At 48.8% G+C, this 57671-nt stretch carries 44 protein-coding genes, 1 tRNA gene and 2 riboswitches (2 of these 47 running past the window's edge); of the genes, 30 read left to right on the forward strand and 15 right to left on the reverse strand.

From position 1 onward, the window contains the following. The 4 genes from DWZ67_RS04045 to DWZ67_RS04060 all read right to left on the reverse strand — a co-directional run. On the reverse strand, nucleotides 1–1393 hold the 5' portion of the coding sequence (locus DWZ67_RS04045; protein ID WP_057087696.1) for a PepSY domain-containing protein. It extends 122 nt beyond the left edge of the window; the window shows 1393 of its 1515 coding nt (coding positions 1–1393); the start codon lies at nucleotides 1391–1393; its stop codon lies off the left edge, out of view. Nucleotides 1394–1462: 69 nt separating this feature from the next. Further along, nucleotides 1463–2410 carry a sirohydrochlorin cobaltochelatase gene (locus tag DWZ67_RS04050; RefSeq protein WP_120138169.1) on the reverse strand — a complete coding sequence of 316 codons (948 nt, stop codon included), beginning with the start codon at nucleotides 2408–2410 and terminating at the stop codon, nucleotides 1463–1465. A gap of 3 nt (nucleotides 2411–2413) precedes the next feature. Further along, nucleotides 2414–3703 carry a hypothetical protein gene (locus tag DWZ67_RS04055; protein WP_120138171.1) on the reverse strand — a complete coding sequence of 430 codons (1290 nt, stop codon included), beginning with the start codon at nucleotides 3701–3703 and terminating at the stop codon, nucleotides 2414–2416. Nucleotides 3704–3718: 15 nt separating this feature from the next. Next, nucleotides 3719–6079, reverse strand: a complete 2361-nt coding sequence (locus DWZ67_RS04060; RefSeq protein ID WP_120138173.1) for a TonB-dependent receptor — start codon at nucleotides 6077–6079, stop codon at nucleotides 3719–3721. Nucleotides 6080–6200: 121 nt separating this feature from the next. After that, nucleotides 6201–6409: riboswitch (cobalamin riboswitch) on the reverse strand. A 42-nt stretch (nucleotides 6410–6451) separates the two neighbouring features. Next, a riboswitch (cobalamin riboswitch) is annotated at nucleotides 6452–6657 on the forward strand. A 134-nt stretch (nucleotides 6658–6791) separates the two neighbouring features. Here DWZ67_RS04060 and accC point away from each other — a divergent pair. From accC to DWZ67_RS04080, 4 genes are all read left to right on the forward strand, one after another. After that, entirely contained in the window at nucleotides 6792–8303 is a 1512-nt protein-coding gene (gene accC, locus DWZ67_RS04065; RefSeq protein ID WP_005829359.1) for an acetyl-CoA carboxylase biotin carboxylase subunit, read from the forward strand. Nucleotides 8304–8348: 45 nt separating this feature from the next. Next, complete coding sequence (locus tag DWZ67_RS04070) at nucleotides 8349–8864, forward strand: biotin/lipoyl-containing protein (protein WP_005829357.1); 516 nt, start codon at nucleotides 8349–8351, stop codon at nucleotides 8862–8864. A 54-nt stretch (nucleotides 8865–8918) separates the two neighbouring features. Further along, nucleotides 8919–10451, forward strand: a complete 1533-nt coding sequence (locus DWZ67_RS04075; protein WP_044467659.1) for an acyl-CoA carboxylase subunit beta — start codon at nucleotides 8919–8921, stop codon at nucleotides 10449–10451. Nucleotides 10452–10578: 127 nt separating this feature from the next. Beyond that, nucleotides 10579–12264 carry a putative transporter gene (locus DWZ67_RS04080; protein ID WP_009038541.1) on the forward strand — a complete coding sequence of 562 codons (1686 nt, stop codon included), beginning with the start codon at nucleotides 10579–10581 and terminating at the stop codon, nucleotides 12262–12264. Nucleotides 12265–12359: 95 nt separating this feature from the next. Here the strand turns inward: DWZ67_RS04080 and DWZ67_RS04085 are convergent, their stop codons facing one another. Continuing rightward, entirely contained in the window at nucleotides 12360–13100 is a 741-nt protein-coding gene (locus DWZ67_RS04085) for a nucleotidyltransferase family protein (RefSeq protein ID WP_120138175.1), read from the reverse strand. A 25-nt stretch (nucleotides 13101–13125) separates the two neighbouring features. Then, on the reverse strand, nucleotides 13126–14556 hold the full coding sequence (locus tag DWZ67_RS04090) for a phosphotransferase (RefSeq protein WP_120138177.1): 1431 nt from the start codon (nucleotides 14554–14556) through the stop codon (nucleotides 13126–13128). A gap of 185 nt (nucleotides 14557–14741) precedes the next feature. On the opposite strand from DWZ67_RS04090, the gene DWZ67_RS04095 reads away from it, so the two are divergent. From DWZ67_RS04095 to DWZ67_RS04135, 9 genes are all read left to right on the forward strand, one after another. Continuing rightward, nucleotides 14742–16130 carry a cobyrinate a,c-diamide synthase gene (locus DWZ67_RS04095; RefSeq protein ID WP_120138179.1) on the forward strand — a complete coding sequence of 463 codons (1389 nt, stop codon included), beginning with the start codon at nucleotides 14742–14744 and terminating at the stop codon, nucleotides 16128–16130. Between the two features lie 169 nt (nucleotides 16131–16299). Then, nucleotides 16300–17346: a tyrosine-type recombinase/integrase gene (locus DWZ67_RS04100; RefSeq protein ID WP_117878136.1), complete on the forward strand. Its 1047-nt coding sequence runs from the start codon at nucleotides 16300–16302 to the stop codon at nucleotides 17344–17346. A 344-nt stretch (nucleotides 17347–17690) separates the two neighbouring features. Further along, nucleotides 17691–18737, forward strand: coding sequence for a DUF5119 domain-containing protein (locus DWZ67_RS04105; protein ID WP_243635137.1), 1047 nt, complete (start codon nucleotides 17691–17693; stop codon nucleotides 18735–18737). A 37-nt stretch (nucleotides 18738–18774) separates the two neighbouring features. Then, entirely contained in the window at nucleotides 18775–19914 is a 1140-nt protein-coding gene (locus tag DWZ67_RS04110; RefSeq protein ID WP_005836931.1) for a fimbrillin family protein, read from the forward strand. A gap of 11 nt (nucleotides 19915–19925) precedes the next feature. After that, on the forward strand, nucleotides 19926–20999 hold the full coding sequence (locus DWZ67_RS04115) for a fimbrillin family protein (protein WP_016273653.1): 1074 nt from the start codon (nucleotides 19926–19928) through the stop codon (nucleotides 20997–20999). A gap of 59 nt (nucleotides 21000–21058) precedes the next feature. Beyond that, nucleotides 21059–22801 (forward strand): fimbrillin family protein, encoded by a 1743-nt coding sequence (locus tag DWZ67_RS04120; RefSeq protein ID WP_120138181.1) that lies wholly within the window; start codon nucleotides 21059–21061, stop codon nucleotides 22799–22801. A 143-nt stretch (nucleotides 22802–22944) separates the two neighbouring features. After that, entirely contained in the window at nucleotides 22945–23142 is a 198-nt protein-coding gene (locus DWZ67_RS04125; protein WP_005836934.1) for a hypothetical protein, read from the forward strand. Next, nucleotides 23142–23735, forward strand: a complete 594-nt coding sequence (locus DWZ67_RS04130; RefSeq protein WP_005829300.1) for a zeta toxin family protein — start codon at nucleotides 23142–23144, stop codon at nucleotides 23733–23735. The genes DWZ67_RS04125 and DWZ67_RS04130 overlap by 1 nt, the downstream gene beginning before the upstream one ends. A gap of 3 nt (nucleotides 23736–23738) precedes the next feature. Next, entirely contained in the window at nucleotides 23739–24311 is a 573-nt protein-coding gene (locus DWZ67_RS04135; protein WP_008663456.1) for a cob(I)yrinic acid a,c-diamide adenosyltransferase, read from the forward strand. A gap of 31 nt (nucleotides 24312–24342) precedes the next feature. On the opposite strand, the gene pncB is transcribed toward DWZ67_RS04135, so the two are convergent. The 4 genes from pncB to DWZ67_RS04155 all read right to left on the reverse strand — a co-directional run bounded on the left by pncB (nucleotide 24343) and on the right by DWZ67_RS04155 (nucleotide 30590). Then, nucleotides 24343–25527, reverse strand: coding sequence for a nicotinate phosphoribosyltransferase (gene pncB, locus DWZ67_RS04140; protein ID WP_005829296.1), 1185 nt, complete (start codon nucleotides 25525–25527; stop codon nucleotides 24343–24345). A gap of 240 nt (nucleotides 25528–25767) precedes the next feature. Further along, entirely contained in the window at nucleotides 25768–28158 is a 2391-nt protein-coding gene (locus DWZ67_RS04145) for an ABC transporter permease (protein WP_120138183.1), read from the reverse strand. After that, a complete protein-coding gene (locus DWZ67_RS04150) occupies nucleotides 28155–29150 on the reverse strand; it encodes an HlyD family secretion protein (protein WP_008663461.1) in 996 nt (331 codons plus the stop codon). Before DWZ67_RS04150 ends, DWZ67_RS04145 begins: the two co-directional genes overlap by 4 nt. Nucleotides 29151–29162: 12 nt before the next feature. Continuing rightward, nucleotides 29163–30590 (reverse strand): TolC family protein, encoded by a 1428-nt coding sequence (locus tag DWZ67_RS04155; RefSeq protein ID WP_120138185.1) that lies wholly within the window; start codon nucleotides 30588–30590, stop codon nucleotides 29163–29165. Nucleotides 30591–30767: 177 nt separating this feature from the next. Between DWZ67_RS04155 and DWZ67_RS04160 the strand changes: the two genes are divergently transcribed. The 5 genes from DWZ67_RS04160 (at nucleotide 30768) to DWZ67_RS04180 (ending at nucleotide 38231) form a co-directional block, all read left to right on the forward strand. Next, entirely contained in the window at nucleotides 30768–32285 is a 1518-nt protein-coding gene (locus DWZ67_RS04160) for a cobyric acid synthase (RefSeq protein WP_192916835.1), read from the forward strand. Continuing rightward, nucleotides 32278–33312, forward strand: coding sequence for a threonine-phosphate decarboxylase (locus DWZ67_RS04165; protein WP_120138187.1), 1035 nt, complete (start codon nucleotides 32278–32280; stop codon nucleotides 33310–33312). The genes DWZ67_RS04160 and DWZ67_RS04165 overlap by 8 nt, the downstream gene beginning before the upstream one ends. Nucleotides 33313–33315: 3 nt before the next feature. Continuing rightward, nucleotides 33316–34284 (forward strand): adenosylcobinamide-phosphate synthase CbiB, encoded by a 969-nt coding sequence (gene cbiB / locus DWZ67_RS04170; RefSeq protein WP_057087668.1) that lies wholly within the window; start codon nucleotides 33316–33318, stop codon nucleotides 34282–34284. 108 nt (nucleotides 34285–34392) lie between these two features. Continuing rightward, nucleotides 34393–36273, forward strand: coding sequence for a sensor histidine kinase (locus DWZ67_RS04175; RefSeq protein WP_120138189.1), 1881 nt, complete (start codon nucleotides 34393–34395; stop codon nucleotides 36271–36273). Then, on the forward strand, nucleotides 36270–38231 hold the full coding sequence (locus tag DWZ67_RS04180; protein ID WP_120138191.1) for a sensor histidine kinase: 1962 nt from the start codon (nucleotides 36270–36272) through the stop codon (nucleotides 38229–38231). The genes DWZ67_RS04175 and DWZ67_RS04180 overlap by 4 nt, the downstream gene beginning before the upstream one ends. On the opposite strand, the gene cobC is transcribed toward DWZ67_RS04180, so the two are convergent. Genes cobC through cobU form a run of 4 tightly spaced genes read right to left on the reverse strand, consistent with a single transcriptional unit; the run spans nucleotide 38212 to nucleotide 41102 of the window. Beyond that, nucleotides 38212–38751, reverse strand: coding sequence for an alpha-ribazole phosphatase (gene cobC / locus DWZ67_RS04185; protein WP_120138193.1), 540 nt, complete (start codon nucleotides 38749–38751; stop codon nucleotides 38212–38214). The two genes, DWZ67_RS04180 and cobC, sit on opposite strands and share 20 nt — an antisense overlap. Before the next feature lie 16 nt (nucleotides 38752–38767). Further along, entirely contained in the window at nucleotides 38768–39511 is a 744-nt protein-coding gene (gene cobS / locus DWZ67_RS04190) for an adenosylcobinamide-GDP ribazoletransferase (protein WP_016273664.1), read from the reverse strand. 1 nt (nucleotide 39512) lies between these two features. Continuing rightward, nucleotides 39513–40550: a nicotinate-nucleotide--dimethylbenzimidazole phosphoribosyltransferase gene (gene cobT, locus DWZ67_RS04195; protein WP_098032430.1), complete on the reverse strand. Its 1038-nt coding sequence runs from the start codon at nucleotides 40548–40550 to the stop codon at nucleotides 39513–39515. 30 nt (nucleotides 40551–40580) lie between these two features. Further along, entirely contained in the window at nucleotides 40581–41102 is a 522-nt protein-coding gene (gene cobU / locus DWZ67_RS04200; RefSeq protein ID WP_044467842.1) for a bifunctional adenosylcobinamide kinase/adenosylcobinamide-phosphate guanylyltransferase, read from the reverse strand. A 141-nt stretch (nucleotides 41103–41243) separates the two neighbouring features. Here cobU and DWZ67_RS04205 point away from each other — a divergent pair. The 12 genes from DWZ67_RS04205 (at nucleotide 41244) to proS (ending at nucleotide 57429) form a co-directional block, all read left to right on the forward strand. Then, nucleotides 41244–41316: transfer RNA gene (locus DWZ67_RS04205), tRNA-Gly, on the forward strand. 335 nt (nucleotides 41317–41651) lie between these two features. Beyond that, complete coding sequence (locus DWZ67_RS04210) at nucleotides 41652–42398, forward strand: FadR/GntR family transcriptional regulator (protein WP_005829254.1); 747 nt, start codon at nucleotides 41652–41654, stop codon at nucleotides 42396–42398. Between the two features lie 11 nt (nucleotides 42399–42409). Then, nucleotides 42410–44878, forward strand: a complete 2469-nt coding sequence (locus tag DWZ67_RS04215) for a sodium:solute symporter family transporter (protein ID WP_120138195.1) — start codon at nucleotides 42410–42412, stop codon at nucleotides 44876–44878. Between the two features lie 37 nt (nucleotides 44879–44915). Next, complete coding sequence (locus DWZ67_RS04220) at nucleotides 44916–45833, forward strand: dihydrodipicolinate synthase family protein (RefSeq protein WP_005829247.1); 918 nt, start codon at nucleotides 44916–44918, stop codon at nucleotides 45831–45833. Between the two features lie 166 nt (nucleotides 45834–45999). Next, a complete protein-coding gene (locus DWZ67_RS04225; RefSeq protein ID WP_005836952.1) occupies nucleotides 46000–49179 on the forward strand; it encodes a SusC/RagA family TonB-linked outer membrane protein in 3180 nt (1059 codons plus the stop codon). A 31-nt stretch (nucleotides 49180–49210) separates the two neighbouring features. Beyond that, nucleotides 49211–50704, forward strand: coding sequence for a RagB/SusD family nutrient uptake outer membrane protein (locus DWZ67_RS04230; RefSeq protein WP_016273670.1), 1494 nt, complete (start codon nucleotides 49211–49213; stop codon nucleotides 50702–50704). A 13-nt stretch (nucleotides 50705–50717) separates the two neighbouring features. Continuing rightward, nucleotides 50718–52349: a sialidase family protein gene (locus tag DWZ67_RS04235; RefSeq protein ID WP_120138197.1), complete on the forward strand. Its 1632-nt coding sequence runs from the start codon at nucleotides 50718–50720 to the stop codon at nucleotides 52347–52349. Between the two features lie 30 nt (nucleotides 52350–52379). Continuing rightward, nucleotides 52380–53048, forward strand: a complete 669-nt coding sequence (locus DWZ67_RS04240; protein ID WP_057258540.1) for a D-lyxose/D-mannose family sugar isomerase — start codon at nucleotides 52380–52382, stop codon at nucleotides 53046–53048. A 5-nt stretch (nucleotides 53049–53053) separates the two neighbouring features. Further along, a complete protein-coding gene (locus DWZ67_RS04245) occupies nucleotides 53054–54139 on the forward strand; it encodes an aldose epimerase family protein (RefSeq protein ID WP_120138199.1) in 1086 nt (361 codons plus the stop codon). Next, entirely contained in the window at nucleotides 54136–55215 is a 1080-nt protein-coding gene (locus tag DWZ67_RS04250) for a metallophosphoesterase (protein ID WP_120138201.1), read from the forward strand. Before DWZ67_RS04245 ends, DWZ67_RS04250 begins: the two co-directional genes overlap by 4 nt. Before the next feature lie 47 nt (nucleotides 55216–55262). After that, nucleotides 55263–55820, forward strand: coding sequence for a YhcH/YjgK/YiaL family protein (locus tag DWZ67_RS04255; protein ID WP_005829228.1), 558 nt, complete (start codon nucleotides 55263–55265; stop codon nucleotides 55818–55820). A gap of 115 nt (nucleotides 55821–55935) precedes the next feature. Continuing rightward, the gene (proS, locus tag DWZ67_RS04260) at nucleotides 55936–57429 is read left to right on the forward strand and encodes a proline--tRNA ligase (RefSeq protein WP_005829226.1); all 1494 of its coding nucleotides are present in this window, start codon (nucleotides 55936–55938) and stop codon (nucleotides 57427–57429) included. A 168-nt stretch (nucleotides 57430–57597) separates the two neighbouring features. Here the strand turns inward: proS and DWZ67_RS04265 are convergent, their stop codons facing one another. Continuing rightward, nucleotides 57598–57671, reverse strand: the 3' end of a protein-coding gene (locus DWZ67_RS04265) for a type II toxin-antitoxin system RelE/ParE family toxin (protein WP_005836958.1). It continues 262 nt past the right edge of the window; the window shows 74 of its 336 coding nt (coding positions 263–336); the start codon falls outside the window, past its right edge — the gene reads right to left on this strand; its stop codon occupies nucleotides 57598–57600.

Here is a 57671-nt window from a genome sequence, read left to right on the forward strand (position 1 = left end):
TGGCATTGGAGTTCAGACCGGGCAGACGCATGCGGTGCAGGGCTGTATAGCTCCAGTATTTCCAGCGGGAGGAGGTGTCTACATGGTGGATGATTCCCGTTTCCGGGTGAATGTAATAAACGCTCCGATCCGGGTCGTCCACCGTAATCTTCCAGACGGGAAGCTGGGGACGTCCGCGATACATATTGCTCATGTCGCGATAATAGGTCTCGAAATGTTCGAGCAGGGAGATATGTATGCCGGGGATATGTTGTGAAGAATCACGCTGGGAGGTATAAATGCTTTCCACGCCTTTCAGGATTTCTTCTTCGGAGAGTTGTAACGGACGCGGCAGGCTGTCGGCGGCATCGATGTAATACTCGTTTTTTCTATCTTTTACGATGTAGTAGGGATGTTCGCGGAAGTTGCGCCACTCTATCTGCAAAGCTTGGGGATAGGCGGCTATGACACGGCGGTAGTCCAAGGGGTAATCCTCCGGTTGTGGGGCACGGGCATGGAGCGTGCGTGTGGCACTGCCTTTCTTCAGTGCCGGTTTATGAATCCATTCGGGAATGTCTGCCAAAGACATCATGCCGCTGAAGGTGAAGGTCAGTACGAAGATGCCGAAAAATATTCCGCTGACGTAGTGCCAGTGATACCATCTTTTTCGGTAGGGGGAGAACTTGGGATGGCGGCTTCGGTGCGTCTTACGCCATACATCTACGGTCACCCAAATGCCGGCAATGACCATGAGACAACCCAGAGCTGTGAGCCAGATGACGGTCTTAGTCCAAAGGACGGTGTCCTGCCGCAGCCAGGTGAAGTATACCCAGTGGGGAATGGCACCCAGCCATGCCCAGAAGCGTTCGCTTCTGTTGGAGAACTGCAAGGCCTCACCGTTTTGTGAACTCAGATAGAGCTGTGTCCCGGCATCGTCGGCAAAGTATATTTTATAAATGGGCATTTCCTTTTTCAGTTCAGCGAAGGGAATCCATTGGTCCAGAGAGTGGAGGGTGTCGATACGGGTAATGGGAGAAGAACACCACAAAGCTGCTGTCCGGTGCAGGTGTTCACTGTCCAGAGAGGGTCGTGAGATGGTGGAATCGGCAAGGAAATGAAGCGTGCCTTTTGTGGTACTAAAGCTGAACTCGGGGTGTCCGGCATTGAGGTTCAGTATCGTAGACCTGACCTTTACGCCACGGGGCAGGCGGGCTGTGACGGAGGAGATGTCCGGAAGTGAGTCTCCGGTTTGGGAGAGCATATCCAGCTTTTGCATTTTCTCTTTGGCGCTGACACGGGGAAAGCGGTGGTACATCATCACGAAGGCGGAGAGGAACCACATGAGAAATAGGATACAGAGCAAAGTGCCCAGTATCCTATGAATAGAGTACATCAGTTTGGTGATAACATTCATTGTCGTTCGCGTTTTTCCTGCAAAAGTACAAGATGATTCAAGAACACTAAATACCCACTAATGGGTATATTATTCTGTGTCTTTTCCGGCAGCATAGGCCGCCTTCTTCGTCATGATGTCCAGCATGAGGTGCTTCAGTCCGAAACGGATATGGTCAATGAATATTTCTTGAATTTCCGGAATTTGTCCCAGTCCTTCCAGTTGTGCACTGACGGTGAAGCCTTCTTTCTCGAGCATTTCCTTCCACTCTCCGGCAATGTCGTTTTTGGCATGGTCTCCGGCAACAAACATGAAGGGTATGAGGGTCACACGTTTGGCTTTCCCGGCTTTCAGTTGTGCCAGCATGGTGTCAAAGGTTGGATAACCTTCGATGGTGCCCACATGGAAATTGGTCAGTCCGCCTGCTTTCAGCATATAGTCCATCTGACTGTAGATGGCGGTACTGGGGGTATAGGTGCCGTGGCCCACAAGGACGAAGTGTTCTTTGGTAGCTTTCTTGCTTTGTGCCGGGGCGTTGTAGCGGTTCCCCAGAATACTTGCCACTTTCTCTGCATCTTCGATAGAGTAGAGCAGGGGAGTACCTACGCGTATTTCCTTGAAGAAGGGCAGTGCGCTTTCCACATCCCGGAGGAGTGATTCCATTTCTACTCCGTCAATGATGTTGGTGCTCTGCACGATGAGGTGTGTGTAACCTTCGCTGCGCAGTTTCAGCATGGCATCCAGTGGAGTCAGCTTCGTGGTGCCGCGCTCTTTCAAGCGGCGGATAATGATGCGCGACGTATAGGCTTCTTGGAACTTCAACTCCGGGAAGGCAGCTTGTGCCTTGGCGTTGATGGCATCAATGGTGAGGGCACGGGTATCGTCATGCGTAGTGCCGAAGTGCACCATGAGCAGGGCGGCCTTGTCACCGGGTTTCATACTTGCAAGCATATCGCTGTGCTCGTAATTGCCTCCCCCGTGCGCATGGCAAAGGAGGGAGGTGCTTAGTAAAAGTAATAAAGAAAGAATCTTGTTCATAGATTATTTATCGTTTTCAATCGCTCTAAGCATATCGAAATAATAACCTTCGGCAATTTCTGCGCCTTTTTCTACTTTACCGGTTGCTATGTCATAGATGTAGATACAAGGATTGGCTTTTTCTGTATTAACGCCGATGTATGCCTTGCCGTCTACAATAGCGGTGCGTTGTGCAAATCGTCCGCCACTGTAAGGTATTTCTTGTCCGTTATAACTCAAGCGTTCTTGTGTTCCGGTATTGATGTTGATGATAGAATAATAGTGGCTGTAACTGTCGATGGCAGTACCGGCTGCATCATTACGTGCATACACGAGGGCTTTACCGTTACCCAGGTTTTGGATGGTGAGCAGTTTACCGTCGGCGTTGGGATATCCCTCATAGCTTGCATCGAAGTCTGTTTCACCTTTCCTGATGCGGAGCAGATGACCTTGTTCCATGTCATTGGCATCAGTGAATGCAGCCAAGTAGAGGTTACCGTCTGCATCATACATCACGCAACTTTGCATCAGTTCTCCGTAAGCGCTTCCCGCCATTTCTCCGGCAAGGGTGTTGACCTTGTTACTTTCCACCTTCATGTTCGAGGGATTAATAACTGCTGTCAGGAAGTTTGAGGTTGCTTTTCCACCTCTGCCTGATTTGTCTTTACCGAAGTAGAAGTAATATAGTTTACCGGCCTTTTCGTTGTAGGTCAGAATGCCGGAAGCTGTGAATACTTTTGCTCTTTCTGGCAAAGGAAGGTCCAGTGTTCCTTCGGCAAGGATACGCATGTCGTCAGCATTCAGCTTGGTCCAGATAACTTTGTCCGCATCACCATTGGCTGCCATGATAACCAGGGTATGGTCATCCAGCCAGGCATGTGTATAGCCGCGTACTTTGAAGGTATTCTGTACAAATGTTTGTTCTTGGACTATTTTGATGGAATTACCGGTTACCTGCAATTTCGTGAATCGGTCGTTTGAGTTAGGCACTTGATAATAGTATTTCCCTTTGACAATGGCTTCCATGGAATAAGTGTTATTTTCACTTCTGAACTCAACACCGTCATTCTTTATGTCAATGACTTCCATATCTGCTGTAAGGCTGTTTACACTTTTTACAATGGTACCGTCACCCTGGTTCATACCACCGTGTTTGCCGATAGTCATAAAAATATCAAAGTGATAATCGGAAAGTTCCGGTTGCGGGTCTGGATCCGGGGTGGGGGCTGGATCGTTGTTGTCGGAACATGCACTGAATGATAAGGTCATGGCTATGGCCATAAGGATACCGGATAAAAGATTTAGTCGTTTCATTTTAAATAAAATTAGTTAGTTGATGAATAATCTGAATTTGGCGAAGAATGCTCGTCCGGGCTTTTGCAGTTTATAGTTGTCATAGGCCAATTTGTCGAGTAGGTTCGAGCATTCCAGCGAAATATTGTATCGTCCTCGTTTCCATGAATAGGTGATGTCGGCATTGCAAATGTGCTGTGCCGGGATGCGTGCCTTGCTTTCGCGAGAGCCGTAGGCCTCCCATGTTAGGAAGAACCAGTGTACCCACTGATAACTGTACCCCAGCCGTAATTTGCTTTCGGGCAGAGCCACATTGTGGAAAAGATAGCTTGCTTCTGCACTTCCGAAAAGCCAGGGGCGGTTGGGTACCCGGTTGTTGTAGGTTGCAGAAGGTTTTCCGTCAGTCTTGTATCTGTTCTGGTCGCGTGCCTCTTGAAAACTGACATTGGTGGCAAGCTGTAACTTGCTTTGCCAGTCGTAACGTACTTCTCCTTCTATGCCCTTGATATGTACAGCCGGAACATTCTCATATTGCATCATACCTTCTTTGGTTTCTACGGTGGCTTGGATATAGTCGTCCACATAGCGTAGGAAACCGTTTGCTTCATAATAAAGTGTATGGCCGGGGGCGGGATGCCATGTGCCGAAGATGCCCAGATTGACGTTGTCACTGCTTTCGGGTTTCAAGGCTACATTGGCATATATGGTGGTACCGTTTCCCAATAATTCGCGGGCAAGGGGCAGCCGGACGCTGTGTTCATAGGAAATTTTAATGGATAAAGGTTCTATGGCTGTGTAGCGTGAACCGATACCGTAGCCCCAATACTTTTTGGTTATCGTCCCTTTTACATCCTTCGACCCGGTGATGCTGGATAAATCCGTTTGCCGGATATTCAGATGGTTGATGTAGTTCTTTACAAAAAAGGTATTGCTCATTTTTTCTTCGAGAAGGGATTGATTGTAGGAGAAGCCTGTCACATGTTTTGCCAGAATATCATTGGAGGCTTCAAAATCAGTATCCGCTTCATCATAGCGGTCATTGCCGATGCGGCTTAATAGATAGTTTAGGTTGAGGGAGTGATGGTTGTCCAACCGATAGTCCAAATTGGCGCGGCCAATGGTCAGGGGACGTTTGTAATGGCGCATCGAACGGCCCCGTCCTGTGATTTCGTTACGTGAGCTTACGATATAATCTCCGTTCCAGTCATACTTACGGTAGGCTGTATCTGTGGTCAATGAATGGTCCCAAGTGTGCGAGAGTGCGGCATTCAGCTGCATGTTCTTCCAAATGAAATTATGCTTTTGATAGCGGGCTGAAATGTTCCAGGCATCGGAGCCTCTTTCTGCCATTCCATATACCTTACTCTGTACAGAGCCTGTCTGCAACTCTTTGTCTACTTTGGAGTAAGAGGCGGAAACAAAAAAAGCATCTGCCCAGGACTTATTGGAAAAGCCGATTTCCATTTGTCCGAACAGTGAAAAATAGTCATCATGGAAGCGTCTACGGTCAGTCAGAATGTATTTGCGGCTGTCTTCATCCCAAATTTCTACATCTTTCATCATATAATCGTTTTTGGAGTAATTGACCCCAAAGGTAGGTTTAATGATCAGTCCGGTTCGAGGCTCTACAAACAGTGCATTCAAGTCTGCCTTGTGAGTATGGAAGGAACCGATACCGTAGGAGACATCCAGATAGTTCTTCTTCTCTTGCTTCGTAATGATATTGATGGCGCCTCCCAATGCATCTGTACCCAGACTGGCAGGTACTACTCCTTTATAAATTTCAATCCGGTCTATGATATTGACCGGCAGATTCGCCAATGAAACACCGCTGCCTTTTGTATCCAATGGTATTCCGTCCAGAAAATAACGTATGGAATTACCAGACATTCCATTGATGGAGAGGTCGAAGTCCGAGCCAACTCCGCCTTCCTCTCTCACCTTAATGCCCGTTGTACGGTTCACCAGGTCGTTGAGGTTATTCAGTGAGTTTACTATCGGCTTGATGTCGAGTGCATTGACAGCAAAGGCTCCTTCCTTCACTTTCTGCGTTTGGGTCTTTCCGTAAACCTCGACAGAACTCAGCGTTACGGCACTTTCCTGCAATGTAAAGTTCTGTTTTTTATCCTGCCGGATGTCGAGGGATTGTTTCACGGTTTGGTAGCCCAGGAAGGAGACGACGAAGGTATGTTTACCCGGAGCGACTTGCAGTGAATACTTCCCCCGGTCGTCCGTATAGGTGCCGGAGGTGGTGTTTTCCACAGCGATGGTGGCTTGGGCTATCGGTGTCCCGTGCTGGTCTATGACTTTTCCGGATAAGGTGACCTTATTTTGTGCCATACTACCTGCAGGAAGCAGGCAGATAAATGTAAATAGCAGTCCTGTGATGAATCTCATTTCAGTTCCTTATAAGCGTTCGTAACTTGCCCTCAAGGAAAAATGAACAAAGAGAAAGATTCCTTTATATGGATAAAGAATGCCTCGACTCAATGTTTTGTTGCTTTATTCCCCGAAAGCACTAAAACTATGTTGTCTTGGCAGGTCTTCTGACTTATCCCTCTTTGAATGCCTTCCCATCCGCCGGGCGGACAGTGGCTTGTAGAATATTCAAAGATTTTGGAAGGACTTACAGCAGCGGGTCTGTTCAGGATTTGCACCTGATTCCCTTTTTCATCACTCATCTCCAACAGAACCGGGAGAGGTGAAACCAAAACTGGGACAAAGATAACAAAAACTATTAGGTTTGCGAATACTCCTGATAATTTTTGTTATCTTTGCCCGCGAATTGGTTCCGGATGCATGTTTCCATCATCTGGATTAAAAGGGAATCGGGTGTAAATCCCGGACAGTCCCGCTGCTGTGAAGCTCCGTTTATATCATGAAAAACACCCTTGCCACTGATATGCATTGAAATATCGGGAAGGCTTCAGGATTAGGAGTCAGTCAGAAGACCTGCCATTCATTAAAGGCTGCCTTTGCTCGTGGGTTAGGAAGACAGTACGAAGATATTAGTTGAACATTTAAACAAGAAATGGAATGCCTTTGTTAAAGGTATGTCCGCATTGTGGTGTGACTATATATATCCTTTATATATTAAAGAAAAAGTAAAATGATTAAGAAAGTATTGATTGCCAACAGAGGTGAGATTGCCTTGCGCGTCATGCGTTCGTGCCGGGAGATGGGACTGCTTACGGTTGCGGTCTTCTCCGAGGCCGACCGCACCTCTCATCATGTGGCATATGCCGATGAGGCTTATCCGATAGGACCGGCCGTGGCAAAAGAGAGTTATCTGAATATTGAAAAAGTGATTGCCACGGCAAAGCGATGCGGTGCCGATGCCATCCATCCGGGTTACGGCTTTTTGTCGGAGAACTCGGAGTTTGCACGCCGTTGCAAGGAGGAAGGGATTATCTTTATCGGTCCCGCCGCCGAGACGATGGAGGCGATGGGCGACAAGATAGCTGCCCGCAAGCGAATGATTGCGGCAGGCGTACCCGTGGTTCCCGGAACGGAACAACCTTTGCAGAGTGCCGAAGAAGCCGTGCGCATCTGCAACGAGATAGGTTATCCCGTGATGCTGAAGGCGTCTATGGGTGGCGGTGGTAAAGGTATGCGCCTTATCCATAACGAGAGCGAAGTGGTGGAAGCCTACAACACGGCACGCTCCGAGTCCATGTCCTCCTTTGGAGACGACACGGTCTATCTGGAGAAGTTCGTGGAAGAACCCCACCACATCGAGTTCCAGATATTGGGCGACAACCACGGCAACGTCATCCACCTCTTCGACCGCGAATGCTCCGTGCAACGCCGCAACCAGAAGGTGGTAGAAGAAAGCCCGTCACCCTTCCTTACGCCGGAATTGCGCCGGGAGATGGGGGAGAAGGCGGTTGCCGCAGCCAAGGCAGTGAACTACTCCGGTGCAGGTACCATCGAGTTTCTGGTAGACAAGAACCGTCGGTTCTACTTCCTCGAAATGAATACGCGCTTGCAAGTGGAGCACCCCATCACGGAAGAAGTGGTAGGCGTGGACCTGGTGAAAGAGCAAATCCGCATTGCTAACGACGAGGTGCTGCACCTCAAGCAGGAGGAACTGTTCCAGCGCGGCCATGCTATAGAGTGCCGCATCTGTGCCGAAGATACGGAAAACAACTTCATGCCGTCTCCCGGTGTCATCAAGCAACTGACGGAGCCGAACGGAATCGGTGTGCGTATAGACAGCTATGTGTACGACGGCTATGAGATTCCCATCTACTACGACCCTATGATAGGTAAGCTCATCGTATGGGCAACCACCCGCCAGTATGCCATCGAGCGTATGCGCCGTGTGCTCTACGAGTACAAGATTACGGGCGTAAAGACCAACCTTGCCTATCTGAAGCGCATCATGCACGTGCCCGACTTTGTGAAGGGAGAGTACAACACCCTCTTTATCGAGAAGAACGCCCGCATGCTGGTACGCACCAACACTGCCAACGAAGAGTTGGAGAACATAGCCATGATAGCTGCCTATATGGACTATCTGGTTAATCTGGAGGAGAATGTTTCGGCACAGCTACCCGATGCCCGCCCCATCAGCCGTTGGAGGGAATTTGGCTTGCAGAAGGGAGTGCTCAGGATTTAAGGAATGGATAATTGATAATGGATAATTGATAATGGATAATTAATAATGGAAATACATATAGGAGACCGTATCGCAGACATTACCCTGGTGGGTAAGGAAGGGAATAAGGTACAACTTACCATTGACGGAAAGCCCTACGAAGTGGACATTGTGATGGCAGAGAACGGAAGTTGCTCCATCCTGCACAACGGAAACTCGTTCAACGCAGGCCTTGTGCGCGGCGAGGGCGGCAAGAGTTATGACATCAGCATGCTCCAGCGTTCCTTTCATGTGGACATCGTGGACACGCAAGCCAAGTATCTGCACATGAAGAAAGGAGCCGACGAGAAGCAGGGCGACAAGATTCTGGCGCCGATGCCGGGCAAGGTAGTGAGCATCCCCGTCAAGGTGGGCGACCGACTGGCTGCCGGAGACATTGCCGTGGTGCTGGAAGCCATGAAGATGCAGAGTAACTATAAGGTAAATGCCGACTGCATCGTCCGCAACATCCTCGTGGGCGAGGGCGAACCGGTAAATGCCAACCAAGTATTGATTGAATTGGAGTTGATAAAGGAGGAATAATCCCGAGTCGCATTCAGTCCGTATATTATAAATCACTAAATTGTAAATGCAAATATGAACAGAGAAGAAATATACCGCCAGTTTGAGGAACTGGATAAACGTGCCTCGCTGGGTGGGGGCGTAGACAAGATAGAGAAACAACACGCCTCCGGCCGCATGACTGCCCGCGAACGTATTGACATGCTGCTGGACAAAGGCTCGTTCAATGAGCTGGACAAGTTCGTGAACCACCGTTGCACCAACTTCGGCATGGAGAAGAAACAGATTGCCGGAGACGGCATGGTGTCCGGTTACGGAAAGATAGACGGCCGCCTTGTATTTGTCTATGCCTACGACTTCACGGCGCATGGCGGTTCGCTCAGCGAGACGAATGCCGCAAAGATTGTAAAGGTGCAGCAGCTTGCCCTGAAGAACGGTGCTCCCGTCATTGCCCTCAACGATTCGGGCGGCGCACGCATCCAGGAAGGTGTGAACAGCTTGGCAGGCTATGCCTCCATCTTCTATCAGAACACCATTGCGTCGGGTGTCATTCCGCAGATATCCGCCATTCTGGGGCCGTGTGCCGGTGGGGCATGCTACTCTCCGGCGCTTACCGACTTTATCTTCATGGTAAAGGAGCAGAGCCACATGTTTATCACCGGTCCGGACGTGGTAAAGACCGTGACCCACGAGGAGGTGGACAAGGAGGAACTGGGCGGTGCCTATACGCATAGCAGCAAGAGCGGCGTTACCCACTTCATGTGCAATACGGAGGAGGAGACACTGATGAGCATCCGCGAGCTGCTGAGCTTCCTGCCGTCCAACAATATGGAGGATGCTCCCTTCACTCCCTGCTCCGACGATATCCATCGCCGGGTAGAGACGCTTCAGACCGTCATCCCCGAAGACCCGAACATGCCTTATGACATCAAGGATATTATAGAACCGGTGCTGGACAACCAGTACTTCTTCGAAGTGATGCCTCACTTTGCCAAGAACGTCGTTATCGGTTTCGGTCGTCTGAACGGGCGTTCGGTAGGTATCGTGGCAAACCAGCCTGCCTATTTGGCGGGTGTGCTCGATATTGATGCCAGCGACAAGGCGGCACGTTTCATTCGTTTCTGCGACTGCTTCAACATCCCGCTGATAACCTTCGAAGATGTTCCCGGCTTCTTGCCCGGAACGATGCAGGAGCACAACGGCATCATCCGCCACGGCGCCAAGATTGTCTATGCCTATGCCGAGGCCACCGTGCCCAAGATAACGCTGATTACCCGCAAGGCATACGGTGGCGCCTACATCGTGATGTCCAGCAAACCGACGGGTGCCGACGTGAACCTGGCTTATCCGCAGGCGGAAATCGCCGTGATGGGTGCCGAGGGTGCGGTGAACATCCTCTACCGTAAGTCCTCTGCCGAAGAGAAGCAGGAGATTATCAAGGAGTACGAAAGCAAGTTCTCCAACCCTTACCGCGCTGCCGAGCGTGGCCTCATAGACGAGGTCATCATGCCGCGCGATACCCGCTACAAGCTAGTGCAGGCATTGGAGATGGCGCACAACAAGAATCAGAGCAATCCACCGAAAAAGCACGGCAACATGCCTTTATAATAGTAGTTATTTTTTATGTGTGAAATGCGTATCCCCGGAGAAGTGATTTCTGTGGGGATACACTTTTTAAATAGAGAATTAAGAATTAAACAATAAGGCTGAAAAGTAAAAACTAAAGATAGAAACTATGGAACTATTAAGAAACCTCTTTGAGGGTTATCCCAACCTTTGGGGCGGAGGAGTGGCACACTCTGTCTTGATTCTGTCCCTGGTCATCACCTTCGGTATCATGCTGGGCAAGTTGAAGGTGGCGGGTATCTCGCTGGGTGTCACCTGGATTTTGTTTGTGGGCATTGTCTTCGGACATTTCGACATGAACCTCGACGAACATCTGCTGCACTTCCTGAAGGAGTTCGGCTTGATACTGTTTGTCTATTCCATCGGTCTACAAGTGGGACCGGGATTCTTCTCCGCTTTCAAGAAGGGTGGACTTACGCTGAACATGGTAGCAATGCTTTCCGTCTTCCTCAGCGTGGTTATCACCATTGTATTGCACTTTGCCACCGGAATTCCCATTACTACGATGGTGGGTATCTTGTCCGGAGCCGTGACCAATACCCCCGGTCTGGGTGCTGCCCAGCAGGCAAACAGTGACCTCAACGGGGTGGATGCTCCGGAAATCGCACTCGGATATGCCGTTGCCTATCCGTTGGGTGTAGTGGGCTGCATCCTGGCGCTGCTAGCCTTGAAGATTTTCATGCGGATTAACACCCAAAAAGAAGAGGAGGATGCCGAGCACGGGCTGGGTCATCTGCAGGAGCTGACCGTGCGTCCCATATCGGTAGAGATACGCAATGAGGCAATAGACGGCAAGCGGATCAGAGATGTGAAACCATTGTTGAACCGTGCGTTTGTCATCTCCCGCATCCGGCACACCGGCAGTCAGGAAACAGAACTGGCGAATGCCGATACAGTGCTGCACATGCAGGATGAAATTCTGTTCATTGCCAACCCGAAAGATGTGGAGGCCATTGTTGCCTTCTTCGGAAGAAAAATTTCGGTGGAGTGGGAACGGGAGGACAAGAACTTGATTTCACGCCGCATCCTCATCACCAAGCCGGAACTGAACGGCAAGTCTCTGTCTCAGCTCAAGATACGTAACAACTTCGGTGCCTGCATCACCCGTATCAACCGTTCGGGCGTGGATCTGGTGGCAACTCCCCACTTGCAGTTGCAGATGGGAGACCGTGTGACGATTGTAGGCAGTGAGCTTGCCGTGAGCCATGCGGAGAAGGTATTGGGAAACTCGCTGAAGCGTCTCAACCATCCCAACTTGATTCCTATCTTCCTGGGTATTGCCCTGGGATGTATCTTGGGCAGTCTGCCGTTCATGTTCCCTGGCATTCCCCAACCCGTGAAACTGGGACTGGCCGGTGGACCGTTGGTGGTTTCCATTCTCATCAGCCGTTTCGGGCCTCAATATAAGCTGATAACCTACACGACGATGAGCGCCAATCTGATGATACGCGAAATCGGTATAGCTTTGTTCCTGGCCTGCGTGGGTTTGGGTGCAGGAAAGGGATTCATCGATACCATTATCTACGAAGGCGGCTATGTGTGGATTGGCTATGGGGCCATCATCACGGTCGTTCCGTTGCTGGTGACAGGATTCATGGGGCGCTATTTCTGGAAGCTGAACTACTATACGCTGATAGGTGTGCTGTCCGGAGCTAACACCAATCCGCCTGCATTGGCCTATTCCTCGGACTTGACATCCTGCGATGCCCCTGCGGTGGGATACGCCACAGTCTATCCGCTGGCTATGTTCCTGCGGGTGCTGACGGCTCAGTTGCTGATACTGGCGTTGGCGTAGTTTTACCATAGATAATCTATGGTACATAGGTTGATTTGATAACAAGTAATGTAAAGGGAGCTAACAAGTAATGTTAGGCTGCTTTACATTACTTGTTATTTTTGTTTGTAGTATTCCTCCGCTTGTGCCAGTGTCTCCGGTTTGCCGATGTCGAACCAGCGGAATCCTTGCAGCGGATAGCCTTGTATGTGCACCTTTGTGCAGGCGGACAAGTAGAAAGGAATGATGGAGAACTTGCCGTTCCACTGCCCATCGTCCATCAGGTGGAAGAGGGAGGGGGAGATGATGTGGATACCTCCGAAGGCGAGTTCCCGGTACTTCGTTTCCCGGTAGTCGAAGCCTGCCGGTTTCACCTCTCCGGTGGACTTGTTTATCCAGCCGTGCAGGTGGTAGTCGTCGTCAAAAAGGAGATAGCGGGAAGTCTTGCGCTCGCTCACAAGCAGGGTAGACTCCGCATCGCTCTCCAGATGGTGGCGGTAGAGACCTGCAAGGTCAATGTCCGTCAGAATATCCGCGTTGTGCACCAGGAAAGGTTCTTGTCCGTCCAGAAAGGGGCGTGCCTTTTTGATGCCTCCTCCGGTGTCGAGCAGCATGCCGCGTTCGTCGCTGATGTGAATCTCCGTGCCGAAGTTATTGTGGGCACGGAGGAAGTCGATAATCTGCTCCCCGAAGTGGTGGATATTGACCGTTATCTCGTTGAATCCTGCTTCCTTCAACCGCAGTATCACCCGTTCCAGCATGGGCTTTCCTGCTACGGGAACGAGGGCCTTGGGCATGTTGTCCGTCAAGGGGCGCAACCGGGTGCCCAGGCCGGCGGCGAAAATCATGGCTTTCATATTGGCATATTCTCACATTAGCACATTAAACTTTGGCCTTAAACGTCTGTTCAATATTCTGTTCTCTATGTATCAGGTTCACTTGCACGCCGAACTTCTTGTGCAGATGTTCCGCCAGGTGTTGTGCCGAGTACACGGAGCGGTGCTGTCCGCCGGTGCAGCCGAAGCAGACAGACAGATTGGTGAAGCCGCGTTCCATGTAGCGCTTCACGGAAGCGTCGACAAGGGCGTAGGCATGCTCCAGGAATACGGCTATCTCGCCGTCGTCTTCCAGGAAGCGGATAACGGGTTCGTCCAGTCCCGTGAAGGGTTTGTAACGCTCGTACTTGCCGGGGTTGTTCACAGCGCGGCAGTCAAAGACGAAACCTCCTCCGTTGCCCGTGGAATCTTCGGGGATACCTTTTTTGTAGGCAAAGCTGGTGACTTTCACCACGAGGCGACGCTTTTGCAGGTCGTCTGTAAACTGTTTCAGATCGGTGAGTTCGCGCAGAATCCGGCAGAGGTAGGGATATTCTGGATAAGGTTCTTGGAGCAGTTGGCGAAGGTTCTCGATGGCGAAGGGGACACTTTGTATGAAGTGGGGCTTCTTCTCGAAGTAACCGCGGAAACCGTAGGCACCCAGCACCTGCATGGTGCGGAACAATACGAAGTGGCGAAGCTGGGCATAGAAATAAGCCTCGTCCACGGGCTGGTACTTGCGCAGGGCGTCGATGTATTCCTTCAGCAACTCTTGGCGCAGGCTGTCGGGATAGTTTGCTTTGGCCTGCCACAAGAAGGAGGCAACGTCGTAGTAGACCGGACCTTTGCGTCCGCCCTGGAAGTCGATGAGCCACGGTTCGCCATCCTTTATCATAACGTTACGGCTCTGGAAGTCGCGGTACATGAAGGTGGCGGAGCTGCTACGGAGCAACACGTCTGCCATCTTCTGGAAGTCGTCCTCCAGCCGGTCTTCCTGAAAGTCCATCCCCGTAGCCTTGAGGAAGCAGTATTTAAAGTAGTTCAGGTCCCACAGAATGCTGCGGCTGTTGAACTCTGCCTGCGGGTAGCAGTAGGAGAAGTCCATGCCGTCGGCTCCGGCAAACTGCACGGCGGGCAGCAGACGGATGGTCTTGCGCAGTAACTGCTTCTCATCCTCACCGAATACGCTGGTCTTGCGGCCTTTCTCGATGGCATTGAATAGGAGCGAGTCGCCCAGGTCTTCTTGCAGATAATAGATATCATCTTCGGAGCGGATGAACACTTGCGGTACGGGCAGTCCTTTCTGGCGGAAATGTTCTGCCATGTAGAGGAAGGCGCGGTTCTCCTCCACAGACTCTCCGCTGACACCGATAAGTGTAGGACTTCCGATGAGGCGGAAGTAACGGCGGTTGGAGCCGGAGGAGGGGAGTTCGTCAATCTGTTCCGGTTCGTGTCCGGTATGTGCGATGTAGAGTTTCTTAAGTTCTTCGGTTATCATGGTGGTATGTTTTATTTTCGCAGCTAAGATAAAACTTTTGTCGGAGATATGCTTATCTTTGCACGTTGAAAATGTACTAATGTGCCAATATGCCAATGTGCCAATGACCTGCGGCATGGGGAAGTAGCGCAAGTATAGCGCAGCCGATTAGCACATTGGCACATTAAATCATTAGCACATTAATTATGCGTTCCATCCCTCAGTTTCTCATAGCCGCCCCTACATCGGGCAGTGGAAAGACCACCGTCAGTCGTGGACTGATGGCATTGTTTGTGAAGAAAGGTCTGAAGGTGCAGCCTTTCAAATGCGGCCCCGATTATATAGATACCAAGTATCACGAGGCGGTATGCGGCCGTCCTTCCATCAATCTGGATACTTTCATGGCATCTCCGGAGCACGTAGGCGGTCTGTATGCACGCTATTCGGCGGATGCGGATGTTGCCGTGGTCGAGGGGATGATGGGCATGTACGACGGGTACGACCGCGACCGGGGCTCGTCGGCAGAAGTGGCTCGGCTCTTGGGTATTCCTGTGGTGCTGGTGGTTGATGCCAAGTCGGCTGCCTATTCCATGGCTCCTTTGTTGTCGGGGTTCATCAATTTCCGTCCGGATATACGTATTGCGGGAGTTATCTTCAATCGTGTCGGCTCACCCCACCACTACCGGATGCTGCAGGAGGTCTGTGAAGACTTGAACGTGACTTGTCTGGGCTATCTGCCCAAACGGAAGGAACTGGAGCAGGAGTCACGCCATCTGGGGCTGGATTTCAGCCGTTCTAAGGAGACGGAGGGGCTGGACATGCTGGCAGGCTTGCTGGAGGAACATGTGGACTGGGAACTGCTGCTCTCGACAATCGGGCTTCCATTGCCTGCGGCGGCTGTGGAGGAGAAGTCGGTACTATCAGAGCCGGGGAAGCTGCATATCTCGGTAGCGCGCAACGAAGAGTCCTTTTCCTTCCTCTATGCGGAGCATCTGGATATTCTGCGCCGTATGGGCACGGTCACTTTCTTCAATCCGGAGCAGGACCGGGCTATTCCGCAAGAGACGGATTTGCTCTATCTGCCCGGCGGCTATCCCGAGAACCGTCTGGAGGAACTTGCCGGGGCAAGGCTTGCCAGGGAGTCTATCCGCAGCTATATAGAGGCCGGTGGCAGGACGCTGGCAGAATGCGGGGGGATGATATATCTTTCGCAGTTCGTTCTTTCTGATGGGGATACGGACGGGGGAAGCGCCGGGAACTGTGTAGGCAATATTGGAAATGAGATGGTAGGAGTATTGCCTTTCAGCATTACGAACGAGCGTAAACGCAGGAAATTGACATTGGGATACCGCCGGTTCGACTATAACGGATGGCGGCTTAAAGGACACGAATTCCATTATACGCAGTTTGCCGTGCCCGAAACTGATGGAAAAGAAGGTGGTGCGTGCAGTCTTCCTCCCTCGATAGCGCAGGTCTACAATGCCAAAGGAGGGAAGGTAACCACTCCCGTCTTTCGCTATAAGAACCTGATAGCCAGTTATACGCATCTGTATTGGGGCGAGGTGGATGTGATGGCTTTGTTCGGTGAACTCTAATCTTGTAGAACCTCCTCTGAAACCGGTTTGTTTTAGTGAACAAATTTATTTATCCTTATATATTCTTTATAATTTTCTTATATAATTTACTTTGTACTCATAAATTTTTCCCATCAACGTGGCCTTTTTAGGATATGCGTAGGGTGCGGATTTGAAAATCAGATTTATTATGAGTAAAAAAGAAAAGAATGTAGAAATGGGGAGCCCCATGAAGATGCCGGATTTGGCATCTTATATGCAGACGGTGATTGAGCAGTTGGAAGCGGATAAGAAGCGCTCGGCGGCACATACCTATACGTATGCGTTGAAATCTATCGCGGAGTTTTACGGTGGGGCAGGAATGCCGATGCCGGTGGATGAGGTCTTTACGCCAGGCAGGTTGAAGGAGTATGAAGAATGGATGAGACGGGAAGGAATGAGGAAGCGGAAAAGAGAGCCTAAAGGGTTGAGCTTGAATACCATTTCCACCTATATGCGGAACTTGAAGGCGGTATATCACCGGATGGTCGGTGAAAAGGTGCTGCCCTATAACCCGAAATTGTTTGATGACGTGTACACAAAAGTGGAATCACAGACTAAACGGGCGCTGGAACTAGAACAGATGAATACGTTGCTGTGTACAGACTTAAGAAAATTGCCTTCGGATCTGCGGTGTGTGTTGGCTTATTTCTTATTGATGTTCCTATTCCGAGGAATGCCGTTCATTGACCTCGCTTATTTGCGTAAACAAGATGTGAAAGGGAACCGCATTGTATATAGCCGCCACAAAACAGGACGGCAGATGACGGTGCGTATTCCCAAAGAAGCGATGGAACTGATGAAAGAGTTTAAAAGCAAGAATCCGGATTCCATCTATCTCTTTCCGATTCTACACAGACAAGAGAGCAAGAAGAAACGGGCCGGGAAGGTGAAAAAGGATAAAGAACTGTATATGGATTATCTTCGGGCTCTTCGTGGCTTCAATCTGAAACTGGAAAAAATAGCGTCTCTGTTGCTGCCAGGTGTGAAGCTCAGCTCATATGTGGCGCGCCATACATGGGCTACGTTGGCTTTTCATGCAGGAATGAGTATCGGCATCATCAGCAAGGCATTGGGCCATTTCTCTATCAAGGTGACGGAAACATACCTGAAACCTTTTGAGAATGAAAAGGTGGATGCGGCCAATGAAGAACTGATAATCTCGGTCGCAGGATACAATGAAAAGAAAGTTGCATGAAAAATGCCGTCTGACAATGGCTCTGGTAAGGGAAGTGTTACTTACCAAGTAACGGATAGTTTGATTCACAAAGATTGGAATTCTTCCTCATAAATCCAAATAATAGTTTAGTTTTCTATAAAAATCTTATCATTTTATTTGTTTACCGACACAACACACGAAAAAATACATATTGTTCCGGTGTGTATTCTGAAAAACACACAAAGTGCTCCTCCATTTCTGATGCCTCAAAAACGGAATATATTTCTTTACATCATTATATGACTCCCAAAACAGCTTTTTTATTGCGGATAGAGAAGACTATCCGTTACTTGGTAAGTAACGGCTTGACAAAGCAAATTATAATGATACTTATAAAAATAAAACACTTGCTTTTTGCATCGGGAAACATGCTGCTATTGTGGGTGTTTTACAACTTCACCTTCTTCATGTTGGTCGCTTGTAGTCACCGTGAGCAGGTTTACTCCCTTGAAACTGAAATCATGATCAGTGCCGATTGGAGTCGGTCGGGATTGAATGAGAAGGAACAGGATTATGGTGCCACCACTGTATTCTATCCTACAGACGGCAGTAGTCCCATTATGGTACTGATGGGCGACCGAACGTATAAGACTGTGTATCTGAAAGAAGGACGTTATGACGTTGTTCTCTTTAACCGTTCATTTGACGATTTTGGTAACCTGGGCTTTAGGGGAGAAGATGCCTACCGGACGTTGGAGGCACATGCCACAAATGTGGTGACAAAGAATGTCCCTTCCACGGAGATAATCATTATGGATAGTCCCGACGAACTTGCAGCCGATTGTATGGAAAGTTTTGAAGTGACTCCGGGCATGTCGGGAAACTATTCATCGGGCATGACTAACTGGGGGGGCAAAAAGATTGACGGTAGTAAAAATGGTTGCCAGCTCTGTTTCCTTCCCCAAAAACTGACTCAAAAGATAACAGTTAAAATCCGTATTAAAGGAATGAACAATATACGTAATGCCACTTGTAAATTGGATGGTATTGCAGAATCTGTGTTTCTCGCTTCGGGACAGATTTCAGAAAAGACTGTGGCGCAGGAGTTTTGTCTCGGTAATCCCGTTTATAATTCCGGATCGGCGACGGACGGAACACTAAGCGCCTCTATCAGCGTGTTTGGTTTTGATACGGAGATTTCACATAACCTGCATTTGAGAGCAGAATTGGTGGACGGGAAAACCACATTTGAAGAAAGTTTTGATGAACTGAAAATAAGCCAGTTGGAAGAAGGAGATGGAAGAATGAGCATTTTCATCGACATGACGTGCGAAAAAAAAGTACCGAATGTGAAAGTTGAAGGAAGTTCGGGTTTTGACGCCAACGTGGATGACTGGGAGGATGAAGTGAACAGTGATATAGATATTTGAGGACATAATTAATATTAATTGAAAAAATGAATAGAAGATGGGAACGAAAAGTTTATTGATGGCAATGGCAGCGCTGACGATAGCCGGTTGCTCGCAAAATGAAGTTACGGAGATAAATCCGGATGCAGACCGGACAATCGGTTTGGATGTATATACGGGAGTACAGACCAGAGGAACGGAAACCACTACGTCCACGCTGAAAGAAGCGGATGCCGGTTTCGGTATTTTTGCCTATAAAACAAGCAAGGAAGGATGGGATAGTGAGAAAGCGAGTACAACACCCGATTTTATGTATAATGAACATGCTACATGGACTTCCGGTAGTTGGGGGTATGCTTCTCTGCGTTTTTGGCCGACGAATGATGATAAAATAACTTTCTTCGCTTATGCACCTTATGAATCCAATCCGGGAGAGGGAACAGACCAAAAAATAATTTTATCGGCACAAAGTGATAAAGAGGCTCCTAAAATCACCTTTGAAGTAAAAACTTCAAATAATTGGAAAGATATGGTGGATTTAGTAACGGATTGCCGTACTGCCATAAAAGACTTGACTTCTGAGAGCAATGTCGGTAACAAAGGAACAGTCCAGTTTAAATTCAGCCATGTGCTTACCCAAATAGCCAATGTCAAGGTGAAGCCGGACGTGAATCTGGGCGCTGAAACAAGAATCTTTGTAACAGGATTAAAACTGTCTCCGGGAAGTGGAATACTTTACAACAAAGCGGTTTATGATTTCGGTACTGATGCTTGGAATGCCATCTCACCTTCCGCATCCTATTTTTCGGCTGAGCAAGACCTTAGTGAGTTTGTGAATAGAACAGGCATTGACCAATGGGGGTATAAGAAGAGTGCTGTCGACGTGAGTAGTAATACCGATGCAACAGCTTTGTTCTCAGAAAAGGAAGCTCTTTATTTCATTCCTGTGAATAACCAAAACGGTACAGCCAAGGAAGGGGATTTGAGCCTAAAGATTAGTTATGATGTTGTGACAAAGGTGAATGATAGTAGTAATCTGACAAGTACTGTGACGGATAAAGAAGTCAAATTGCCGCAAGGAACTTTTAAAAAAGGGACACAGCATACTTACGTGTTGACCATCAAGATGAATGCTATCAGTATTGCTGTTGATGACAATATGACGGGATGGACCAGTAATGGGGAAAGTAACATTTAGGTAGAAGGAGTATGAAAGGAAAAGCAGAAGATATAGGGATGAAGCGGTTGTGTAGCATCCTCCTTGCATTACTTTTGTTGTTGGGAGCATGCAGTGGGGAAGAAAGTAAGAACGGACTTCCGCAGGAGAATCTTCCTATCGGCTTTTCTGGAGTTATTACAATGACGAGGGGAACCGGGAAATTTGCCACTGCCGGTGAACTTAAGAATGTGGGAGTGTTTGCATATTTTACACATGGAAAATTCAACGAGAATACTGCCATACCGAATTTTATGTATAACCAGCTTGTGGAAAAACAACAGGATGAGGGAACATGGTCTTATAGTCCGGTCAAGTTTTGGCCGGACAATTCCACCACGGATAAAATCAGTTTCTTTGCTTATGCCCCTTACGTGAATGAAGTGGAAAATGGTTACCTCTCTTTTCAGGATGAAGGAACGGCAAGCGGATTTCCGGTGTTGGGGTATACCGTTCCGATAGCTGTAAATAATCAGATAGATTTTCTTGCCGCAACTCCGGTAATGAATCAAAACAATGGTAATGTAACTTTCAAACTGCACCATACACTGACCAAGGTCAATGTCTATATAAAAAGTAATGATAATACGGAGGGAAAGTCAGTAACTTCCTTCTCAATTACGGGAATGAAGAGTGGATTGCTTACCTATTATAATCCTACAGCAGATAGTGACATAGGCTGGAAGTGGACATATCCATCGGCTGATGAAAAGGAAAACTTTACCACCGGTATAATAAGTTTTCCGGTACCGGATACAATTATAGAAGAAAAGAAACTGCTTGCAACCTTCTTTCTGCTTCCTGCCGGGGCAGGAAGTAAGTTCAATATTTCTTATCAATATACGGCCAAAGATAGTAATAATGCTCTTGTTGTTCAAACTGTCAGTATGGAAAACCAGTCTTTGCCTCTGACTGATAATTGGGCTTCGGGAAGGGCCGTCAGCTATACTATAGGTATAGCACGAAAGGCAATTACTGTGATACCGGAGAACGGTCCCGTATCATGGGAAGAGAATGCTGAAACCGAGACAGTTATTGGAACGGAAGCAAAACAAGAGACTGATTGACCTGACGGGGTAATTCTGGACTTCGCAAAAAGATGCCAATCTGTTTAAAGTAAGATAATATGAAAAGATATATGAAATTTTTCACTGGAATAGTATTTGGGGGCATCCTTTTAGTGTGTAGTGCATGCACTGACGAATACGAAGCAAACAATGGAGGTATGAAGGAGTGCTGTGAGGGAGTACCCTTTACAGTCCGGGCTATAGTCGCTGATTTTGAAGAGCTCTCCAATGCAGGAAAGTCCTCTACACGTACCTCTGTAAGGGACGAACATTTTAAAATGGAGTTTGTCGATGGTGATTCGATTGGTGTTTTTGCCATAAAGGACGGTGCTATAATGGATAATATTGATAATGCCAAATTGGTTTACAATATGTCAAGCGGCAGTTGGAATCCGGTGGGAAATGGTACACTTTATTGGTATGATGGAGTGAGTTATGTCGCTTACTATCCATATAGGAAGAATATCACAATAGATCTCTCAAAAGGTATGGACGGAGCTATTGCTTCACTGACCGGGAATGAAAAACTGCAACCTGCGAAGGACCAGTCCACAACAGAAAAGCATATTGTCAGCGATTTGTTGGTTGCCACCGGCGTACCTGCTATTGACAATTCTTCCGGAATAATCCTGAACTTGCTGTTTCAACACCAGTTTGCATTGCTTGTGTTGCAACCGCAAGTATACGTAGGTTGTTTTGCACCAGAAAAAGCAGGCTTTGTTTACCATAGGGAATCGAGGGTTTTAGGAACAGACTCGGCGGCTATTAATGTGAGTCTGAACGGTATTACTCCATATCAGATAGATTCTTTGAAATATTGTGCCATTGTTCCGCCGCAAGCAAATGCACGGGTTACCGGAAACTATATGACTACCGATGGCAGAGATGATACGAATATAAAGATAAATTATTCGGGCAGCTCCATCAGTTTTACTTCTGGAAAATGCTATACCTTGAAGGTTATTAGTCCCGTACCCGGTAAAGGAAGTATAGAAAGAAAGCTTTATCCCGGGGATTTTGTCTTTCAGAACGAAATCGATAAAAGAATAGAAGTACATCCCGGAAACGGGAAGTTGGAAGAAGATGGGAAAATCTATGATTATGAAAATGCTATCGGAATGGTAATTACTTGCGATCCGGAAAGGATGACAGACGAGAGGTGTAATAAAAAAGGATGGAATCATGCCTATGTGATGATGTTGGATAGTTTGAAAGAAGGGAATTGGGGACCGATGGATTTAATCGAAGCGGATATTGATACAATATCAATAGCTGATGTGAAGTCAAAGCATGATTTTAGCAGAATTAAGAATAACATGAACGGGTACTCTGAAACTTTACAAATGCTGGCAAATCATGAGGGTGATGCATCTTTTGTAAGCGACTGTCGTGCTTTTTATCTGGTGAAAACTTACAATAACAGCAATAAGGTGCCGGATGGGATCGAACGTAGTCCGTGGTTTCTGCCAAGCATAGGGCAATGGTTTGATGTATTGGTGAACATTTGTGGAAAATCTCCGGAAAACTTTCGGCACAATACCGGTAATGGTTTACAAGACGAAAAGTGGGGACTGGAAACGTTGGACAAGTTAAAAGGACAGTTATCCAAAGTTGGTAAATCGCTACCGCAGTTTAACGTGAATCACAGACTTGGTTTCAGTTGCAGTTCTCAATATGATAAAGATAGAAACTGGATGCTTCTCTGGCATATCGATGATCCCTTATATAAGTGGGAAAGGGTTTGCTTACAAGGATATAATAAGACTTCTGCATGGCATGTCCGGCCGTTTTTTGCATTTTAATCATTCCTTGATTAAAAATAGTCCTAATCTAAGTTTGAATTCATTATGAAAAAGTCCGGATAGCGCATTGATATTTTATGTAATTTCGTTTGTGTTCTCGAAATAGTGGAGTATCTTTGTTTTCATTTAAATATATTATGATTATGAAACTGAATACTTATCGCTTGTCTTCTTTGGAAGACCCTACTGATGAACAACTGCATGCTTTGATGGAACAAGTGGCTGTTGCGGCCCGTGAAAGTTCTCGCAAGGCAAAAAGAGAATTGGAGCGGAGAATGCAAGAGGTGAGAGAAAAATTGAAAGCATATAGAGCTAAAAATGTAAGTGATATATCCATGTGATGAACGAAAAAAATCCGACACTTTGTATAGTAGCTGGTCCGAATGGTTCGGGTAAAACTTCTACGACAGTGCAACTGCTTCATAATGAATGGGCAGAAAATAGCCTTTACATTAATCCTGATAATATAGCGCAAGAACAATATGGTGATTGGAATTCTCCCGTTGCAGTATTGAAGGCAGCAGAATTGGCGACTAAAATGCGTTATGAGTGTTTAAGGAAAAGGCAAGATTTTGTATTTGAAACAGTCTTTTCCTCAGACGAAAAACTTGCATTTGTTGAAGAAGCAAAAAAAGCAGGATTTTTTATTCGCATTTTTTTTGTCTGTACAAATAATCCTGAGATAAATGTACGGCGTATTACACAGCGCTATTTGAATGGAGGGCATGAAGTTCCCATTTCCAAAATTATTTCCCGTTATTATAAATCGTTATTGAATATAGGCAAAGCAATATCCTTGGTTGATAGGGTATATGTCTACGATAATTCAATAGAAAATCAAATTCCTCGATTATTGTTCCGCACTGTAAACGGGACCCTCTTCAAACAATATGTAGAGGAAATCCCGCAGTGGGCACAGTTCCTTATCAAATAGAGAATGAAAAGAGTCTATACCAAAACTGGAGACAAAGGAACAACGGGTATTCATGGTGGCGCGCGTGTGCCGAAAGATGACATCCGTATCGAGGCAAACGGATGCCTTGATGAATTGAATGCCGTGATTGGTATCGTGCGCTCCATGCTGGCGGCAGAAGATGGATGGCAGGAGTTGCTGCATGCTGTCCAGCGGGAACTGATGGTGGTGATGAGCCATGTGGCCACTCCCTCGGGAGTGGTGAACCCTAATCCGCTTTCTGCCGCAGAGCTCACGCTGCGCTGTGAGCAGGAGATGGATGCCATGACCGTCCTGCTGATGACGGACAACGGCTACTTCCTTTTGCCTGGTGGCACTCCCATATCAGCCCAACTGCAGTTTGCCCGTACCGTGGCCCGCCGTGCCGAACGCCGTTTGTGGACACTCCATCGCCAAGACCCTGTGAACGAGGATATTCTGCGCTTCATCAACCGCCTTTCGGACTTGTTCTTCGTCATGGCCCGCATGGAGATGCAGCGGCAGGACTGGCCGGAGGAGAAATGGCAAGAGTTTGCCTACAAAAGGAAAAGACTGTAAGCACTTATCGCTAACCGCCGGGAAGCTGTTTTCAGCATAGGGGTTCTATTTGCTGTCCGAGCCTTAAATCATACAGACATGCCCGTACTTCCGCTTCGCTGCCGATATGCTTTCCTGCATCGTCGGACAGCTTCACGCATTCGCGCCATTCCTGGTTGACGTTCATCTTGCATTGCGTCAGTTTCATTACGATGTTGGAGGGCTTGAATCCGGTATCATTCGTCAGATTGGTGCCGATGCCGAAGGAGCAGCGGATTTTGCCCCTGCAATGCTCCTGGATGTCGAGTGCCTTGCCAAAATCGAGCGCATTGCTGAAGACGATGGTTTTAGTGGTAGGGTCGATGCCCAGTTCGCGGTAGCGGGCAACGAGCTTGTCGGTGAAATCGAATTCATCGCCGGAGTCGCAGCGTACACCGTCGAATAGTTTGGCCTGCTTGCGGCTCAGGTTACTTAAGAAAATGCCGGAGGTATAGGTATCGGACAGTGCGATGCCCAAGTCACCGTCGTACACGTTCACCCAGTTTTCCAAGGCCATGTAGTTGGCGTGTTTGTAGCCGAACTGTGCGCCGTGGAACATGAACCATTCATGCGGATGCGTCCCCATAGGCTTCATGCCGTATTTCATGGCGAAGTGGCAGTTGGAAGTCCCGGTACAGTATTCGGCGGCTTCCTTCAGACGGTCTATGACTTTGTCCTGTACCTCGAACGAGAAGCGTCTCCGGGTGCCGAACTCTGAAAAATACAGCTGGTGTCGGTTGGAGAGTGCCACCTTTTCGGACAGTTTGCAGAGTATGCCGTCCATGTCGGCCACGTTTCCCAAAGAACGGTTCTTTATTTCGGATACGATAGAAAGCAGGGGGACTTCGTAAAGGGTGGCCTTGTACAGATAGTCCGTGATTTCAATGTTCAGGTGCCGGTCCTCGTCCAGATGGATGCTTACCTTCTCCGGCTGGAAGCGGAAGGAGGAGAGCCACTCCCAATAGACCCTCGGCAGGAAACGGCAGTGGCGGGTCATGTATTCCAGCTCTTCGGCAGTAAGTACGGTCTGTGCCAGGCTGTCCACCGCCTCTTGCAGTTCCTTCAGAAACGTGTCCGTATAGGCGGTGTCGTCTCTGTCCTTGAAGCTGAAAGTGCCCATGGCATAGGGAAACAATTTGATGTAGGCATACGAGGTGGTGAATTTGTAAAGGTCTGTATCGAGTATGGTATGAATCATGGCAAAATATTCTTTAGTTATGATGTTCGATTTTGGGGATGAAGATAGTGAAAATTTCTTATTTGATCAGCCTCTATCTGTTAACAACGGCATATTCCTATTAAACCATGTTATAAATGAGACCGTCATGGACAGAAATTTTGGATATTTCGGGGAAGTCCGTACATTTGCAATGTGTTTTTCATAGTATTAGATTTAAGGTTAACAAAAGATTGGCTGTCTGGGATAGATAGCCTTTTTTTATGCCTTCACTTTTCCTTCTCCGTAGAGGTGGCGTGTAGTGCAGAGCGCCAAAGTTCCATAGACCAATACTTGTATCCACATCGTCAGCATCTGCGGCCATACGTCGGCCAGCGTTCCACCCATTGAATTCAGTTTTACAAAAGCAAGTACGGCAGGACCTGCCGGAAACAGATAGTGGGCTGTCTGCCAATACCACGGCATCAGCTCCAGCGGATAGGACACGCCCGAAAGGAAGATATAGCCCACAGAGAAGAAGGCTATCATCAGCAACGGCGCTTCGGAGTCTGTAAACCAGCGGGAGACGGCCAGGGCAAGGAAACTCGTGCCCAGCAGGAAGGGTATCATCATTGTGACGATGTCTCCTCCGCTGCCGATGTGTGGGATGCTGAACAGGTGCGGCAACAGTCCCAGCAGGAATAGGGAAAACACCACGTAGAGCATGAAGTATACGAAGGTCCTGCCTCCGACAATCCGTAATGTATCCTTCAATGAGTCGGCACGCATCAGCCGTATTCCTTTTCTTCGGGCTTCCGCTTCCTCGCCCGTCAGCATGGCAATCACCATCAGCATCGTCTGGAAGATGATGACAATTAGGACGGCGGGAATCAGATAGGAACCGTAGCCCTCTGTATAGTTGTAGAGCGCCGTGCCGGACACGCTGACGGGAGCGGACGAAGCCACTGCCAGCAGTCCTTGCGGAGGTAGGAATACGGTGCCCTCCATGCGGTGGGCATCGTTCACGGCAAGCATGACGCGCGCACTGGATTCTTGCAGTCCTTTGAAGTTGAGGAAAGCGTCCGTGGCGGCATAGAGTACGAAGACCGAAGTCTCGCCCCGTGCCACACGTGCCTCGAAGTCGGCAGGCAGGTAAAGGATGCCTGCCACGTCGCCCTGCTTCATCCATTGGCGGGCTTCGAGGATGTTGGGTGTCTGGCCGTAGACGGCGGTCTGGGGAGTGGCGTCGAGCAGTCGGATGTATTCGCGGCTGAGGGCGGAGTGGGAGAGGTCTACCACTGCGACGGGAGCCTTGCGCACCAGGTTGGGGGCGTACATGTAGTTGTAGAGCAGTCCGTAGAGGAAGATACCGCCTGCCAGCACGAGCAGGATGGCGGGATTGGTGGCGATGGCATGCCACTCGTGGCGGATGACGGAAGCTGTTGACAATGCGGTAGGTGGGCAAGGTGATGGGGAGGCGGAGATTGCTTCTTCCCTTATCTCTTTTTTTATCCACCATTTCAGCAATGGCAGTATCAGCAGTGCTGCCAATAGGAAGATGAAGAGTGTAGCTACCGACTGCCAGAAGTAGGCAAACCCTGCATCGAAGTAAATCATGGCTTGTGCCGCCTCCGTGAAGTGCCGCACGGGGAAGAGGTAGGAGGCCGCATGCACGGGCGCATACATGGCTGTAACGGGAAACGTGACTCCGGACAGCGTAGCCCCCAACGACCCCACCATGGATACTACACTGATGATATAGGCAATCTTGGGAAAGACAGAATAGATAAAGACCGCCAATGCCTGGGTAGCGATGATGAAGAGCACGGTCACTGCATTCATCAGCCACAGACTGCCAGCGAAGGGGATATGTAGCGGGCCGAACAGTACATAGTTTGCCAGGATACCGATGGACGAGAAGATGAGGGTATAGGGCAGCAGTTTCCCTGCTACGGCAGTGAGGATATTGCCTCGTGCCGTCTCCAGCCATTCGCCGACGCTGCCGAATTTCAGTTCGCTGCCTATGGAGTAGACGGTGGTGAGCAGGATGAGTATCTGGAACAGTACGAAAAAGAAAGGCTGGCTCAGGTAGATGGAGTAGTCCATGTCCGGATTGTAGAGGGGATGGGTACTGGCTTCTACGGGGAGCAGAAAGGTCTGTATCTGTTCTCCGCTGACTCCCAGAGCTTCGGCCTGCATCACGATGGGCGAGAGCGCCACGGGGGCAAGCGTATTCTCGAACGCTGCCATCAGCTCGCTGCCTACCGAAAGAAGGGCATAGTGGTAATAATAGGTGAGCGTTGCGCCAGTTCCCGTCACCACCTTCTGTTCGAAGCGGGGCGGGATGACGAGGTAGCCGTATATGTCCTTCCGTTGCAATGCCCGGCGGGCGTCGGCTTCGTCGGTGAAGTGCTCCGTCACACGGAAGGTGGGGGCGGCAGAGATGCGCCGGGAGATATTGCGCGAAGTGGCAGTGTTGTCCAGGTCGACGATACCCACGGGAATGTTCTCCATCTGTCCGTTTCCAAAGATGGTGGCCATGAAGAACAGACAGAGCAAGGGTAGCACGACACAGACGCCGAGGTATAGACGGCGGGAGGTCATGCGGTGCCATTCGCGACGGATAACCATGCGGAGCGATTTCATTGCGCAGCCAAATTCTTTATCTTTCATTTTTTATTCTTCATTTTTAAAAGTACGGACATTCCCGGTCTCAATCCCTCTACCTGCTGTGTGGGACGTGCGTGTATCTCGAACGTCTGCATGTCATAGCTGCCCGTCTGTTTGGTGGATTTCCAGGTGGCGAAGCTGCCCAGCGGACTGATGTAGTAGATGCGGAATTCAATGTCCTTGCCGTCGATGGCGGGGACATCGGCACGGAAAGTGCCTCCCATCTTGAACTGAGGCATCAGGTCCTCGCGTATGTTCAGTACCACGTGTGCATCGTCCATCACGACAAGGCTCATGATGGGAGTACCGGGGGCCACCAGCTCTCCGCGTTTGGGGAAGATGGTGGCTATCTGGCCATCTTCGGGAGCAGTCAGGCGGGAGTCGACGAGGAGGGAGGAGACTTCATCGACAGTGCTTCGCGCCGCTTCCACCAGGCTGCGGGCCGAGGCGCGGTCCTCGCTCTGCGCTCCGTCCACGGCCATCTGGTATTGCTCGTAGGCGGCACGTTCGGCGGCTTGGGCGGCTTTGTACATGGCTTCCACCTCGTCACGCCGCTGGGAGGTGACGACACTGTCCTTATAAAGCGTTACAATGCGTTGGTAAGTGGTCTTGGCGAGGGCAAGGTCGCTCTGCGTCTTGTTCCAGAGTTGCCTGGCGGTGGCCACAATCTGGCGGCGGGTACCGGCGTCTATCTTCTTGTTCTGCTCCTGGGCCACCTGCTCCAGGGCATTCACCTGGCGGTATTTGGCTTCGATGGTGGGGCTGTTGATGACGACAAGCGTATCGCCTGCCTTCACCCAGTCGCCCTCTTGTACGAGGAAGGAGTCCACACGTCCGGGCAGCTTTCCGCTGATACGTATTTCCGTTGCTTCCACTTGTCCTTGCAGGACCAGGGGCTGCCGGTTCATGAGTAACATGCCGGCAAGCGAAATGATGACCGTTGCGGCCAGGATAATGACGAATGCAATGCTGATGCTTTTATTATTGATTTTCATAAAGGGTAGGTTTTAATAAGTTGTCTCGAAATATTTCTCGAACCGTTCCGGCGTTCCGCAGATAGCCAGCAGGTTCATCAGTGCCACATCATATTCGTAGTAGGCTGCCAGACGCGCCACGCGGACGGTTGCCAGCATCGTTTCCGCATCTACGACCTCGGTACTGGTTGCCATGCCTTCGGTAAAGGATTTCTTGCGGATTCGCACCAGCTCTTCGCTTAGCTCGATGGTGGTATTTAAGGCGCGTACGTTGTCTTGTGCCTTTTGCAGTTGGGTGTAGAGCTTGTCGATGCCTACGCTCAGGTCTTCTTTGGCTTTTTCTTGTCCCAGGGCAAGGGTCTGCTGGGCTATCTTCGACTGGCGGATGCGCTTCTCACGCGCCAGTCCGTCGAACAGGTTCCAGGTGAAGCCCACGCCTACGATGGTGCGGGGGACGAGGTTGCTCTGTATGCCGTGGGCATAGAGGGTCTGCTTGCCGAATACGGCGATGTCCGGCAGGTAGCCGCTCTGGTCGATGCGGAGCTGCTGGCGGGCAATCTGTGACTGCAGTTGCAGTTGGTTCACGGTGTAGTTCTCCACCCGCATGGCTTGCAGGAACTCCTCTTTGGCGGGCAGTTGGTCGTTGATGAAAAGCTCCGAAGTAGGATGGATGCTGCATGTGTCTTGCAGGTTGAGCAGGGTGCGCAGGGCACTTTGCACGACGGAGGCCTCCTTCCGGGCAGCCTCCAGTGAACGGGCAGCTTCATCCATATTCACTTGGGCAAAGAGCCGGCCTGCCTTGTCTATCATGCCGGCAGCTTCCAGTTTAAGGGCATTCTGGTAATGGCGTTGCAGGCTGTTGTAAGTCTCCTGCCGCACGCGTACCACTTCTTGCGCAAGTTTCAGCCCGAAGTAGCTTTCTGCCAGCAGGGTGCGTTGCGTGGCATCGGTCTGTCCCCGGTTTTCGCGGGCGATGTCTATCATGGTGTTGCCTATCTTCGAGGCCCGGATGCGCTTGCCGCCGGAGAATACGACCCATTCGGCGGTCAGGCCGACGGAAGTCAGGTTGCGTGGAGCCAGTGGAAAAGCGAGGGTATGGGAGCCTATCTGGTCGAGTATGCTGCTGATGAATTGGTCGTCCGGCACGATGTTGTGCACAAAGTCCTTTGCCGGGTCGGTGAACTGGGAAAGGGGCTGTTTTACCTCTATCTTTTCGGAAAGATGCACGAACGTACCGGCACCTTGCAGGGAGGGGTACCAGAGGGCATTCAGTTTGTCACGTTCCGCACGGGCGGCTTCAATTCCCTTGTCGGCTATTTTCAGGCTGCGGTTGCCGTTTTGCATCTGCCTTAGGGCATCACCGAAGCTAAGGGGAAGGGAGGTTTGTGCGGCCACTCCACCGATGGCAAGCAGCACGCAGGCAGCAGCCGGAAAAAATCTCCGGCATAATAGATTATTCATAAGTTCGTTCGGTTTAGGGGTTCTTGTTTCTCTAAACAAGAGGAGGTGGGAATTGTTCAGTAGTCATCTTTTTGAATAGAACGTTACAAATATAACGAATAGTTTCCGAAGATATGGCTTATGAATGGGAGAGATATTCGGATTTGCACTATCTTTGCATTCGCTAAAATGGAATTTATGGAGAAACTTCATCCGATTATGTTTGCCGGGACGGGCAGTGATGTGGGAAAGAGCATCATTGCTGCCGCCTTCTGCCGCATCTTCAAGCAGGACGGCTATCAGCCCGCACCGTTCAAGGCACAAAATATGGCGCTCAATTCATTTGCCACTCCCGAAGGGCTGGAGATAGGCCGTGCCCAGGCTGTGCAAGCAGAAGCCGCCGGAGTGCCTTGCCACACGGACATGAATCCGCTACTGCTGAAACCACAGTCGGACCATACCTCGCAGGTTGTCCTCAACGGGCGTCCTATCGGCAACCGCAATGCTTATGAGTATTTCCGCAAGGAAGGACGCGACGAGCTGCGCCGGGAGGTTTGTGCTGCCTACGACCGCCTTGCCGCTCGCTATAATCCCGTTGTGCTGGAAGGCGCGGGAAGCATCTCCGAAATCAATCTGCGGGATACCGACCTTGTCAATCTGCCGATGGCCCTGCATGCCGGAGCCGATGTAATTCTTGTAGGCGACATTGACCGTGGCGGTGTGTTTGCCAGTGTCTATGGTTCGCTGATGTTGCTTCGTCCCCATGAGCGGGAACGCATTAAAGGAATTCTTATCAACAAGTTCCGGGGGGATATACGTCTCTTCGAGTCGGGCATTACGATGCTGGAGGAGCTTTGCGGCATTCCCGTTGTCGGGGTGGTGCCTTACTACCGTGATATCTACATTGAAGAAGAAGACTCCGTGGCGCTTGCCGCAAAGTCTGTCCGTGCCGAGAAGGGAAAGGTGAACATCGCCGTCATTCTGCTGCGCCACCTCAGTAACTTCACCGATTTTAATGTCCTGGAACGTGACCCGCGCGTACATCTCTTCTATACCAACAATGTGGATGAGTTGGCAAAGGCCGACGTCATCCTGCTGCCCGGTTCCAAGAGCACGCTTGATGATCTTTACGAATTGCGCCGTAACGGTGTGGCGGCTGCCATCATCCGTGCCCATCGTGAAGGTGCCACCGTGATGGGTATCTGCGGCGGCTATCAGATGATGGGGCAGGAGGTGCTCGACCCTGAGCATGTGGAGGGGGACATCGAACGCCTGCCCGGACTGGGGCTGTTGCCCATCAGTACCCGCATGTCGGGAGAGAAGGTGACCCGCCAGGTGAAGTTCGGTCTGTGCAATCCCCATTCTCCATCTTCCACTCTCCATTCTCCATTCATGCAGGGCTATGAAATCCATATGGGAGTGACCACCCCTGTGGAAGGTACTCCCGATTCTCCTTTGAATCTTCTGGAGAACGGCTCTACCGACGGTTACTGCGTGGACTCCACCTGCATGGGGACCTATATTCATGGCATTCTCGACAATCCGGAATTCATAGATTTCCTGCTTGCGCCTTTTGCAGACAAACTGTCCGGGAATGCCGGCGCTTTCGATTACCATACATTCAAAGAAGAACAATACGATAGGCTTGCCGAGCACGTGCGCCGCCACGTCAACCTGCCGCTTATCTACCAAATATTGACAAAGAACCATGATTGAAGGACACGGAGACGATTCCTATAAATACAGCCGTCCCATTACGGCAAACTTCAGCTCGAACGTTTACAGCAGGGTGGACCTCTCTGCCTTGAAGGCGCATCTGTGTGCCCGGATTGACGGCATCGGCAACTATCCCGAACCGGAGCCTTACACGCTTGAGGCCTGCCTTGCCCGCTGCCACCGTCTTCCTGCCGAGGCAGTGTGCGTGACGAACGGAGCTACCGAAGCCATCTATCTTACCGCACAGACTTTCCGCGGGACAAACACCGCCATTGTGCAGCCCACTTTCAGTGAATATGCCGATGCCTGCCGCATGCACGGCCATCGGGTCACTTCCCTCTATCGGCTTCCTGCGGAGAGCGAGGGGTATCGCTTGCCGGAAGAGATGCGCATGCTGTGGCTGTGCAATCCCAATAACCCTACCGGAACGGTTGTGGAGAAGGAATATCTGGCAACACTTATCAGTCATAATCCGCAGGTATGTTTCGTCATCGACCAGTCCTACGAGTTTTTCACCTTGCGTCCGCTTTTCTCTGCTGCCGAGGCTGCGGAGTTTCCCAACGTCTTGCTGCTGCACTCCATGACCAAGCGTTATGCCGTTCCCGGTCTGCGACTGGGATATGTCACCGGCGCCCCCCACCTGCTGCACCGTTTGCGTACTAACCGTATGCCCTGGTCGGTCAACCTGCTTGCCATTGAGGCAGGGCTCCATCTGCTGGAACATGATGTTCCCAATCCGCTGGATGTGGCGTCTTATTTGCAAGAGGCTGCCCGCCTGCGCAGTGCGCTCGAGGCATTGGGAGGACTGGAGGTATGGGCCACCGAAACCCATTTCATGCTGGTGTGCCTCCGTATGGGTAGGGCTTCCGCTTTGAAAGACTATCTGGCAGGGGAGCATGGTATCTTGATTCGGGACGCCTCCAACTTCGACGGACTGAATGAGCGCTTCTTCCGTATAGCCGCCCAGAGCCGGGAGGAGAATGACAGGCTTGTAAAAGCAATAGGACAATGGCTTGAGGAGGAATGACCGATGGAAGAAGATGTGCTTATACTTTTGGGTGTCGCCTTCAACTTGAACCTGCCGCTTCTCACTGCCTGGCTGCTCGACCATTGGCTGGGCGACCCGGCGTGGCTACCCCATCCGGTGGTGGCTTTCGGCAAAGCCATTTCTTTCTGTGAGCACCGGTTGAACCGGGGCGATTCGCGTTTCCTGAAAGGTGCGTTTGTGGCGGTGTCTCTTGTCTTGGGGGTATATGTCATTACGCTTTTGTTGCTCCGCTTGGCGGCACTCTTTTCTCCGGGCATGCTTCTGACGGTGCAAATATTGCTGATATTCTATTGCTTGGCGGGCACTACGCTGGTTCGCGAGGTGCGTATGGTGTTCAAGGCGGTGGACCGTTCCTTGGAGGAAGGGAGGATGCAAGTGGCACGTATCGTAGGGCGTGATACGTCTGCACTCTCGGCGCAGGAGGTGAGAACCGCGGCATTGGAGACTTTGGCAGAGAATTTGAGCGATGGGGTGGTTGCTCCCTTGTTCTGGTATCTGCTGTTGGGAGTTCCGGGCATGCTTGCCTATAAGATGGTGAACACGCTGGATTCCATGGTCGGCTACAAGAATGAACGCTATCGTCGGTTCGGCTGTTTTGCTGCCCGTTTGGATGATGTTGCCAATTATATTCCTGCTCGTCTGACAGCCTTTCTGATGGTACTGGTTTCCGGTCGTCTTTCCTTGTTTGCTTTTGTGGGCAGATATGGCAGCCAGCATGCCAGTCCCAATTCCGGTTATCCGGAAGCCGCCCTTGCCGGTATTCTGGACTGCCGTTTCGGAGGTCCGCACAACTATTTCGGCGAGGAGGTATGGAAACCTTATATCGGTTCTAATGAACGGCCTCTGAAGACGGAAGATATGCGTGTGGCTGTCCGCATCAACCGACGTGTGGAGTGGTGGATGGTGGTTGCCGTAATAGTGACATCGACCTTGGCTTCCTTTTGTTTTTAAAATGTTGTTATTTTAACTGATTCTTTGTCCGTTCCAAAAAGATATAATATCTTTGCAAGACCGCGTTGCATTAAAAATGTAACTTTTAAAGCAGACAAAGTCTTATAAATGAGGATAAAGCAACTATATATATTCCTTTTCTTTATTTGGTTCGGGAGCACAATAATTGCATCGACAACAGATAAAGCGGATTCTTGGACTAAAGAAAAGGAAAGTATAGTCCATGAGGTCATCTCCACTTTTCACAACAGCCTCGGTTTCGACTATCTGACCCGGGAGGAGTGTGACTCGCTGAATGCCGACGGCCTTTTGTCCCAATTGGATGAATCCCAGCGCTATTACACCTATTTCGAACTGGAAAGAATACTTATAAAATCCTCCCTTTTCCGTGGAGAAATCCGTATGGCTATTGCCCAGAGCGACCAGATGTACTCCAAAGCCCGCGCGCTTACCTACCCCTTCGGCAATGCCCTTGCGCTGAATGCCATGGGAGAGGTGTACAGCTATACCGGCAGGCTCCGGGAAGCCGGTGCCGCTTACGAAGAGTCTTTGAGACTGCTGGATGGGATGGACGGGGAGGATGTGCATATCCGCATGCTACTGGTGGAACTGATAGATTATAACCTGCGCATACGGAATGTAAACGGTGCCTCGCGTTATCTTGCACGTCTGAACCTCTATCCGGAAGACCGGCTTTCTCCGCTGGAGCTGGCCATGCGTCACATCTCCAATGCTTCCTGCCAATTATTCAAGGGTGACTTGAAAGCTGCCAGCCATTGTCTGGTGCAGATAGGCCAGCTTGAAACGCAACTGATTCCGGAGATACGGCAATACCTTCTGATTATAGATGCCCGTTATCTGGTGGCCACCGGAGAGCATGAGGCAGCCTTGACCGCCTACAATGATTTCCTTCAAACCGAATATGCCCGGATAAACCATAACATCTACAAGGAAGCTCTGCTCGAAAAAGCGGATTTACTGGTGAAGATGGGAAACAAGGAAGAAGCCTACGGACAGTACGACAAGGTCTTTTCGTATATCAAGACTTCGTTCGAGAAGAACTATCCCAAGGAGATAGACCGGCTCTGTACCCGTTTCCAGGCCGACCAACTGGCCTACCAGAACGAACGCGACCGCATTGTATCCATGCGTTTCTATCTGGCAGGCATCATTGTGTCCGTACTGTTTCTGATATTCCTCCTGGTGCTGGGCTGGAAGAAGATATTCCGTTTGAAGCATTCCCAAATGCGGCAGGAGGCGATGAAGGAGAAAGCGGTGCAAGCCATACAACGGAAGAATATGTTTCTTTCGAACATGAGCCATGAGGTACGTACGCCGCTGAATGCCATTGTCGGATTCTCGGCGGTACTGACGGATGAGGACGAGTCGTTCGATGACGAATCGCGCCGGGAGTTCTCCGAAATTATCAAGGTGAATTCCTTTCAGTTGCTGAAACTTATCAATGACATTCTGGATTTCTCGGATTTCGAGAATGACAATATAACCTTCAACATCCGCACGCATGATGCCGTGAAGTTGTGTAATGAGGTCGTGGAGACCGTGATGGCCTCGCGCAAGCTGGAGGTTGAAATGCGTTTTGACACGGATTTGTCCGTCTTGATGCTGGATACGGACGATGCGCGCCTCCGCCAAGTCTTGATAAACCTGCTGGTGAATGCCGCCAAGTTTACGGAACAAGGCTCCATCGTGCTGGAACTGAAGATGGTTGATGCCGGTACGGCACTTTTCTCCGTGACGGATACCGGATGCGGCATTCCACCGGAAAAGCAGCACTTGATTTTTGAACGCTTTGAAAAGCTGAATGATTTTGTGCAGGGAAGCGGACTGGGTCTTTCCATCTGCCAACTGATTGTGAAATATATGAACGGCAAGCTGTGGGTGGACAGTGGGTATACCCGTGGCGCGCGTTTCTGTTTTACGCATCCTTTGAAGTATAATCCCGCATTACACGGAGGAACGGCGCAATGAAACGAATACTGATTCTCATCCACGTTTTGTTTTGCGGATATATCTGTCCGCTGCTGGCAGAAGACACGGGGGCTGCCCGGTATCAAGACAGCATCCTGAAGGTTGCCGATACTCTGCCGGCCACCCTTGTCCGGCTGACGTATCTCCGTGACATGGCCTACAAGCACCAGTATGCTCCTTATAACATGACTTTTTCCACCCGTCTGTACGAGGAGGCGCGGCGGCAGAAGAACGCTTTCTATGAGAATATGGGCGCTTACTATCTGGCGGCATGTTATGACAAGAAACACGACCCGGACAGTCTGTCGTATTGGGTGGATGTGCTGAAGGATTTTGTCCCCCAGGTAGGCACTTACGATTATTATCTGGAGCAGAAGGCTGCCGTCAGCCGCGCCCTGGCTTCCAAGAGACAGATAGAGAAAGCGGTGTATGTGGCTAAGGAGACGTTGGAGGAATCAAAACTCCACCATAGCAATAATGGGATGATAGCGGCGTATAACAGCTTGGGATGTGCCTACGGAGTGTCCAGCCGCCCGAATGAGGCACTGGACTCTTTCTTGGAGGCTTACCGGAATTTCTCTCCCCAGACAAAGGCCAGCCTGAAGGTGGATATACTGTCGCGTATTGCCCAGGTATACGGCAATGGCGGTAAAGACAGCCTGAAGCTGCCCTATTTGCATGAAATGGACACGACGTTGCAGGCGGTCATTTCCAAAGAACCCGAGACACGGAAGAACTGGAGCAATTTCGAGATTGACTGCGAAGTGAAGTATATCCTGCACTACATGAACCAGAAGAACTTTACAGTGGCGCACGAGCATATCGAGAAAGTAAAGAAACTGCTTGAGCCGCATGTAGATCCCGTCTTCTGGCTGAATGTCCAGTTGATACAGCTTCAATATTATGCCAAGACCGATGAGTATGACAAAAGCATCGCATTGATAGACGAGGTGACCCCTACGGTACTGAACAACTACGTTTCCACCTTTGCCACTTTGATAAACTACAAGGCGAGTACGCAATATGACAAGGGGGACATTGACGGGGCCATCGAGACCCGGCGCTACCTCATACGCAAGCAGGATTCGCTGAACAATGCCTTCTCGGCCAACCAGTTGAAGCAGGTGAAGGAGATTTACCACATTGACGAGCTGTTGTTGGAGAAGCAGAAGATTCAGGACATGAATTACCGTATAGGATTTATACTCCTGGGCGTCTGTCTGCTGCTGATGCTGCTTTTCTATCTGTATACGCGCTATGTCTCCGGAAAGATTGCTGTCGTAGAGAAGAAGACGGCTGAAGCCGCTTTGCAGGCAGAGACGGACAACATCGCGAAGGAACGTCTGAAATCGGAAATCAGCCATGATATACGTACTCCGCTGAATGTGGTGGTGGGCTTTGCCGAATTGCTGACCGGGAAAGAGGAGCTGGATAAAGAGACTAAGAGGGAGTACGGACAGATGATTCAGACCAATGCGGAAAGTCTGCTGAATTATGTCAACAGCATTCTGGAATTGTCCCGCTTGGAGTCCGGCAAGATTCAGTATGAGGACGAGGAGTGTGACATTATTCAGTTGTGCAGTGAGGTGCTGGATAAAATGAACGACCGTGAGGAGAGCACTGTGTCTGTCAGCCTGCAGACCGACCTCAAGGAACAGTTTGCGAGGACGGACCGGAGGTGGTTCGATACATTGCTTGTCAGCATGCTGACTCCGTCAGAGAATGACACTGCCCGTTATGAGGCGATTATCCGCATCAGACGCGACCGGAGTAAACCGCTCCTTTATTTCGACGTGGTCAACACCCCGTTTGCAAAGGTACATTTTGAGAATAAAACGAGCTTGATTCGCCATGAAATCAATGCCCATTTTATTCATTATTTTGGAGGTATCTACAAGGTGCAAACCGAAGCGGAGGAAGGCCCTACTATTTCGTTCACTATTCCTTGTCGAGATTGATGCGGACGATGCCGCCGTAGGGCGTCAATGCGTCGAAGGCTTCTTCGGCTTTGAGGATTCCGGCATAGAGTTGCGCGCAGATGAGTACGCCGCCATGTGCGAAGATGGCAACGCGTGTATAGGGCTTCTTCTTTAATTCGTCCAAAAACTGGCTGACACGCCGGTATTGCATAGTAAAAGATTCTCCACCGGTAGCTGCCACGTTCATGTAGTCGGCATACCATTCCTGCAAGCGTGGGTCTTCATTCTGCTCGAACGGCTTCATCTCCCAGTCGCCAAAATTGATTTCCATAATCCGTTTGTCCCGTTCTGCATCGGGATAGCCGCAATAGGTGGCGAGGCGCACGCAGCGGGTTAGGGGACTGGTGTAGACGTGATCGAACGGAAGGTATGTCTTCAGGTTTTCTGCTGTTACGGCGGCTTCCGCTTCAAACGTAGGTTTCAGGGGAACATCGGTCTGTCCGTAGCATACGCTCGGAGGGACATCTACCGAAGTGTGTCGAATGAGTATTACTTCCATCTTTAATTTTCAGTTGTTAATTTATAATTAGAATAAGGCTTCCCAAGTAGAAGGACAGTTCGCATAGCAGGAAAGTGGCCCCGCAGCAGTCCCCCGTATATCCTTGTAGGCGCCGCTTCATCAATCGGTAGAGCAGGAAGAAGGTGAGCAGTGGGAAGAGGGTGGCAATCCACAGCTTTATAGGCAGCAGCAGTACGAAAGGCACCAGGCCACAGAGAAATCCGGCCAGCAACTCGTGCCAGCTCATGCGGTTGTAGACGGTCTTGCTTTTGCTGTCTTCCTCTTTCCGGGCATAGGGCAGGTAGTTGACAATCTGGGAGGCACAGAACTTGGACCAGCAGTCACCGCTGAGCACAAGGATGCAGAGAAGTCCCAGTGGCAGGTGATGAAGTTGGAGCAACAGCAGGAAATAGCATATCAATCCGATGACACCGTAGCTTCCGATGTGGGAATCCTTCATGATGGCAAGAGTCCGTTCTCGGGTGGTACCGCCACCGAAGCCGTCGAAAAAGTCCGCCAGTCCGTCTTCGTGCAGGCAACCGGTGACAAGCAGGCGTGCGATGAGGGCAAGAATCCATGCCAATGACACCGGCATAATCTGTCCGGCAAGCCACAGCACTGCCGCCATCACGCCTCCCGTCAGCCAGCCTACAAGCGGCCAATAGGGAACCACATGCTTGAAACACTCTGCCGGTACTTCCTTGATTTTCCAGAAGGGCAGTCGGGTGAGCATTATGAATGCAGCCAAGACATTGTTCATGTTAAAAGTATTTAGTGATGGAGGCATGTGCAAAGTTATCCATTTCATTGAGCATCCGCACGGCCGAGTCGACAATGGGATATGCACAGATGGCCCCCGTTCCTTCTCCCAAACGCAGCCCCAGATTCAGCAGCGGACGGGCATGCAGGGCGTCGAGTACCAGTTTGTGGCCCGACTCGTCTCCGCAGTGTCCGAAGATGGCGTAATCCGTCACTTCCGGGTAGAGCCTGGCGGCGGCAAGCAGGCAGTTGGTCATGATGAATCCGTCAACAAGGATAATCATCCTCAGCTCGGCAGCTTGCAGCATGGCGCCTATGGCCATTACCATTTCCAGTCCGCCAAAGTAGCGGATGATGTCCCGGGGAGAGCCGTCGCCTTTGTAATTCTCCATAGACTGTTTCAGCACTTCGTATTTGTGGCGGATGCCCGCGCTGTCGAGTCCGCTGCCTGCGCCGACACATTGTTCCAGAGGAATACCGGTAAAGCAGGTCATCCACAAGGAGGATGAAGAGGTGTTTCCGATACCCATTTCACCGAAGCTGAGGACATTGCTGCCTTCTTCATGGCATTGGCGCACCACCTCGGCACCCCGTTCCAGGCACATCTCCATTTCCTCTTCTGTCATGGCTGCCTCGTGCAGATAACTCCGGGTGCTTTTACGTACTTTCATATTGATGATGCCTTTCTCGTAGGGGAGGTCGTAGTCTACTCCTGCATCTACTATTTTCAGGGTAAAGCCGTGCTGCCGGCAGAGAAAATTGACACCTGCCCCTCCATGAAGGAAGTTGCTGATTTGCTGCCAGGTGATTTCCTTTGGAGACAGACTGACACCTTCTTCTACAATGCCGTGGTCGGCGGCGAAGATAATGTTTTGCGGATGTTTCAAGGTGGGGGATAATGTCTGTTGTATGAGTCCGATTTGGAGTGCCAGTTCTTCTAAAATGCCCAATGAGCCTTTGGGTTTGGTCAGGTTGTTGATTTTGTCAATCAATGTGGGACGGATTGACTCGTCCGGACGGGTGATATGAAATGTTTTCATCAGTCTGTTGAATTTTAATTGTTTGTTGTTTTATGAATGAGTGTTTTTTACGGTAAGTGGGATGCCGGATACCATCAGTATCACTTCGTCGGCACGGGCGGCTACATATTGGTTCATCCAGCCTTGCATGTCCGTGAACTTTCGTTGCAGTTCGTTCTCGGAAGCTCCTCCCATACCTATTTCATTGGTTACAAAGATGAAGGTTGCGTCTTGTGCCGTGAAGCGGTCGAACTCTGCCTTTACTGCGGCAAGTGCCCGGTCGGTATCTGAATGCAGGTCGAAGAAAAAGTTGGTACACCATAAGGTGATGCAGTCTATCAGGACGATCCGTCCCTCCAGCCGGTGGCGGCTGAGTTCTTTCTGCTCTTCGATGTTTGTCCATTCCGGTCCCCGGCGTTCCTGATGCCGGATTACCCTCTGGCGGAATTCTTCGTCCCAAATGCGTGCTGTGGCAAGATAAACGGGAGTGGGAGAGAGCTCGAGTGCCAACTTTTCCGCATAGGTGCTTTTGCCGGAACGTGCTCCTCCGGTGATGAGTATGATTCGTTTCATTGGTATTTAGTCTGTATTTTGAAAGAATATCTTTGTTTTCCCGAGCAAAAATAGGAAATATTTGACGAAACGTTTGTTTTTTTAGGAAGGAATTTATTAACTTTGCCACCGTTTTTAAAGCATGACCTTGGAAATGTTTATGCGGCAGTAGCTCAGTTGGTAGAGCATCAGCTTCCCAAGCTGAGGGTCACGAGTTCGAGTCTCGCTTGCCGCTCTTTATAAAAGGCTGAATACTTAGTTATTCAGTCTTTTTCTTTTTTAAGAACATTCATTCTTAGGTATTAATAATTCTTCTAAACTATTTTTTAAGCTGCACTTATATTGTTTTTCCCCTTTTTCTGTTTTTCTTATTGTTTGTTCGCATATGTAATATAGCCGAAATATATATTACATCGTGAATAGTAAATTTACAAAAATGCAACACTTTAAAAGTTAATAAATATAAAAGAAGTAATAATATATTCTTTATATGTTGCTTTTATTAAAAATTATCCATTTATTTGTCTGACAAATAATACTAATAGGACTAATAATAACACGATTTAATATATGGAAAACTTAAAAATTGATGGGCAGTCGATTACTTTGGTAGACCAAGTGGAAGACAAGTTATTGAATTATTTCAGAAGTCAGGACTTGAAAGTGGGTGATTCTATCCCTAACGAAATTGAGTTGTCGTCAGCGTTGGGGGTAGCTCGTAGTGTTCTTCGGGAAGCTCTTAGCCGTCTGAAAATGATGGGAATGATTGAAAGTCGCACACGTCGTGGAATGATTTTAACCGAACCTTTCATTTTAGGAGGAATGAAGAGAGTGGTTGATCCCCGTATTATGAGCCAGGAATCACTTCTCGATCTTTTGGGATTCAGGGTTGCTTTGGAGATAGGAATCAGTAGTGACATATTTCATAATATTAAAGAGCAGGATATTATGGAACTGGAAGAGATTGTTAATGCAGGCGTTGCATTGGGGAACAACGAATATGCCAATCTCAGCGAATATACTTTCCATTCAAAACTATACGAAATAACGGGGAATAAGACGATTGTACAGTTCCAAAGCATCATTCATCCGGTTATGAACTTTGTAAAAACCAATTTGAGGGAACGGGTGGAAGCCATAAATATAGAATTGGAGAAAAAGGGAAAGATTGTAACTCACACCGATTTATTGAACTTTATCAAGAATAAGGATGAAATGGGCTACAGAAATGCTATCGAGCAACACTTTTATGTCTATAAGAAGCTGATTTATGATAGGGCAGTGTTAGGAGAACAGAATAAGGGTCAATCACAATAAAAATATGACAAATGACACGGATTGTAAATAATTGTGTTGCATTGGTATGCCTTTGTTTGTTTTGGGGGCAAAGCCTGAGAGCTGCAGATGCTTCTCATTCTGAGCAGATAAAGTGGGGCAACGAGAGTGTTTTTAATGAGGAACACAACACTTTGGGACTCTTTTCCGGAGTACTTGGCGGACAAATTGTATTGGCAGGCGGCACTTCCGACGATTATAGCCGATGGGGAAGAAATGCGGTATGCCTTTCTGAAAATGCCGGATTCGCTTTGTATGAAGATATGTTGTCCAAGCCGTTGGCTTATGGCGCTTCCATAACACTCTCTGACGGTATCTTGTGTATTGGAGGGCGTGATTCTTCCCAATGCTACGAAGATGTATTTTTTGTCACAATGCAGCAGGGCAAACTGAATGTTTCGGAAGATTGGCCGCCACTTCCTTTTCCGTTGTCTAACGCGGCAGGAGCACTACTGGACAATAAGGTATATTTGTTTGGAGGCAGGAAGTCGGTAAGTCCGTCTAGGTTATCGGATTCTTTTTTTGTGCTGGACTTGTCGAACAAGTCCAGAGGATGGAAAGAACTACCGGGCTATCCGGGATGCGTCCGGGAAGATGCAATTCTCGTGGTACAGAACAACGGCGTTTCCCCTTGTCTGTATTTATTGGGTGGACAGACGGAAACGGAAGAAGGGTTGTCTTCTTGCTTGACTGATGGATATGTCTATAACCCCCAATTGGGTAAATGGAGTTCATTAGGTTCGGATTTTCCGAAAGGAATATGTGCTGCTGTCGCCAGCGGAGCCAACCATATACTTCTTTTTCAGAAAGAGCCGGAAGATACACAGCATCTTAAAAAAGAGAATACTTTATGGAAATATCATACAATTACGCAGACTCTTGTCAAGTCTGAATGTATTCCAGGTACCTATGACACCATGCAAGTCTTGCAAAGAAACCGTTCCTTCGTTATACTCGGTAGCAATGCCAGTTCCGGAACGAATAGACTGTACAGCCTTCAAGGGGATATTGTTCCTTTGGAAAAGGGGTTGGGACTTGTCAATATCCTTGTGATTATCGGTTATTTTGCCGTATTGGCCGGAATTGGAATTTACTTTTCACGGCGCCAGAAAAGTACGAATGACTATTTCAAGGGTGGAGGACGCATTCCGTGGTGGGCTGCCGGGCTGAGTCTTTTCGGAACCGCGTTGAGTGCCATCACCTTCATGGCTATACCCTCCAAGGCATATGCCACGAACTGGAGTTATGTGTTGTTCAATACCGGTATTGTGTTTGTTGCCCCCGTTATTGTTTATGTCTTTATTCCTTTTTTCCGGAGATTGAATATAACGACTGCCTATGAATATCTGGAGATACGTTTCAATGTCTTTATCCGGGTTATTTGCAGTCTGGCCTTTATTATTTTCCAGGTAGGGCGTATGGGCGTTGTGCTTTTTCTGCCCTCCATTGCTTTGAATGTGGTGACTGGATTGGATATATTCCTATGTATCAGTATTATGGGAGTTTGTAGCATTCTATATACAATGATAGGGGGAATAGAGGCGGTTGTATGGACAGATGCCATTCAAGTAATTGTACTGTTGGGAGGAGCGATATTTGCAGTGATATACATCTCGTGTTCTCTTCCCGGTGGATTGGGTGAAACGATTGATATTGCCGTGGCAAACGGTAAGTTCGATTTGGGAGCGACGAACTTTGACTTGAAGGATGCTACGATGTGGACTGTCATTATTGCCGCATGTTTTACCCATCTTACCACCTATGGGACGGACCAAAGTATGGTGCAGCGCTATCTCACTACCTCTTCGATGAAAGAGGCACGGAAGAGTGTATGGACCAATGCGATACTGACTGTTCCCGCCACACTGATTTTCTTCTTTATAGGCACTGCGCTTTATGCCTATTACAAGGTGTATCCTGAGAATCTGAGTATCAGTATTCCTAACGGCGATGCTATTTTCCCGTGGTATATTTTTACCCAATTACCGGTCGGTATTGTAGGGTTGTTGATTTCGGGCATCTTCGCTGCGGCAATGTCCACTTTGAGCGGCAGTATGAATTCGGCAGCCACAGCTTATATAGTAGACATTTATTCACGTTTCTTTCATAAGGGAGAGGGTGGCAATGAATTGCATGCGGCACGTATGGCAACTTGTGTGATAGGAATCATTAGTCTATCTTTTGCTTTTCTTATGGCAACATGGAATATCGCTTCATTGTGGGACGAATTTAACAAGATACTCGGGCTCATATTGGGCAGTATGGGAGGACTGTTCATGTTGGGCATGCTTACCAAACGCGCCAATTCCGGAGGAGCAATCATTGGTATAGTCGCAAGTATCATCGTACAATTGTTTGTTGCCAGATTCCAGACGTTCCATTTGCTTTTGTACACGGCATCCGGCTTTATCTCATGTTTTGTCATAGGTTATCTGGCAAGCTTGTTCTTTAAGAAAAAATAGGTTTGAACCTATCATTAATTATAATATAATTTTATTTATGAACAAACGACTTTTAACAGGATTAATCGCTGCACCATTTACGCCAATGCACGAAGATGGTTCCTTAAATTTGCAGGTGATCGGGCCGTATGCAGAGTTTCTGATGCAAAAGAAATGTGTGACGGGAGTGTTTATTTGTGGCACGACGGGAGAATCCGTTTCTCTGACAACAGAAGAACGAAAGGCTGTTGCGGAAAAATGGATGGAGGCAGCCAAGGGAAAACTGAAAGTGATAGTGCATGTAGGTGGCATGTCGCAGGTTCAGTGTGCCGAGCTGGCAGCCCATGCGCAAGCTATTGGAGCTGATATGATAGCAGCCATGGCGCCCTGCTTTTTCAAGCCCGGTTCTGTAGATGAGCTGATAGGTTTTTTCAAGCCGATAGCTGCATCGGCTTCCCGCTTGCCGTTTTATTACTATAACATGCCGTCCATAACCGGGGTTTCCTTGCCGGTACACAAGTTCCTTATAGAGGGCAAGAAGCAAATTCCCAATCTGGTGGGAGTCAAGTTTACTCATAACAACCTGATGGAGATGCAGCAGTGCATTCATGCGGACGGTGGGGCGTTCGAAGTCTTGCATGGTTTTGATGAGATACTGATTACCGGATTGTCGGTTGGAGCCAAGGCTGCCGTAGGCAGTACCTACAACTATGTTCCGGGTATATACAAAGCTGTGATGGAAGCCATGGAAAAGGGAGACCTTGAAACAGCCCGTGAAATGCAATGGAAATCTGTTGAAATCATTGATGTGCTGATAAAGCATGGGGGAGGAGTCAGAGCCGGTAAGATATTCATGAAACTGGCAGGAATAGACTGTGGACCATGTCGATTGCCGATAGCTCCTTGTTCTGAAGAAGAGCTGGAGGAGACAAGAAACGAATTGAAAAATACGGAATTCTTCAAATACATTAATTAACTAAAAACGATTGCCTATGGAGATATTGCAACAATACATCCAATGAAAAAACTCATTGGCCAACTTAAGTTTGACCCCCGAAAAGGGAGGGGAAACGAGTATTGGCACTTCCCGTTTCCCCTTAAATAAATTACTGAAACAATTTATTATTAAAATCGTAACAAAGATGAGAAAAATATTTCATTTTCACCTCATAACTTTTCTACTATTTTGCCCATTTTTGCTTTGGGCACAAGAATTTAACCTATCAGGTGTAGTAGTGGACAATACTGGTGAAACTCTTCCAGGAGTTTCCATCGCTGTGAAGGGTACGACTCGAGGAGTTATTACGGATATGAATGGCGCTTTCCAGCTGAAAGTAAGCAAGGGGGAAACTCTTGTATTTTCCTATGTGGGCTATGATGAACAGCAAATCTTGATTACTAATCAAAAGATTCTTAACATCCGGATGGAACCGACCACCATGGGGCTGGATGAAGTGGTGGTTGTAGGTTATGGTACCCAATCCAAGCGTACCGTAACATCCGCCATCAGCAAGGTGGATGGAGAAACATTGAAGGCAACTCCTATCAATACTGTGGGAGAAGGGCTGAAGGGTAAAATTGCGGGTGTACGCGTGTACAATGAGAACAATACTCCGGGTGCAGAGGCTACGTTCTTGATTCGTGGTGGTTCATCTATCAGTCAGAGTAATTCTCCTCTTATATTAGTTGATGGCGTAGAGCGCAGTACAGCGGGTATCAATCCCAATGATATCGAATCTATCGAAGTCTTGAAGGATGCCGCTTCTTCTGCTATTTATGGTTCGCGTGCATCGAATGGAGTTGTCCTGATTACGACAAGAAAAGGAAAAAGCGGTGCTCCTCGAGTGACGTTTGAGGCTTCCTTTGCAAACGAGAATGTGGAGCGGATGATTGAGTATCTGGATGCTACCCAAGCTGTTACTATCATGCGCGATCGTTGGGCTTCCGGACCCAGTCCGGAAAAGTTATACCTTGACGGATATGCTTATAGTTCCGGCAATACGGATGCTTCCAAGTTTTCTACCCGTTACCTGAGGGATGGAGAGAGCATTCCGGCAGGATGGAAGTCTGTGGCTGATCCGTTGGATCCCAGTAAGACTTTGATTTTTGAAGATAATGATTGGGCCAGTACTTGTTTCAAGAATGCTCTTTGGCAAAATTATTATGTGGGGATAGAAGGAGGTACGGAGAAATTGAGCTATGTGGGCAGTATTGGCTATATGAAAGATTCCGGTGTAGGTGTAGGCACGGCATTCGACCGTTTTAACGCCCGTACTAATGTAACTGCCAAAATCAGAGAGAACCTGACTTTCAGTAGCAACATAGATTACAGCCAGACGAATAGCGAAGAGTATGCCAGTCAGTATCAGGTGATTTCCCGTGGACTGATGACCCCGGCCGTTCAACGTAAATATTGGGTGTCTGACAATGAATGGTACGGAACCCCGACGCCAGGTCCAAACTCTTCGTCTCCGAATCCGAGCTTCTACTCGTATTTTAATGATAACAATCAGCGTACCAACCGTTTGGGGTTAGTCGGCTCTCTTGATTGGGAAGTTTTGAAAGGATGGCATGCTGTGGGCACCGCTTCTTTGTTTACGCAAAACAGCCATGGAGATACATTCATGCGTGCCAACCCGATGAATGGAACGCGGAAGGCGACTACCAACATGACGGATGAGCAACGGAAGAAACTGGAATTCTACACCAGCTATACAAGAACGTTTGCCGATAAACACAGCATCAGTGCGATGGTAGGATATTCCTATCAGCAATATTTGTACAAGTATGTGTATGCTGCCACTACCGGACACAGCTCCGACAAGATACCGACATTGAACGGAGGTTCTGTTTATTCCGATGCAACGTCGACCAAGCAGGAAGATGTGAATATCGGTTATTTCGGCCGATTGAACTATGATTATCTGAAAAGATATATGTTGACTGCTACTTTCCGTGAGGACGGCTCTTCCCGTTTTGCCAAAGGCAACCAATGGGGATTCTTCCCCGGATTGTCTGTCGGATGGGTTATGAGTGATGAGCCTTTTATGCAGAATATCGGTTTTATAAGTAATTTGAAGTGGCGTGGCAGTTATGGGCAGACCGGTAACAACTCCATCGGCTATTACGATGCATTAGGATTGTATGCCATTACCACCAGTTACGATCAAAGTGCTGCGACCGTTTCTTCGGCCATGCCTAACAAGGCTCTTGAATGGGAGACTTCCACACAATTGGATTTAGGTTTTGATTTAGGCTTGTTCAAGAACCGCATCATTCTGGGTATCGACTACTTTAATAAGATTACGGATAACCTGATTACTTCCAAAGTATTGCCCAATACGTCGGGATACGGTTCCATCCTTACCAATCTTGGAAAAGTACGTTTCCGTGGTTTCGATGCTGAAATAACAACACGTAACATTGTCAAGAAGGATTTCACGTGGGAATCTAAATTCACCATTACTTACGTAAAGAACAAGGTGCTTAAACTGCCCGAAAACGGACGGGACAAGAACCGCCAGGGAGGATACTCTGTAAAAATGCAGGATGGCACGACCAAAGAATTCGGAGGTGTTGCCGAGGGTGAACCGTTGGGGCGTTTCTATGGATATAAGAAAGACTTTATCATTACAACTCCCGAGCAGGCTGCCAATGCCCGTTATGACACCTCATCCAAAGGTTGGGACTGGACCACGAAACAGAAACTGGGTGTCGGAAAAAAGACTATCGGAGACTATGAGTGGAAAGACCTGAACGGAGACGATATCATCAACAGCAATGATATGTTCCTGCTGGGAAATACGATTCCCCATACCACCGGAGGTTTGAACAATACTTTCACTTACAAGGGCTTCACTTTGAATGTCTATCTTGATTTTGCTTTGGGGCACTCCATTTCCAATGGTTATCTGCAACGCCAGATGTGTAATTTCATGAATGGAAACACCAGCCTGCCTGCTGAAATCCTAAAATGCTGGAATGTGGGGGATGACCCGAGTAAGGCCAAGTATGCCCGTTTCTCAGGCAATGACTCCGATGAGTTGAATAAGAATTTCCGGGACAACTCCGATGTTTTCACCCAGAAAGCCGATTATCTCTGTATCCGTGAAATCTCTCTGCAATATGCTCTGCCTCAGGCATTGCTGGCAAAGATTGGTCTGAAAGGGCTGGTATTGACCCTGGCCGGAAACAATCTGCATTATTTTACGGAAGTAATAGGCCTTTCTCCCGAAGTAGGTGCATCAAGTACCTATTCCGGTAGTTTCAACACCTATCCGCCTATCCGTAAGTTCTCTATCGGATGTAAAGTTACTTTGTGATAAAAGAAGTTTAATACGAAAAATAAGAATTATGAAAATAAAAATATTATCCGGCATTCTTCTTATAAGTGGGGTCTCGTTTTTTACATCATGTCATGGAGACCTGAATGTGATACAGCCCAGCCAGTTCACCAGCCTATCCATGTGGACAGAGGAGAGCGATGCTACGAGTGCGGTAAATGGAGCATATACTCAATTCCGTTCCGCCTTTTCCGATTTGCTCAACATCTATGGAGAGATGCGCTCAAACTGGTATGAGAGTGGGGCGGTAAATGATGCGTTTTTTAATAGAGTGGGTACAAACGTATTGCTGAGCGGTGATGCAGGTACAAATTGGAGTAGCATATATACTACCATTAACAGTGCAAATTTGATTCTGAAGCATACTCCGGAAATCTCTTTCACCAATGAAGCTACACGCAGTGAAGTGATGGCCAATGCCTATTTCCTACGGGCATATTGTTACTTTACTCTGGTGCGGGTATTCGGTGACTGTCCGTTACTGACTTCCGGCTTTGAGTCAGAAAAGCAGGAGGACATGTATCCCAGCCGTACGGCGGCCTCTGAAGTATATGCTCAGGTCGAAACCGATATAGAAGAAGCTTTAAGGTTGATGCCCGCTTCTTCCAAGCTTCTCCATAAGGCATCTCCGGCAGCCATCAACATGTTGCGTACTGAATATTACTTATGGAAGGCAAAGCGTCTGGGAGGAGGGAATGCGGCTCTGAGTACGGCGCAGTCTTCTGTTGATGCGGTATTGAAAGCCGGATATGCACTTCTTCCCACGTTTGCCGATATTTTCAATTTAAACAACGAAGCCAATTCTGAGCTTATCTGGACATTGCCCTATATCGTCAATGAAAATGTGACTCCGGGAACATCCCCCAACTTTTTCGCCTATTATCTGGCACCTAACGGTGACAGAACCCGGCTGAGGGAAGCCGGATATACCGAGGATGAGGTTCCTGCCGGTTCCCATGCCCAGTATGTTGTGCCCACGCAAGCCTATTGCGATTTCCTGGCTGAGGATGCACGTGACACGCGTACGGATGTTTCAGTACGGGTATTCGAGGATAAGTTCCTGACGGAAGAAGTACAGATTAAAAGGATGGTTGTGAAGTTCAAAGGCTCCTTTGCCAATGATACGCGTAGTTTTGACAGTGATGTCCCCGTCTATCGTTTGGCCGAAGCCTATCTTTTGAAAGCTGAAGTGGAAAATGCCTTGGGAAATACGGATGCCGCTTTGCAGAATCTGAATGTAGTGGCCAAGCGTGCTTATGGGGTAGACAACTACTACACGGCAAGGACTCAGGATGCCATAGACAATGCCATTATCAGCGAAATACTGAAAGAGTTTGTCGCAGAATCAAAAGCATGGTGGGCATACCTTCGCTTTAATAAGGAATTCGAGCTTATTGAGACCTTGAAGGGGCGTGAAGGGGAGAAGAATGTTACCTTGTGGCCTATTGCTCCTGCTTGTCTCAATACTAATCCGAATATAACACAAACGGAAGGTTACAAATAAATATTGGGATGATATGAGATATAAGACTATACTTTTACTGGTCTTGTCTGCTTGGGGCATCATGGCATGCCAAAATTATACGGATAAGATAGCGGTGGAGATTCGGCAATCGGTATATCCGGTGTTGACATTGAAGGAGCATAATCCGGTATTGTGTCTGCGTCTGATTAGGAACAGCGGCGTGGCATATCAGTTGGAAAAGATAAATTTCACTTTGGATGGAACTGTCCGTTCCGGTGATGTCGTTTCCGCTTCGCTGTTCTTGGATGAGAATTGTGGGCAGGTTTGTACAAGTGCCAAACCGGTGAACAAACAATTGAGTTTTAAGGTAGGCCGGCAGATAGAGGAAGATACACTGACATGCTGGGTGACACTCCGACTGAGGGATGATGCGGCGCAGGCTACAAGCAAGATTGAAATCTCATGCAGCAGTGTCCAGACAGACCTGGGGCTGGTGGGCATCCGCCAGTTGCCCGCAGTAAAGCCGCTCCGTATAGGAGTGGCCCTGCGGCAGCCGGGTCAGGACGGGGTACACACTTCCCGCATTCCCGGATTGGTGACTTCGACGAAAGGTACCTTGCTGGCCTTGTATGATGCACGCAATGAAAGAGATGACGATTTGCAGGGCGACATTGATATTGCCATCAATCGCAGTGAAGATGGAGGGCGGACTTGGCAACCCATGCAGACTGTTCTGGATATGAAAGAATGGGGCGGGCTACCTCAGAAATATAATGGAGTGAGTGATGGTTGCATCTTGTCGGATGATTTCACCGGAGACCTCTATGTCATAGGGTTATGGATGCACGGAGTCTTGGACCCCAAGACGGGCAAATGGATAGAGAATCTTACCGATACCTCGACCGTATGGAACCATCAGTGGCGTGCGCACGGTTCTCAGCCGGGATATGGTGTCAAACAAAGTTCTCAATTCCTGATTAGTAAGAGTACCGACGACGGACTTACCTGGAGTGAGCCGCGTAACATTACCCGCCAGGTAAAAAAGGAAGAGTGGTGGCTGCTTGCTCCCGGACCGGGTCGTGGCATCACAATGGAAGACGGTACATTGGTATTTCCGGTAGAGGGGCGGAACGAAGACGGGCTTCAGTTCTCTACAATCATGTGGAGTAAAGACAAGGGCGAAAACTGGACCGTAGGCGAACCGGCCTACTACAATACCAACGAATGTCAGGTGGTAGAACTTTCAGACCATTCCTTGATGTTGAACATGCGTGAGCGCAGCAACCGGGGACGTCAGGAAGGTAATGGGCGGGCCATTGCCGTCACTGCCGATTTGGGAAAAACGTGGACGGAACATCCCACGTCGCGCAGAGCTCTCATTGAACCGGCTTGCCAGGCATCCTTGCTGCGCCATGATTATATTGAAGACGGAGAAGAACGTCATGTATTACTCTTTGCCAATCCTAATTCAAAAGAGCGCCGTAACAACATTACCATTAAGGTGAGTTTCGATGACGGGCAAACTTGGCCCGAGGAGTATTGGATGTTGTTGGATGAAGGTAGGGGGGCGGGGTACTCTTGCATGACTTCTATTGACGAGCATACCATAGGTATCTTTTATGAGGGGAGCCAAGCCGACATTCAGTTCCAGGCTATCCCGCTGAAAGAATTATTGAAGAAATAAAAGTATAACACCTTAAAAAAATAGACAAATATGAAACGCAGTGAAATCAATCAATATATCCGCGAAGCCAAAGCATTTATGACAAAGTATCACTTCATGCTGCCGCCATGGGTGGACTGGACTCCGGACGACTGGAAAAGCAAAGGACCGGAATGTAATGACATCCGGGAAAGAGCCATGGGCTGGGACCTGACCGACTTCGGCTGGGGCGATTTCCTGAAAATCGGCCTGACTCTGGTAACCCTCCGTAATGGAAGTCTGCAGAAGAAAGACAAACCCTATTGTGAAAAGATTATGTTTGTCCGCTGCGGACAAGTTACTCCCACCCATTTCCATTGGCTGAAAACGGAAGACATCATCAACCGGGGTGGAGGAATCCTCTGCATGCGTCTGTGGAAGGCCGACAAGGAAACTGAAATGCTGACTGAAGAACCGCTTGTCGTTTCCATCGACGGAGTCAGTACACGGGTAGCTCCCGGAGAAACGGTGCGTCTTGCTCCCGGACAAAGCATTTGTTATGAGCCTTATCTCTACCATACTTTCTGGGCCGAGGACGACCATTGTCTGGTAGGCGAAGTCTCTACAGTGAACGATGACATGAGAGACAACCGTTTCCTCACCCCCAAGGGGCGTTTCCCGCAGATAGAAGAGGATGTTCCGGCCGAACATCTGTTGTGCAACGAATATCCCGAAGTTTAGAAAGTATGAAAGATAAGACCAACCTGACGGGATTGAATCCTGATAATTTCCGGTCCGTAATCAACGGAAAGGATACCGGCCTTTATATACTGCGCAATGGCAGCGGTATGGAGATGTGCGTCACGAACTACGGGGCCATCGTCTTATCCATCATGGCTCCTGATAGTCATGGTAAGTTTGAAAATGTCGTCATAGGCTTCGATACGCTGGAAGAGGCCCGCAGGCAAAGCAAGGACTATTATATAGGAGCTACTATAGGCCCCGTAGCCGGACGCATATTGCACGGCGCTTTCCGTGTAGGAGAAAAAGATTATCACTTACAGCTTAACTCTGTTTCTAATACTCTGCACAGTGGTGATAACGGTTTTCACACGGTGGTGTGGGAAGCACAGCAACCGTGTGAAAACCAACTTCTCCTCCGGCATTTCCATGCCGATGGAGAAGCCGGTTTTCCGGGCAATGTTACGGTAAGGATGATGTATACCTTGACGGACGACAATGGGTTCCGTATAGATTATGAGGTGGAGACAGACCGCGACACCTTGTTCTGTCCCACCAATCATGCCTATTTTAATCTGGCGGGCATGGGAACTCCCACTACTTCCATTGAAGACCATCTGGTGAGGATAAACGCGGATTTCTACCTGCCTATCGACATGAATACGAACAATACCGGTGAAGTCAGGGCAGTGGGCGATACGCCTTTTGATTTCCGCGACTACCATTCCATAGGCGAACGCATCAACCGGAAAGACTTGCAGTTGCTCAACGGCCACGGTTATGACCACTGTTTTGTCTTGAAGAAACCTGCGCTGCATGAGCTCTCTTTCGCTGCCACCTGCATCAGTCCGTCCAGTGGGCGCAGAATGGATATCTATACCACAGAGCCGGGGCTTATCATGTACACCGGCAATTATTTGCCGGGCTTCACGGGCATGCATGGCACTGTGTATCCGCGTCGTAGCGCCGTCTGCTTTGAAACCCAGTGCTTTCCCGATACACCGAACAATCCGCATTTCCCCTCCATCGTATTACGTGAAGGAGACCTTTATAAACAGACATGTATTTATCAATTCAGTACGCAACCATGAAAAACAGAATCATTCTTTGTTTGGGATGCCTGCTGGCATTCCTCCAGCTCCGGGCACAAGTCAATACCAACCAGCAGCATTTGTGCAATCCTAATTCTTTTTCCATCGTCCTGCTGGGCGACCCGCAAAACTACGTGAAGTATGACTATAACCAGCCGGTTTTTGAGCTGATGACGGCGTGGACCGCTCATCATATAGACTCCCTCCGTGTAAAGGCGGTGCTTTGTACGGGCGACTTGGTAGACCAGAATGAATGTATTCTACCTCCCTTCCCGCGTTTCGGGAATCTTACGAGCCGGGAGCAGTGGACATTTGTGTCGCGGGCTTTCGGGCGGTTGGACAACAAGGTCCCTTATCTCATTTCTACCGGAAACCATGATTACGGCTACACCCGTTCGGAGAACTCGATGACCCGTTTCCCGGAATATTTCCCGATAGAGCGCAACAGCCAATGGAAAAAGACCATCGTGGCTGCAACCAATAATAGAAACGGCCTGCCTACGCTGGAAAATGCCGCAATGGAGATAACGGACGAGCATTGGGGGAGGATTTTGATTATTGCCGTTGAATTTGCCCCGCGCGACGAGGTCTTGTCATGGGCCAGGGAGCTGGTGGCTGCCCCGCGCTTCAAAAACCACACAGTGATTCTCATCACCCATTCCTATCTTACCGGCTTCGACAGCAAGCGCATCACCAAAGAAGGCTATAAGATAACCCCGTCCAATACGGGCGAAGGCATCTGGCAGAAGCTGGTGCAACCTTCTGCCAACATCCGTCTTGTGCTGTGCGGACACTATGCCACTCCGAATGAACGGTTGGACTATACCACGGGATTCCGTACCGACAAGAATGCAGCCGGACACGATGTGCACCAGATGATGTTCAACTGCCAGGCGTTGGGTGGCGGCATGAGTGGAAACGGGGGAGACGGCTGGCTGCGTCTGCTCGAATTCCTGCCCGACGGACATACGGTGCAGGTCAGGACCTATTCTCCGCTTTTCGGCTTTTCTCCTCAAACCAAGGACAAGGCATGGCGTACGGAATCTTATGACCAGTTTCAATTCACGATAAAATAAAAAATATGAAGCGTATATCAATTATTTATTCATTAATACTCTTTTGTATGTATTTATCAGCACAGACAAGTCCGGAGTGGACTTCCGGAAATGCGAAGAAATGGATGAAAAGTGCCGTTTGGTCCAATGGCTGGACTGTCTCTCCCCATAAATCAGTCAATGCTGTTGAATTTGCCTGCCAATATCATAAGAACAAGGATGTCTGGGATGCTGCATTCCGCTTTCTTGCCGAACATGATTTGGAAGCGCTGTCCATTGGCAACCATGTCATTCTGGAGGGGAAATGCTGGGCTACGGTCAGTGAATACATTCCCAAAGAGGTGGAGAAAGGGAATATTGAAAGTCACCTCCGTTTTGTCGACCTTCAGTATGTACTCTGGGGAAATGAAAAGATGGGGCTGGCAAGTGACGTCGAAGTACGTCAGGCGTATAATTCAAAAAAGGATGTTGCTTTTTATACCTCTTCCCGGATAAAACACTACTCTGCCGATGCCGGCAGTTTCTTCTTGTTTTTCCCTTCGGACATTCACCAGCCTTCTGTTCGGGGAAAGGGGGAACTTGTTAAAAGCAGGAAGATTGTGATTAAAATAGAATATGTAGATTAGTGTGTTTTCGGTTCTATTAAAAATACTATTTGTTTTTCAAATAAATTTCCTTTAAAATTTGTACTTTTGCCGACTGTTTAGAGAAATCAACGAAAACTTTAAAAAACGAAATAGAATGGCAGTAGAATTGAAAGACCTTACCAAACGTAGTGAGAACTATTCTCAGTGGTACAACGAGTTGGTGGTAAAAGCCGATTTGGCAGAACAATCGGCTGTACGCGGCTGTATGGTGATCAAGCCTTACGGATACGCTATCTGGGAGAAGATGCAACGTCAGTTGGACGATATGTTCAAGGAAACGGGACACGTCAACGCTTATTTCCCCTTGCTTATTCCGAAATCATTCCTCAGCCGTGAGGCGGAACATGTGGAAGGCTTTGCCAAAGAGTGTGCCGTCGTGACGCACTATCGTTTGAAGAACGATCCGAATGGCGGCGGTGTGGTGGTGGACCCTGCTGCAAAACTGGAAGAAGAGCTGATTATCCGCCCCACTTCCGAAACCATCATCTGGAACACCTACAAGAACTGGATCAATTCATACCGCGACCTGCCTATCTTGTGCAACCAGTGGGCAAACGTGTTCCGTTGGGAAATGCGTACCCGTCTGTTCCTCCGTACCGCCGAATTCCTCTGGCAGGAAGGACACACGGCACATGCCACTCGCGAGGAAGCCGAAGAAGAAGCGGTAAAGATGCTGAATGTATATGCCGAGTTTGCCGAAAAATACATGGCGGTGCCCGTGGTAAAGGGCGTGAAGTCTGCCAACGAGCGTTTTGCCGGTGCCCTCAACACCTACACCATCGAAGCGATGATGCAGGACGGAAAGGCTTTGCAGAGCGGTACTTCCCACTTCTTGGGACAGAACTTCGCCAAGGCGTTCGATGTACAGTTCGTCAATAAGGAGAACAAGCTGGAGTATGTTTGGGCTACCTCCTGGGGTGTTTCCACCCGTCTGATGGGAGCGCTTATCATGACGCATTCCGATGACAACGGTCTGGTACTTCCTCCGCACCTGGCTCCGATACAAGTAGTCATCGTACCTATCTACAAGAATGCGGAGATGCTGGCTAAGATTGACGAGAAAGTGGCAGGCATTGTTGCCAAGCTGAAATCGATGGGCATTTCCGTGAAGTACGACAATGCCGACAACAAACGTCCGGGCTTCAAGTTTGCCGACTATGAGGTGAAGGGTGTTCCCGTTCGTCTGGTGATGGGTGGCCGCGACCTGGAGAACAATACAATGGAAATCATGCGTCGCGATACACTGGAGAAGGAGACGCGTTCCTGCGAGGGTATCGAAGAGTACGTGAAGGATTTGCTCGAGGACATTCAGGCAAATGTCTACAAGAAAGCGCTCGATTACCGTAACAGCCGCATCACCAGCGTGGACAGCTACGAGGAATTCAAGGAAAAGATTGAAGAAGGCGGCTTCATTCTGGCTCATTGGGACGGGACTACCGAAACCGAAGAGAAAATCAAGGAAGAGACCAAAGCAACCATCCGTTGTATTCCCTTCGATTCATTTGTTCCGGGTGACAAGGAACCGGGCAAGTGTATGGTTACCGGCAAGCCTTCTGCCTGCCGCGTGATTTTTGCACGTTCCTATTAATAATACCCACCCCGGATTACGCGGATTAACACAGATGATTTTAGGAGTTCTGATAATCAGAAACTTTTATCTGTGTTAATCCGCGTAATCCGGGGTGATTGTATATCTTGATACGTCCTCTCGGTTTTAAATTTATAGAGTTATCTCTCATCATGAATTGATGAACAGCTATTTATATTGCTTCAGAAATTCTGAGATTGTTTTGCGTACAGTTTCCGGAGATTGTTTTGAATGAAGCATTG

The organism is Bacteroides sp. AF34-31BH (assembly GCF_003602795.1).
In the GTDB taxonomy this organism is placed as follows: domain Bacteria; phylum Bacteroidota; class Bacteroidia; order Bacteroidales; family Bacteroidaceae; genus Bacteroides; species Bacteroides uniformis.

What these genes read in the sequence shown, in the direction of transcription:
- pncB (WP_005829296.1), bottom strand. Translation starts at nt 25,527, where the DNA reads ATGATTCATACCATACTCGATACAGACCTTTACAAATTCACCACCTCG.
- DWZ67_RS04215 (WP_120138195.1), top strand. Translation starts at nt 42,410, where the DNA reads ATGACACGGATTGTAAATAATTGTGTTGCATTGGTATGCCTTTGTTTG.
- DWZ67_RS04155 (WP_120138185.1), bottom strand. Translation starts at nt 30,590, where the DNA reads ATGAATAATCTATTATGCCGGAGATTTTTTCCGGCTGCTGCCTGCGTG.
- DWZ67_RS04110 (WP_005836931.1), top strand. Translation starts at nt 18,775, where the DNA reads ATGGGAACGAAAAGTTTATTGATGGCAATGGCAGCGCTGACGATAGCC.
- cobT (WP_098032430.1), bottom strand. Translation starts at nt 40,550, where the DNA reads ATGAAAACATTTCATATCACCCGTCCGGACGAGTCAATCCGTCCCACA.
- DWZ67_RS04070 (WP_005829357.1), top strand. Translation starts at nt 8,349, where the DNA reads ATGGAAATACATATAGGAGACCGTATCGCAGACATTACCCTGGTGGGT.
- DWZ67_RS04150 (WP_008663461.1), bottom strand. Translation starts at nt 29,150, where the DNA reads ATGAAAATCAATAATAAAAGCATCAGCATTGCATTCGTCATTATCCTG.
- DWZ67_RS04225 (WP_005836952.1), top strand. Translation starts at nt 46,000, where the DNA reads ATGAGAAAAATATTTCATTTTCACCTCATAACTTTTCTACTATTTTGC.
- DWZ67_RS04165 (WP_120138187.1), top strand. Translation starts at nt 32,278, where the DNA reads ATGATTGAAGGACACGGAGACGATTCCTATAAATACAGCCGTCCCATT.
- DWZ67_RS04175 (WP_120138189.1), top strand. Translation starts at nt 34,393, where the DNA reads ATGAGGATAAAGCAACTATATATATTCCTTTTCTTTATTTGGTTCGGG.
- DWZ67_RS04210 (WP_005829254.1), top strand. Translation starts at nt 41,652, where the DNA reads ATGGAAAACTTAAAAATTGATGGGCAGTCGATTACTTTGGTAGACCAA.
- cobS (WP_016273664.1), bottom strand. Translation starts at nt 39,511, where the DNA reads ATGAACAATGTCTTGGCTGCATTCATAATGCTCACCCGACTGCCCTTC.
- DWZ67_RS04100 (WP_117878136.1), top strand. Translation starts at nt 16,300, where the DNA reads ATGAGTAAAAAAGAAAAGAATGTAGAAATGGGGAGCCCCATGAAGATG.
- cobU (WP_044467842.1), bottom strand. Translation starts at nt 41,102, where the DNA reads ATGAAACGAATCATACTCATCACCGGAGGAGCACGTTCCGGCAAAAGC.
- DWZ67_RS04075 (WP_044467659.1), top strand. Translation starts at nt 8,919, where the DNA reads ATGAACAGAGAAGAAATATACCGCCAGTTTGAGGAACTGGATAAACGT.
- DWZ67_RS04255 (WP_005829228.1), top strand. Translation starts at nt 55,263, where the DNA reads ATGTATTTATCAGCACAGACAAGTCCGGAGTGGACTTCCGGAAATGCG.
- DWZ67_RS04050 (WP_120138169.1), bottom strand. Translation starts at nt 2,410, where the DNA reads ATGAACAAGATTCTTTCTTTATTACTTTTACTAAGCACCTCCCTCCTT.
- DWZ67_RS04235 (WP_120138197.1), top strand. Translation starts at nt 50,718, where the DNA reads ATGAGATATAAGACTATACTTTTACTGGTCTTGTCTGCTTGGGGCATC.
- cobC (WP_120138193.1), bottom strand. Translation starts at nt 38,751, where the DNA reads ATGGAAGTAATACTCATTCGACACACTTCGGTAGATGTCCCTCCGAGC.
- DWZ67_RS04230 (WP_016273670.1), top strand. Translation starts at nt 49,211, where the DNA reads ATGAAAATAAAAATATTATCCGGCATTCTTCTTATAAGTGGGGTCTCG.
- DWZ67_RS04135 (WP_008663456.1), top strand. Translation starts at nt 23,739, where the DNA reads ATGAAAAGAGTCTATACCAAAACTGGAGACAAAGGAACAACGGGTATT.
- cbiB (WP_057087668.1), top strand. Translation starts at nt 33,316, where the DNA reads ATGGAAGAAGATGTGCTTATACTTTTGGGTGTCGCCTTCAACTTGAAC.
- DWZ67_RS04085 (WP_120138175.1), bottom strand. Translation starts at nt 13,100, where the DNA reads ATGAAAGCCATGATTTTCGCCGCCGGCCTGGGCACCCGGTTGCGCCCC.
- proS (WP_005829226.1), top strand. Translation starts at nt 55,936, where the DNA reads ATGGCAGTAGAATTGAAAGACCTTACCAAACGTAGTGAGAACTATTCT.
- DWZ67_RS04220 (WP_005829247.1), top strand. Translation starts at nt 44,916, where the DNA reads ATGAACAAACGACTTTTAACAGGATTAATCGCTGCACCATTTACGCCA.
- DWZ67_RS04125 (WP_005836934.1), top strand. Translation starts at nt 22,945, where the DNA reads ATGAAACTGAATACTTATCGCTTGTCTTCTTTGGAAGACCCTACTGAT.
- DWZ67_RS04060 (WP_120138173.1), bottom strand. Translation starts at nt 6,079, where the DNA reads ATGAGATTCATCACAGGACTGCTATTTACATTTATCTGCCTGCTTCCT.
- DWZ67_RS04095 (WP_120138179.1), top strand. Translation starts at nt 14,742, where the DNA reads ATGCGTTCCATCCCTCAGTTTCTCATAGCCGCCCCTACATCGGGCAGT.
- accC (WP_005829359.1), top strand. Translation starts at nt 6,792, where the DNA reads ATGATTAAGAAAGTATTGATTGCCAACAGAGGTGAGATTGCCTTGCGC.
- DWZ67_RS04130 (WP_005829300.1), top strand. Translation starts at nt 23,142, where the DNA reads ATGAACGAAAAAAATCCGACACTTTGTATAGTAGCTGGTCCGAATGGT.
- DWZ67_RS04240 (WP_057258540.1), top strand. Translation starts at nt 52,380, where the DNA reads ATGAAACGCAGTGAAATCAATCAATATATCCGCGAAGCCAAAGCATTT.
- DWZ67_RS04115 (WP_016273653.1), top strand. Translation starts at nt 19,926, where the DNA reads ATGAAAGGAAAAGCAGAAGATATAGGGATGAAGCGGTTGTGTAGCATC.
- DWZ67_RS04180 (WP_120138191.1), top strand. Translation starts at nt 36,270, where the DNA reads ATGAAACGAATACTGATTCTCATCCACGTTTTGTTTTGCGGATATATC.
- DWZ67_RS04160 (WP_192916835.1), top strand. Translation starts at nt 30,768, where the DNA reads ATGGAGAAACTTCATCCGATTATGTTTGCCGGGACGGGCAGTGATGTG.
- DWZ67_RS04120 (WP_120138181.1), top strand. Translation starts at nt 21,059, where the DNA reads ATGAAAAGATATATGAAATTTTTCACTGGAATAGTATTTGGGGGCATC.
- DWZ67_RS04080 (WP_009038541.1), top strand. Translation starts at nt 10,579, where the DNA reads ATGGAACTATTAAGAAACCTCTTTGAGGGTTATCCCAACCTTTGGGGC.
- DWZ67_RS04245 (WP_120138199.1), top strand. Translation starts at nt 53,054, where the DNA reads ATGAAAGATAAGACCAACCTGACGGGATTGAATCCTGATAATTTCCGG.
- DWZ67_RS04145 (WP_120138183.1), bottom strand. Translation starts at nt 28,158, where the DNA reads ATGAAAGATAAAGAATTTGGCTGCGCAATGAAATCGCTCCGCATGGTT.
- DWZ67_RS04090 (WP_120138177.1), bottom strand. Translation starts at nt 14,556, where the DNA reads ATGATAACCGAAGAACTTAAGAAACTCTACATCGCACATACCGGACAC.
- DWZ67_RS04105 (WP_243635137.1), top strand. Translation starts at nt 17,691, where the DNA reads ATGATACTTATAAAAATAAAACACTTGCTTTTTGCATCGGGAAACATG.
- DWZ67_RS04250 (WP_120138201.1), top strand. Translation starts at nt 54,136, where the DNA reads ATGAAAAACAGAATCATTCTTTGTTTGGGATGCCTGCTGGCATTCCTC.
- DWZ67_RS04055 (WP_120138171.1), bottom strand. Translation starts at nt 3,703, where the DNA reads ATGAAACGACTAAATCTTTTATCCGGTATCCTTATGGCCATAGCCATG.